The sequence below is a fragment of the Ruegeria sp. HKCCD4315 genome (assembly GCF_013112245.1).
GTDB lineage: Bacteria > Pseudomonadota > Alphaproteobacteria > Rhodobacterales > Rhodobacteraceae > Ruegeria.
Genome location: NZ_WVRN01000001.1, coordinates 280344 through 336820, shown reverse-complemented (window position 1 = coordinate 336820; position 56477 = coordinate 280344). Strand labels below are relative to the sequence as shown.

Sequence of the window (56477 nt, the reverse complement as noted above, 5' to 3'; positions counted from 1 at the left end):
GTCCGCTTACTCTGGTTTTACCGCTGCGCGACGGGCACGGAATATCCTCGCTTGTGACGGCCGGTTTGGACACGATGGCGGTTCGGGTGCCTGCGCATCCCACCGCGCGCGCCTTGTTGACAGCATTCGACGGGCCGATTGCGGCACCTTCGGCAAACCCGTCAGGGCAGATCAGCCCCACAACAGCAGATCACGTGTGGTCGGGTCTGGGCGGCAGGATCGCCGCAATTCTGGACGCCGGGCCGTGCGGCGTTGGCGTGGAATCCACAATCGTCGGCCTGGCCGGACAGCCCACATTACTACGACCCGGCGGCGTCGCGCTGGAACAGATCGAACAGGAACTGGGGGTACATCTGCACCTGCATCAATCCGGTGATCTGCTCACCGCTCCGGGACAGCTGCAATCACATTACGCGCCGGACGTGCCAGTCCGCCTGAATGCCGGATCGCGTCAGGGGGATGAGGTCTTGCTGGGTTTTGGCCCGGTGGATTGTGATTTGAACCTGTCCGTGGACGGCAACCTGACTGAGGCCGCCGCAAACCTTTTTGCCTGCTTGCATGAATTGAACAAGACTGGCCGACCAATCGCCGTTTCTCTGATCCCTGATAGTGGATTGGGCGCAGCTATCAACGACCGGCTGCGACGCGCGGCAGCGCCACGCGACAGTTGATCAAGCGCGGCCAGCGCTGGCGGACAACGTTAAAGGATCCACGCCCAAGGTTGCCAGCGCGGCCTCCCATTTTTCATCATCCGGCACGTCGAAGACCAGCTTGGAAGCGGCTTCAGTGGTCAGCCAGCCATTCATCGCGATTTCATCTTCAAGCTGACCTGGACCCCAGCCGGAATAACCCAGTGCCAACATCGAATTCAGCGGCCCGACGCCAGAGGCAAGGTCTTCCAGCACATCCAGCGTCGCGGTCATGCTGAACTCTTCCGAGATCTGCATCGAATGCAAGTTTGCTTCATAGTCCGCGCTGTGCAGAACAAAGCCGCGCGACATCTCGACAGGGCCGCCAAAATGAACCAGCCGTTCGCCAACAACCGGAATACGGCACGCAATGTTCAATTGGCCCAGCAAGGTCTTGATGCGCAGGTCCGAGGGTTTGTTGATGATCAGCCCCATGGCACCGTCATCGCCGTGGCTGCACATGTAAACAACCGAATGTTCGAATCGCGGGTCGCCCATACCGGGCATCGCAATCAACAGTTTTCCGGTCAGATCCATGGGACGTCATCTCTTTCTCGACTCTGTCAACAATGGCCCCGCCACCCCTGTGTTTGCAAGAGAACAACGGGTAATTCGACAGATTTCATTGCAGTGACCGGATCGTGACTTGGAATCCGGCCCCAGCCCGCGCATGTATGAGGGATGAAGATGTCGATCAAATCCACAGCCGCCGTTGCGTTTGCTTGCCTGACCCTGTCCTCTGCTGCCACCGCACAGAGTTTGGGCGGTGTGGTGAAACTGGATATTCTGGACGGCGGTCGAACCTCAAACGGCACGTATCTGAGCGCCCTGAGGCTAACCCTCAAAGACGGCTGGAAAACCTATTGGCGGGCGCCCGGTGATGCTGGCATCCCGCCCCAGTTCGACTGGAAACGCTCAAGCAACGTTGGACATGTGGACATCACCTGGCCCGCGCCCGAGATTTTTGACCAGAATGGCTTGCAGTCGATCGGCTATGAAAACCAGCTGATCCTGCCGATTGAAATTACACCGCGAAACCCTGCCAAACCCGTCCGCCTGCAAGGTGAGATGGATCTGGGCGTTTGCAAGGATGTGTGTATCCCGGAACGTTTGGGCTTTGACCACACACTGGACTCAGAAGCAGGCCGCAATCCGGCCATTACTGCGGCTCTGGCGCAACGTCCCTACTCGGCGCAGGAAGCCCGTGTCAGCAAGGCCACGTGTAATCTCACGCCAACTCAAGACGGAATACAAATCGAAGCTCGGGTGACGATGCCGTCTGCGGGGGGCCGCGAAGTCGCCGTGATCGAGCCCGGGAACCCGGTTCTCTGGGCATCGCAACCGGTCTCGCAGCGCGAGGGCGATACGCTGGTGGCGCAGGCTGAAATCATCAACGCGTCTGGTGCACCTTTCGCGCTGGACCGGTCTGAAATCCGGATCACCGTTCTGGGCACCAAGCACGCGGTCGACATTCTGGGCTGCAGCGCGGGCTGACCTTGTGATCCAAACTCCAAAAATCGGCGCTTTGGCGGTTGTTCTGCATCAGGATCAGGTGCTTCTGGTACAGCGCAGCAAACAGCCGGATGCCGGGTTGTGGGGCTTTCCGGGTGGGCATGTGGAATGGGGTGAGACCGTTCTGCAAGCAGCACAGCGCGAGCTGCGCGAGGAAACCTCGGTGATTGCAGAGCCGTCACACTATCTCAAGAATCTGGATCTTCTGCGGCACGATCCCAATGGACAGGTCCTGTCCCACTACCTTCTGGTTGGTGTCGCCTGCACGTACCTGTCTGGCGCGCCCGAAGCCGGCGACGACGCACTGGATGCACGTTGGTTTCCGATCGAACAAATACGCGAAGGCGACCTGCCGATGAGCGCGCGGGTTGCCGATCTGATGGAAATCGCTCTGCGTGAAGGTTAGGTTCCCGCTGAACGGGTGAACCGACCATAGAACAACGCAGACATTACCATGCTCAGCACCAGAATAGGCAGGGCTCCGGCAAGGAACGCGCCCAGCCCCATCTGCAAAACCGGGATACCGTCTGCGTCAGCATAAAGGCTCTGGAAAATACCTATCGGCGCACCGGTAACTGTTGGCCAGATCATCGTCAGAAAAAACCAAACCGCCAAAGCGGCTCCTGTCGCCATCAAAGCGCCCCGAACCACCCGGTCTGGCGCGCGAAACGCGCGGCGCATGGCGGTCATCGGGCGTGCAACATCGTTGAGGATCGCCAGCAGGGCAGGCACGAGGATCAGAACCAGAAGCATTCCAAACCCAAGCCCATAGACCAAGGTGATCACGGTCGGCTTCAGGAATTGCGCCTGTTGCGAGCCCTCATAGAGCAGCGGCGCAAGCCCAAGAACCGTTGTCAGTGTGGTCAACATAACGGGTCTCAGCCTGTCGGCCGTGCCCTCGACAATCGACGGCACCAGACCGCGATCCTGCTGATACCCATCTATCGTGGTCACAAGCACAATCGAGTCGTTGATAATGATCCCGGTCATTCCCAGCAATCCGACCACCGTGAACATACTGAGCGGAACATCCCAGATGTAATGCCCCCAGATCGCCCCAACGAGGCCAAAGGGGATAATCGCCATAACCACCAACGGCCTCGACCAGCTTGCAAACACCCAGGCCAGCACAAGGTAGATCCCGGTCAGACACAGGATCAACCCGGTGCGCGCTTCGGCAAGGAATTCGTTCTCCTGCTCGCTCAGACCCGACATACGCCATTCGACCTGACGTTCTGCGGCGATGTTTGGTAGTATCTCATCCTGCATCATGCGTTCTATTTCAGCCGCACGCGCCGGGTCGTCCTCGGAAATATCTCCCGTAACCGAAACGACCCGAATGCCGTTTTCGCGCCGCACAATCGAAAAACTTGAATTTCGCTCAACGGAAACGATGTCGGCCAGCGGCACATAAACCCCATCCGGTGAACGCATCAGAGTACGTTCAAGGAAATCTGCCGTCAGCTCGCCCTCGGGCAATTCAACCCGAATTTCGGTGCTGCGCGGGCCATCGGGGAATGTGGCGGCCTCGACCCCAGTCAGGCGGTTGCGCAATGCGCGGCCCAGTGTTTCGATCCTAAAGCCCAGGGCCTGCCCCTGTGCCGTCAGGTCCAGAAGGAACTCTTCCTTGTCATAGGCCAGAGTGTCTTCCAGCGCCGAAACCTCGGAGAACTTCGACAATGCGGTCTTCAGATCTTCTGACGCCGCCTTCAGGACATTCACATCCGATCCATAAAATTGCACATCAATGGCATCGCCGCCGGGGCCGGACCTCCAGCCCCGGAAAGTCAACACTTCGACATTCGGGTGCCGTGGCACGAAGTCCTGCAATTCGCCCACAAATTCAAAACTGGAGTAGGGCCGCAGGTCTGCATCAATCAATTCGATCGAAATGCCACCCAGCACGCTGCCGTCTTTTCCGTCTGCCGCCGCAAGACCACGGCCAGCGGTGCCCCCGACCTCGGCCAGAACAAATTCAATCGGATTCTGGCCATAGCGCTCTTCATAAATCTGGCCCAGCTCGTCGGTGGCGTCCTGCAGAATGCGCATCATTTCCAGCGTATCCGACCGGGTCGAGCCTTCGCGCATGATGAACCCGCCACTGACTGAGCTACGTTCAGGCGCGTTGAAGAAACGCCAGTTCACATCGCCACGGATGAACAGGGCAACCTGACTGGCCAAAATCGCGATCATCAAAGCCACAACAACGTATCGCGCCCAGATTACCCAGGCGATCAACGGACGGAACAGGTGGTCCCGCACCCAGCGGAAGCCCCGGTTCACAACACGGTTCGGTAGATCGTACCAGTGTTCCTTGGCGGAATGCGCAATCGCGTGCGCCATATGGTTGGGCAGAATAAGAAAGCATTCAATCAGCGACGCGATCAGAACCGCAATCACCGTGAACGGAATATCGCGGATCAGCTCTCCGAACCGACCACCCACCAGAGTCAGACCAAAGAACGCAATCACTGTCGTGACGGTCGCTGCCAGAACAGGCATCGCCATGCGCCGGGCTGCGCGTTCAGCGGCCACCACAGGCGGCTCGCCCAGACGACGGGCCCGGAAATCGGCGTGTTCGCCCACCACAATGGCGTCATCCACCACGATACCAAGGGTAATGATCAGGCCAAACAATGACACCATGTTCAGCGACAACCCGCCAAGATACATCAGCGCAATGGCAGCCGACATGGCCACCGGGATACCCGCTGCAACCCAGAAAGCGATGCGTGCATTCAGGAACAGGAACAACAGGCAAACCACAAGGCCCAAACCCATCAGCCCATTGTCGACAAGGATGTTCAGCCGGTCGGTGATGGCCTGAGCACGGGTGCGGATCAACTCGATCTTTACGCCTTCGGGCACACTGGCCTGCATCTCGCGGGCGACATCTTCAACCGTGTGCTGGATTTCGATGGCATCGCCCTGGTTTGACCGGTCAACCCGGATCGACATGGCAGGGTGATCACCGACAAAATAGCTGCGGTCGCGCGTTACCCCCTCGACCCTAACGCGAGCTATGTCGCCAACCCGCAGCTTCGACCCATCGTCATTGGTCCGCAGTGCAATGGCTTCGATCTGCTCAGGTTTTCGCTTTTCGGTCCCGGCCCGAATGCGCGCACCAGCGCGTTCCACTTCCCCTGCAGGGTCCGTATTAACTTCGGCCCCGATGGCCGAGGCGATTTCGGCCATTGTGATGTCATTTGCAATCAACTGCGCCGTTGTCACCTCGACAATAATCTGCGGTGCAGCAATACCTCGGATGCTGGTGCGGGTGACACCGGCCGCGAACAGGCGGTTGATCAGCTCATCGGTCAGTTTGGCAAGTTGCGTCGTGTCAGTTGGGCCACTGATGATCAGATCCGTCACCCTGTCACGCCAGACACCACGCTGGATTTTAGGTTCTTCGGCGTCTTCAGGCAGGTCCGAGACGCCGTCCACCGCAGTTCTGACATCTTCGACCGCGCGGGATACATCCCAGTTTGGTTCAAACTCAAGTCTGATCCGCGTCCAACCGGGGTAAGAGTTGGCCTCCGTACTTGTTACGCCTTCCACTGCCAAAAGCGCAGGTTCCAGAAGCTGGACAATCCCCGCATCCATATCTTCGGGTCCACCATCCTCCCACGAGACGGTGACATCGACGCGTTCCAAGACCACGTCGGGAAAGAACTGCGCCCGCATGTTGGGAATGGCCGCCGCACCCAGAACCAGCATGACCAGCAACAGAAGATTGGCAACGGTCCGATGGCGGGTGAAGTAACTGAGAATGCCGCCCGCTGCCCCGGGTATCTCGCGCATCATGGCGCTCAGCCTCCGGCCTTGGTTTCAAGACGACGTATCAGAGCGGCCGGCACGCGCGCTTCCTGCAATTGGCCCAGAAGCTGCGATTTCTCGTCCTGCGGCATTGTCTCGCTGGCCTCGATTTGCGCCACAAGCGCGGCCCGTTTCGAAGGGCTTAACTCAACCATGTCCGGGTCTGCACCGGCCTCAACACGCAACGGTCGCACCCGCACGCCGGAGCCCAGCAGAGGCGTGCGTCCAATGACAACTTCGCGCCCCTCAAGCCCATCGCCGCGCAGCAGGACTTCATCCGCTTGCCTGCGGACCAACTGCACCGGCAGGCTTTCCAACCGGTCATCCGCGCCCAAGACCAGAACCGTGCCCGACGCATCCAGCGCTGACGACGGCAGACGATAGACATTTGAAACCGGCTGCTCTTGGACCGAAACAGTAACAAAGTCGCCAGGCTTGAAACCCGACGCCTCTTGCAGACGGGCATAGATCAAGCGCCCGGTCTGGCCTTCTCCGGCGGAACCGCTGTCGCGACTGACCTGACCCGCAGCAGTCAGATCAGCGCCGGTGACTTCCAGCGACACTGTAACAGGGGCGTTGATCAGTCTGTCGTTTTCATCCAACAGACGAACGTATTGTGCCGTCGACACCCGGAACGCCACTTCTAGGGCGTTGGGATCAACCAGTTCTGCCAGCTTTTCATTGGCCGACACCAGCCGTCCTTCTACCAGTGTCACGTCGGTCAGTGTGCCGCCAAAGCCCGCCCGAATGGTCATGTCTTCCAGGTCGCGCTCTGCCGCTTCCAACGCGATCACCGCGCGGGCTTGCAAAGTCGTAGCCTGATCAACACGGGATTCTGCCTGCGCCAGCGCGATGCGGCGGGCCAGAACCGCCTGCTGCGCTGAAGTCGCTGCCAGCTCAGCCTCTTCCACACTCGCTGCGGCACCGACACCGCGGGATTGCAGGTCGCGTTGACGTTGCAACGCCCGTTCACGCAGGTCCGCCTGCGCCTCGGCTGACTTCAACTCGTCCTGCGCCAGTAGCAACGAGCGTTCGGCATCGCGTTCTTCAAACTGAGCATCCAAAAGATCGGATTTGGCCCGATCCAGTGCTGATTGCGCATCCGCCGGGTCAAGTTCAACCAGAACCTCGCCCGCCGAAACCGAACCGCCATCCTCAAAATCTTCGGCCAGCGCAACTACGCGTCCGCCCAGCGCCGCACGCAATTCCAACCTGCGACGGCTTTGGACTTCTCCGAAAGCTTCAAGATAGGGGGTGACGGTTTCCGCCTCGGCTCGAAGAACCGACACCGCAAAAACCCTTTCGCGCGCGGGTGGCGCGGCGTCGTCACGTGTCAGAACATCCTGCACCGCGCCTACAATGATCTGCGCGGCAACAAACAGCAAAGCCAGCGTCAGAAACGCCAGAAAAATACCGACAAGACTTTGCCGCAAAAATCGCATCAGTCAGTTACCCCGGTTGCACCACGCTGCCGTCCCCAACATGTAGCTGGATCACGAATTATGCCAAGCCACAAAGCGGTTACACGGATTTGAACGTATGACCAGTCTACTTCCGTCGCAGGTGTTCGTCCAATCTGGGCATTATTTCCACAAAATTGCAGGGGCGATGCCGATAATCGAACTGTTTTTCGAGTATCCCGTCCCACGCATCCTTGCAGGCGCCGGGGCTGCCGGGCAGTGCGAACAGATACGTGCCACCGGCAACCCCACCCGTTGCACGGGACTGCACCGCCGAGGTGCCGATTTTCTCCATCGAGATAATGGTGAACACGGTGCCGAACGCGTCGATCTCTTTCTCATAGACGTCACGATGCGCCTCGACGGTCAGGTCGCGCCCGGTCAGACCTGTGCCCCCGGTCGAGATCACGACGTCAATCTGATCGTCCGCCACCCAGGCACGCAGTTGATCGGCAATCTGATCACGTTCGTCGCGAATGATCTTGCGATCAGCCACCACGTGGCCCGCTTTTTCGATCCGGTCCACCAGAGTCTGACCCGAGCGATCTTCGTCCATCGACCGTGTATCCGACACGGTCAGGACAGCAATTTTGACCGGAATGAACTCTTTGTTGTCGTCAATGCGTGACATCTTGGGTCAGACCCTTTCCATAATGGCAAGCCGGATGGCAAGCGCGGCAAAAATACCACCTGTAATCCAGCCAATAATGCGAGAGGCGCGTGGGTTGCCGACCAGCACCCGACCCGCGCCGCCTGCGAATATGCCCACCAGCCCGTTCACCACAAACCCTCCGACCGCCATGATCACACCAAAGGTCAGAAACTGAAGCAGAACAGAGCCTGTGGCGGGGTCCACAAACTGCGGGATGAAGGCCAGCACAAACAGGATGACCTTAGGGTTGGTCAAGTTGACCAGCATCCCATCCCGAAATGCCAGATGCGTTGGATGGACCGGCGCGTCTTCGGTGATCGCACCGTTACGGATCGCGCCCCATGCCAGATAGAGCAGATATGTCACGCCAATCCAACGGATGACGTCGAACAGCCACGGCATCGCCGCGACCGCAGCGCCCAGACCAAGACCAGCAAACAGGACATGAACCATGGACCCTACAGACACCCCGGCACTTGCCGAGACTGAAGGCCATGCGCCCGACCGAAGACCCTGGCCGAAGCAGAACATCATATCGGAACCGGGCGTCAGGTTCAGTGCCAAGGCGGCTGGAATAAAAACCAGTAAAGTCTGAAGTTCGATCACACAGACACCTCAAACCAATTCGGCTTTGGACCCAGATTGGCCAATTGCGTTCGGCCCAGCGTTCCGCGATAGCCCCAACTTTCGTGTACATGTCCAAAGACCGTATGACCTGGCTGAAGCCGCTCTATGGCATCGCGCACTGCCGTCGACCCAACCGACAGACCTTGCGACGTCTGATCCCCATAACCTTTGGGCGGAGAATGCACGATCAGGACATCAGCCGCATCGCACCGGTCGAGCATCTCAGTCGCCGCACCTTCAGTCAGGTCGCAGGACCAGTCGCCAAACGGTGTCGGCGGCACGCCATATCCCAATCCAAACAGACGAAGCCCGTCGAGTGTCATACCTGTCCCGTGCAAAACATGAACGCCTTCCGGCGCGGCATCGCCTAGTTCTTCTGCACTTTCTGCATTTCCTGGAATCAACACCAGCGGGGCAGAAATACCCGCAAGCATCTGCATCGCCTCATCCAGACCCTGACGCATGTTGCAATAATCACCCGCGCCAATGACCAAATCCGCGTCAACACTCGCCGCTACCAGATCCGCGGCGCGATTGCGCGCCATATGCAAATCGGAAAAGGCCAGAACCTTCATGTTGCGCCTCGCAGCCGCGCTTTCAATTCCAGCAGATCAGCCCAAGCCTGCCGTTTCATCTGCGGCTGACGCAACAGATAGGCCGGGTGGAACATCGGGATCACCGGCAAATCCATCGCCTGATCCCAATTGCCGCGCAAACGAGTGATACCCCGTTTTCCCAGCACTGCCTGACAGCTGATATTGCCCATCACCACCAGAACTTCGGGCTTGGCCAACGCAACGTGACGCTCAAGGAAAGGCTTCATCATCCCGATTTCTTCGGGCTTGGGATCGCGGTTCTGCGGAGGCCGCCACGGCAGTACGTTGGTGATGTAGACGTTCTCGCGGCGATCCAGATCGATTGCCGCCAGCATCCGGTCCAGCAACTGACCGGCGCGACCGACAAAGGGCTTGCCTTCACGGTCTTCATCGCGGCCGGGGGCTTCGCCGATGATCATCACCTTTGCGCCGGGCGTGCCGTCGGCAAAAACCAACTGCCGCGCCCCTCGCTTAAGTTCGCAATGATCAAAAGCCTCCATCACTGTCCGCAACTGATCCAGAGACCCTGCCCCCTGCGCTGCAGCCTGCGCTACGGCAACCGGATCAGCCTGTTTAGGTTTCGCCTGGGGCGTGGAGGTTGCTTCAGCCTTCTTAGGCTTGGGCGACGTATCCGGCAACGCATACCGATCAACCGGCACATCCCCGATTGCCTCGGTCGCGCCCAGTTCAATCTGCCATTCCAGCAGCGCCCGTGCAGAGTAGTAGTCCAAGCCCGATTCCATACGGATAATTTACCTGCCTAAACGCTGAGGGAAAGCGAATAGGGCTTGATCGGTCGCTCTGTCGCGCCGACCATCAGGGCGCGATGCTCAGAATTCTGCGATTCCTCCTGCTCGGTCTTGTGGTGGCCCTTACCGGCGATCCGGCTCTGGCAACGTTCCACAACACCCAAGGACAGTGCCGCGCAGGGCAATTCAAATGCGGTAGCACCTGCTGTTCGGGCGGGCAAAGATGCAGCTTTGATGGTCATTGTATTCCGCTGGGCGGCACCTATTGCGGCGGTGGTCGCACCTGCGGCCCGTTCGAACGTTGCGTGGCCGGTGGAACCAGATGTGCACCCGCGGGCCTAAACAAGTGCACATCTCGTCTGGATTGCCCGGGCGACAGTTTTTGCAACGGGCGTGGCGAATGCGAACGCATCACACCTGACCTGGACACGACACCGCCTAAAACTTGCGACGATGGCCGCACCTGCGCGCGTGGCTCGTCCTGCCTGCCCGGCGGAGGCTGTTCCCGTCCGGGTTGGTTCTTGTGCGAAGAAACTGGGTCGCAATGCCGCCCTGGCTTCAAGTGTTCGGCCCATCAGGGCTGCGTGCCGATCAAGGCCATCGACTGCGGTTATGGCAAATGGTGCAAGCCGGGTGAACAATGCCTGCCCGAGGGCGGCTGCGAAAAACTGCCAGAGGGTACCGAACCTTAGGTTGCCTTGCGCCGCCCAGCTTTCTATAAGCGGCCCGATTGTCAGACAGGAGCCCGCCCATGCGTTTCGCCCATCGTCACCTTCTTGGCATCGAGCATCTGTCGCAATCCGATATCACCGAAATTCTGGATCTGGCCGAGACCTATGTCGACATGAACCGCCAGTCGACCAAGCATTCAGACGTGCTGTCGGGGCTGACCCAGATCAACATGTTCTTTGAAAACTCGACCCGCACGCAAGCCAGTTTCGAACTGGCGGGCAAGCGTCTGGGTGCAGATGTGATGAACATGGCAATGCAGGCCAGTTCGATCAAAAAGGGTGAAACCCTGATCGACACTGCGATGACATTGAACGCAATGCACCCGGATCTGCTGGTGGTCCGGCATCCGCATTCGGGCGCGGTCGATTTGCTGGCGCAAAAGGTCAATTGCGCTGTTCTGAACGCGGGCGACGGCAAACATGAACACCCTACGCAGGCCCTGTTGGACGCGTTGACGATCCGACGTGCTAAGGGACGCCTGCACCGGCTGAACATCGCGATTTGCGGCGACGTGGCCCATTCCCGCGTCGCACGATCAAACCTGATCCTGCTGGGCAAAATGGAAAACCGTATTCGACTGATCGGCCCACCGACACTGGTACCCAGCCAGTTTGCCGAGTTCGGGGCCGAGATCTACGACGACATGAACGAGGGTCTGAAGGACGTTGATGTCGTCATGATGCTACGCCTTCAGAAAGAGCGGATGGATGGCGGGTTCATCCCCTCGGAACGCGAATACTATCACCGCTATGGGCTGGATGCCGCAAAGCTTGCGCAAGCCAAGCCTGATGCCATTGTCATGCACCCCGGCCCAATGAACCGCGGGGTTGAGATCGACGGCACGCTGGCCGATGACATCAACCGGTCCGTCATTCAGGAACAGGTGGAAATGGGCGTCGCCGTCCGCATGGCCGCGATGGATCTGCTGGCCCGCAACCTGCGCGAGGCCGCATGAGCGATCTGACCGTCGCCCCCCACGAACGCGGCGTCTTGCGCCTGTTCACGCTGGACATGCGCCCGGAAGAGGCGAAGTTTCTGCGCGAGCCCGGCGCTGCCGACCAAGTACTTGGGGTCGATGGGTTGGATCCTGAGCAGATCGATATCTTTCCGGTGTCCGACCTCGAAGACCTTGGGCTGTATGGCTATCTGACCGAAGGTTGCGGCGTGTCTTCAGATCAGTTGGAACAGGACGCTCTGGCCGCGATAGACGGCTGGGTTATGGTCTTGCGCAGCGCTGCGTTCCAAGGACGCCCGGCGACGTTGAAACCTGATCCGCGCTTGCGCCTGATCGGTCTTTTCACGGAAGAGGCCACGAACTGGACCGGTGGGGTCATTGAAACCGAAAGCGCAAAGCCTTTTTCGGCACCGCAAGCCGCTCCAACGGATGACCACCCCCGCCGCGTCGGGTCAGCTGTTCTGGCGCTGGCCGCGCTTTTGGTCATTGGAGGCGTCATATGGCTGATCCTGTGATCTTCGCCCCGGACAAAGGGGCCTATATCCGCACCAACGCCTGGTTGGCCGCCGTCGCGATGGGTGGTGCAATGCTCGTTTTGTGGCTGATCGGAAATCCGTACATCTGGACCGGAGCACCCGCAGGTCTGGCCGCCATTGGCATCCGCGCCTGGTATCTGGCCTCGGAAGAACTGGTCGCCAAGTGGGAAATGTCGGACACGACCCTGACCGGCCCCGGCCCGCGCAAGGTGCCTCTGAATCAGATCCAAACGGTCAACACCATGGGCAGCTTTGTTCAGATCGTCACCAAGAGTGGTGACAAACACCTGATCAAGTATCAATCCGACCCCGCCGCAACCAAAGCCGCCATCGAAAGGGCCATGCCATGAGCACCGTTCTCTTCATCAACGCCCGCCTGATCGACCCGGAGGCTAGAATGGATACGACAGGGTGGCTACAGGTGGCCGATGGCCGGATTGTCGCCCGAGGGGAAGGAAACGCGCCGGGTTCTGACGGGCAGATCATCGATTGCAACGGAAAATGCCTTGCCCCCGGTATCGTCGATATCGGCGTCAAGGTGTGTGAACCGGGCGAGCGGCACAAGGAAAGCTACAAATCTGCAGGTCTGGCCGCCGCTGCCGGAGGTGTGACCACCATCGTCACCCGTCCCGATACGCTGCCAGCAGTGGATACGCCGGAAACGTTGGAATTCGCGACCCGGCGCGCGCAGGCGGATACACCGGTCAATATGCTGCCAATGGCCGCCCTGACCAAGGGGCGCGAAGGGCGTGAGATGACCGAGATCGGGTTTTTGCAGGACGCAGGCGCTGTGGCCTTTACCGATTGCGATCATGTCATCACCAATACCAAGGTGTTTTCCCGCGCGCTGACCTACGCAAAATCCTGTGGCGCGTTGGTGATCGCCCACCCTCAGGAACCCGGCCTCAGCGCCTGGGCGGCGGCGACCAGCGGCAAGTTCGCAGCGTTGCGCGGCCTGCCTGCCGTATCGCCGATGGCGGAACGCATGGGCCTGGATCGTGATATCGCCCTGCTTGAGATGACCGGAGCGGCCTACCACGCCGATCAGATCACCACCGCCCGCGCCCTGCCCGCGCTGGAACGGGCCAAGCGCAATGGGCTGAACATCACTGCCGGCACATCGATCCACCATCTGACTCTGAACGAGTTGGACGTGGCCGACTATCGCACCTTCTTTAAGGTCAAGCCGCCGCTACGGTCCGAGGACGACCGGCAAGCGGTGATCGAGGCTGTGCGGACAGGGCTGATCGACACCATCAGTTCGATGCACACCCCACAGGACGAAGAAAGCAAGCGCCTGCCGTTTGAAGAGGCTGCCTCGGGTGCGGTTGCTTTGGAAACGCTGCTGCCTGCTGCACTCCGCCTGTATCACGCAGATCAACTGGACCTGCCGACCCTTTTTAGGGCCATGGCGCTCAACCCCGCAAAACGGTTGGGACTGGAGAGCGGCCGATTGGCAGAAGACGCCCCGGCTGATCTGGTTCTCTTCGACCCGGATGTGCCCTTTTTGCTTGATCGGTTTGCCTTAAAATCCAAATCGCAAAACACGCCATTTGACGGCCAGCGGATGCAAGGTAAGGTCCTTGCAACTTATGTTGCAGGCCAAGAAGTGTTCCGGAGACCTTAATGCCCATTATCGGAAATTCGGCAGAGGATTTGCTCTTGTGGGCTTTGATTGGATACCTGTTGGGATCCATCCCCTTTGGGTTGATCCTGGCCAAGGTCATGGGGCTGGGAAACCTGCGCGAAATAGGGTCGGGCAATATCGGGGCCACAAACGTTCTGCGCACTGGAAACAAGGCCGCTGCAGCCCTGACGTTGCTGTTTGACGCCGCCAAGGGGGCTGTGGCCGTTCTTGTTGCGCGCGCCTATGCGGGCGAAGATGCCGCCCAAATCGCAGCGCTTATGGCATTTGTGGGCCATTGCTTCCCGATTTGGCTTGGCTTCCAAGGCGGGAAAGGCGTGGCAACCTTTCTGGGGCTGTGGCTGGCGCTGGACTGGCGCGTCGGTGTGGCCTGCTGCCTGAGCTGGCTGGTCGCGGCCGCAATCTGGCGGATTTCGTCGGTCGGCGCACTGGCTGCGGCAGCGCTGTCGACAACCTGGGTATTGGTGCTTACAAACGGATCCACCTTTATTCTGGGGATCATCCTGACGCTTCTGATCTATTGGCGTCATGGCTCGAATGTGGCACGGATCAAGGCCGGGACAGAACCGAAAATCGGGAAGCCGTGACGGCACCCGACGCGTTCTTGTCCGCGTTTCTGGCGCTGCTGGAAGGCAGCTTTACCGGCACTTCGAATGGGCGCAGCTATGTTGTCGTGCGGCAGCGGATGGCTGGTGGCAAGTCGCACAAACTGGTCGCCCATGAGCGGGGCGGCGCGGACTATATCAGCCTGAACCTGTACCAGACGCGCGCCAGCGGGGCTTTGCTGCGGCCCTGTGAAATGCCCGCCAGCAAAGTCATCACTTTTGTACTGGGCCTTGTGCCTGACCAAATCTGCTAAGCTCTGCATTTTTGAACACGACATCTTTGCTGCTGCACAATCACAATTCATTGCTTTGAACGTGATCACCCCGCTTCCCAGATCGCTGTCGTGACGGTCAATTACGGGCCGCACAGGACAACAACCGGGGCCTGCGTTTGCACCAAGACAAGGCTCCTTTCACGAAAGGTGAAGCAATGAACACTTTTAAATCTCTGATCAGCGGCGTCGCTCTGTCCGTCGCGCTGGCAACTTCGACTTTGGCTGCAGGCGTGGAAATCAACGCAAGCTCGACCGGCCTGGCGATGCAGGGCTATGACCCGGTTGCCTACTTCACCGCCGGTGAAGCAACCAAGGGCGATTACCGCATCACCACGCTGCATGATGAAGCGCTGTACCGTTTCTCGTCGGAAGAAAACAAAGCCGCTTTTGAAGCCAACCCGGAGGCATACCTGCCCGCATACGGTGGCTACTGTGCATTTGGCGCGGCCATGGGCTTCAAGTTCGACGGCGACCCGAACCACTGGAAAATCGTTGACAACAAGCTGTACCTGAACCTGTCGCAAGATATCCAGGAACGTTGGGAAGGCGACATCCCGGGCTTCATCGAAAGCGCAAGCGCAAACTGGGAAACCATCGCTGACAAGACCCCTGCGGAGCTGCAAGCGCAATAATCCGCTGAAAATGTCAGGCGTGTCGGCGGCGGAGCGTTCCGTCGCCGCATGTCGTTTGAAGACCTCAGATCCTTTCCTATCTTTTCAGTATACCAAGTGCCCGGCTGAACAGGGCACAGGCGCTTGCCTGTATCTTTAAGCGCCGGATTTCGGGCTGGAATACGTAGAAATCAATGATCCGGTGACCAAGCTGGATCGTATCGGTTTGCATAGGTGAGCAGAGGCTCGCTCGTGCAGAGTTTCGAACGAAAGGAAATGAGATGACTTTGAAATTGGCTCTCATCGCAACGGCCGCGACACTGACGGCCGGATCAGCGCTGGCGCAATCTTCGGGCAATTGGACCGGCTTCTACGGTGGTCTGCAGTTGGGTTACATCGACGTGGACACCAACGTATCTGGCGTCGACGGAGACGGCGCAATCGGTGGTATTGTACTGGGTTACGACTATGATCTGGGAACCTGGGTTGTCGGCGGCGGCTTTGATTACGACTGGACCGATGTGGATCTGGCCGGAGCCGCTACCGTCGAAGACGTATGGCGCCTGAAAGCGCGCGCAGGGTACAAAGTTAACCCACAAGGTCTTCTATACGGCACGGTCGGGTATGCCGAAGCCGGGACAGACACCCTCGGCAGCGATGACGGCTGGTTCATCGGCGCAGGCTATGAGCAGATCGTGGCACCCAATGTGAGCATCGGTGGGGAACTGCTGTACCACGAATTCGACAATTTCAACGCAACTGGTGTGGATGTAGACGCAACCACATTGCAGATCCGGGCGACGTATCGGTTTTGATAACTGTTGTCTGAAAACTTATGACCCGGCTTTTTCAGCCGGGTCGCGTCTCACACATCCAAAATTGTACTGCCGGTTGTTTGCCGCGCCTCAAGCGCGCGATGCGCATCAGCGACCTGATCAAGCGCAAAGCGTTGATCCACATGGATCTTGACCTCACCGCCTTCAACTTTGCCAAATAGTCGTCGGGCCATTGCCTGACACACCGCATGATCCGAGATATGCGTAAACAGCGTGGGCCGGGTGATCTTAAGTGAACCCTTTTGACCCAGAACACCGATATTGAAGGGCGGCACCGGGCCCGAAGCATTTCCGAAAGAAATCATCATGCCCAGCGGCTTGAGGGAATCCAAAGATCCCTCGAACGTGTCCGCCCCAACGGAATCCATCACCACATCCACACCCTGCCCCTTGGTGATCTCGGCCACGCGCTCGGCGAAATTTTCAGTCCGGTAGTTGATGCAATGCGCAGCCCCGTTGAAACGGGCCAGGCTGCATTTTTCATCACTTCCAGCCGTCCCGATCAATGTGATCCCCTCGGATTTTGCCCATTGACAGGCGATCAGCCCAACACCACCGGCGGCGGCATGGAACAGGACAGTATCGCCGCGTTTCAACGGAGTCGTTCGATGAAACAGGTATTCCACCGTTAAACCTTTAAGCATCATCGCCGCAGCAGTCTGAAATGTAATGTCATCTGGCAAGGGGCAAACCTGCGCTGCTGGCATCACACGGGCCTCGCAATAGGCCCCCGACGGTGCCGCAGCATATGCAGCCCGCTGTCCCGGTGCCAGATGCGTTACCCCTTCGCCAACAGCCTCGACAACACCTGCGGCCTCCATGCCCAGCGCGTGCGGAAGGTCCAGAGGATACAAGCCAGTCCGTTGATATACATCGATAAAATTCAGACCACAGGCTTCGTGACGAATTCGGATTTCCCCCGGTCCGGGGTCACCGAGCGGTCTGTCTTCGATCCGCAGAACGTCGGGGCCGCCAAACTCATGAATCATAACTGTTTTTGCTGTATTCTGCATCCTGACCTCCTCTTGCCTGCCCTCAAGCTAACATGACTTCGACGCAGGGCAATCCGTGCGATGCCAGACTATTGATCTGGATTTCGCAAAACTGTGCTATACTGCAATCAGGCGTTGCCGGCTGGTCCGGCCACGGGCAACGTGATGCCGGATCCGCCCCGCGGCGCAGTTTTCGCCAGGGAAGGGGAGGAAAATGGCCAAAACAATCGGAAACCCGATCAGCTGGACCGCCCGAAATCTCGGGGCGGCAGGTGATCATGTCTCGGAAAGCGTCTCGCGCCTGGGCAGCGCGGACACCAAAGAGCTGCCAATGGTGCAAACCTTGACGCTGCAAGACCTGCGCGCCTGTCTGCGCGCGGGCTATGACGACTTTCTCGAAACACGGGCGGATGCCGTGTTCATCGTGTTGATCTACCCGATCGCAGGGCTCTTGATGTTCGGCTTTGCTTTGAACATGAATCTGGTGCCGCTTCTGGCTCCGCTTGTCGCCGGCTTTGCCTTGATCGGGCCAGTCGCCGCCGTGGGGCTTTATGAGATTAGCCGCAAGCGTGAACAGGGCAGCGCAGTGCATTGGTTGGATGCGTTCGGTGTCTTCAGATCACCGTCCTTCGGTGCAATTCTGGTGCTTGGCTTCTACCTCGTCATGCTGCTTTTGGTCTGGCTGATGGTCGCACAAGCCATTCATACTAATACAATGGGCCCTGAAGTACCCGCATCCCTTAGTGCATTTGCCACACAGGTTCTCACCACTTCTGCGGGATGGACGATGATTGTCGCGGGAACCGCTGTTGGTTTTGTGTTCGCCCTGTGCGCATTGGCAGTCAGCGTTGTAAGCTTTCCATTGCTGCTGGACCGCAAGGTGGGGCTGCCGGTGGCGGTTGTGACATCGTTTCGTGTCTTGCGCGAGAACCCCGGCGTCATCCTGACATGGGGCTTCATCGTGGCGGCGCTGCTTTTTCTGGGCGCCTTGCCGATGCTGTTGGGTCTGATCGTGGTAGTACCCGTTCTGGGCCACGCCACATGGCATCTATACCGCCGCGCGGTTGCGTGAAGGCGCGGGACAAGCCCGCGCATTTGACACTTAGTCCGAAACCTTGAGGACAATCTTGCCGATATGGCCAGAGCTTTCCATGCGCGCATGGGCCGCTGCCGCGTCGGCCAGTTCAAATACGCTGTCCATAACGGGGGCAACTTTGCCAGCGTCGAGCAGAGGCCAAACGGCTTCGCGCAAGTCCTGCGCAATTTGTGCCTTGGCCAAATCGCTCTGCGGGCGCAGGGTGCTGCCGGTCAGGGTCAAACGTTTGACCATCATCATCGCAAAGTTCAGCTCGACCTTCGGACCTTGCAGGAACGCGATCTGTACCAAACGCCCATCCTCGGCCAATGCTTTGACGTTGCGTGGGATGTAATCCCCACCCACCATATCAAGGATCAGGTTCGCCCCGCCCTCGGCCCGCATGGTGGCCACAAAATCTTCATCGCGATAGTTGATTGCCTTTTCCGCACCCAGCTTGACGCAAGCCTCACATTTCTCATCGGACCCAGCGGTCGCAAAGACACGTGCACCAAAAGCATTGGCCAGTTGGATTGCCGTTGTCCCGATCCCGCTGGAGCCGCCATGGACCAGAAACCGCTCACCCGCTTTCAGACCACCACGTGTGAACACGTTGGACCAGACGGTGAAAAAGGTTTCCGGCAGGCAAGCGGCTTCTTTCATTCCCATCCCCGCAGGGACCGGAAGGCAATGCGCCGCAGACGTGGCGACGTATTCGGCATAGCCCCCACCCGGCAACAACGCACAAACCTTGTCGCCGACTGACAACCCCTCGACCCCTGCACCGACCGAGACCACTTCGCCCGACGCCTCAAGCCCCGGCAGGTCGCTGGCACCTGGAGGCGGATCATAGGCCCCTGCCCGCTGCAACGCATCAGGACGGTTCACACCGGCATAAGCTACTTTCAGCACAACCTGTCCGTTACCCGGCTCGGGAACAGGACGTTCAGTCAGTTGCAAAACATCAGGACCACCCGGTTTGGTGATCTCAACAGCGCGCATCATCTGGGTCATAGGCACCTCCTTTGCGCAATGCCTAGCAGGCATACGGGCCGGGGCCTAGCGCCAAGATGCCCTACTTTCGAGGGTTCAACATGCCCGGAAGATCGGCCCGCATTCTCATGGGCGCTTTCACCTGCCCGGCCAGCCAGTTCGGAACCGCCAGAAACGGCTTCAGCACCGGATTGTCGCGTACCTGCGCCTTGAGCTTTTCAAACTCCATGACATTTGCGATCCGGCGGTCCAGGAATTCCCACGTGCGCTGATGGTCGGGGCTGTCATCGCCCAGCCAAAACAGCAACGTCGACGAGTAAACCCCCGACAGAGTGGCCCGTTTGGTGTACCAATTCACATCGTCCGACGTGTCGCCCAGCGCATCCCAGATCAGATCGCAGGTTTGCCAGACCGCCTTGGCCCCATCCGCCGCATGGGTCGGCAGGGAAAACAGGGTCATGCCACGGCGCACCAACTCTTTGTCTTCGACCGCCTGCAACCGGAACCGAACCGCAGCTGCAATCTTGTCGCGGAATTTCAACTCGCTCAGATCTTCGGATTTGATGCGATCCAGCATCGCCTGATCGCCGCGTGCGTGGTAAGCCAGCGCCAGATCAACCGCCCCGCGTGGACAGATCGCACGGGCCAGACCATCATCCAGATCACAATCGGAAATAGAGGCACGAAAACTGGTTTCCGACCAGCCGTCGAAGGGAACATGGATCAGCATCGCATCCAAAAGCTGCTGTTTTGCATCTTCATATGTGGTCGTCATGGCGGTTCTCCGGTTGTCGGGCCCAGTACTAGACAAGTTAGGGCGGCTTTGCTATACGGCCAACTCCTGCAATTTCCTTGCAACTCTATCTAGAAAGGTGGTGACAACCACATGCAGGTTAGTGTTCGCGACAATAACGTCGATCAGGCGCTTCGTGCCCTGAAGAAAAAGCTGCAGCGCGAAGGCGTGTTCCGTGAAATGAAGCTGAAGCAACATTTCGAGAAACCGTCCGAGAAAAAAGCGCGTGAGAAAGCTGAAGCGATTCGTCGTGCCCGTAAACTGGCACGCAAGAAAGCCCAGCGCGAAGGTCTGCTCTAAGACTTTCCTCATCCAGCTTTAGATGACACTATTTGACGACCCCCGAGGCCCCGCCCGGGGGTTTGTCGTTTCAGGGGTGGGTTTTATTCCGCCGACTCGTGCTTCAGGGTGTGCGACAAGCCGCCATTTCCCCACCAGCAACATTTTGCCCGGCATTTTGCAGCGCAGCGAATCCCGCTCTGGTAGCATTGCCCCGCCAGAATTCGCCTAATATTTCTGCGCCCCTATCTGACCTCAGCAAGCCGCTTGTAACTGGCGACGTCCAATCGGACGACACTTACAAACGGAGGCTACCATGTCGACTGCAAGTCAAATCGAGCAAGAAATGCTGGCGCTGATCAACGCCGAGCGCACATCACGCGGGCTTACCCCACTGCAACTGGAAACACAGCTGAACGACTCATCCGAAGATCACAGCAGCTGGATGCTGGATACGGACACGTTCAGCCATACAGGCCAGGGCGGCTCCAGCGCGACACAGCGAATGCAGGATGCAGGTTTTGATCTGTCCGGCAGCTGGCGCACTGGCGAGAATATCGCCTGGCAATCAGAACGCGGCGAGCCCGGCATTAGCGATGACGTCGCGCAGTTGCACGAAAACCTGATGAACAGCCCGGGACACCGAGCAAACATTCTGAACCCTGATTTCGAATATATTGGCATCGGCATTGAAACCGGTGACATGCAAGGATTCGACGCGGTGATGGTCACTCAGAATTTCGCGGCCACTGACAGCGCTGTGATGCTGGACAACGGGAACGCTCCGGTTCCACCTGTGGACGATGTGGCGGACCCCCAAGACCCGGGCGCCGAGACGCCCGACACCGATGTGGCCGAGCCTGAGGACCCGGATGCCGAAACGCCCGACACTGATGTGGTCGAACCCGAGGATCCGGATACTGAAACGCCCGATACCGATGTGGCCGAACCCGAGGAGCCGGATGCCGAAACGCCTGACACCGACGTGGCCGAGCCCGAGGAGCCGGATGCCGAAACACCCGACACGGATGTGGCCGAGCCAGCCCCCGAGACACCTGTCGGTGAAGAACCTGACGGATGTTTTGACGTGGCAGCCTTTCTGGCCGAACTGGAAGCTTTCCTGGATAACGTTCTGGCGCAGATTGATCAGTTCCACTGGGAGACAGACGACATGACACCGTCGGACATGGCCGAGGATGACATGCAGGATACAGACACCGACGACATGGACATTGTTGAGGTCGATGACATGGACCCGGTCGAAGCCCCCGTTGACGACTATGCTGGCTCGGACGGAACAGATGACGCAGACATCTATGTGTTCAATTTCTGGGGCACGGGCTGCATGATCGAAGCAGCCTGATAGCAGCTGAGGTGCGGGGCGGCTGGCTCGCCCCGCATGGCGCCATCAGTAAATCTTTGGCACGTACAATTCATCCGGCAAAACGCGACGCTCATATTCCGGGTTATATCGGCGGTCAGGCAGATTGACTTTTTCCTGTGGCACATCCGTGTATGGAACTTTGGTCAAAAGATGCTCGATACAGTTCAACCGCTCGCGTTTTTTGTCATTGCCTTCGACAATGTACCAAGGGGCTTCGGGAATATTGGTCCGGAAGAGCATATCCTCTTTCGCCTTGGTATAAGATTCCCAACGGATGCGGGATTCCAGATCCATCGGTGACAGCTTCCACTGTTTCATCGGGTCGTGAATCCGCATGAGGAATCGCAACTGCTGTTCTTCATCCGTGATCGAGAACCAGTATTTCAGCAGAATAATCCCTGATCGCACCAACATCCGTTCGAATTCGGGAACGTCCTGAAAAAACTGTTCAACCTGATCCTCGGACGCAAAACCCATAACTCGTTCGACGCCTGCGCGGTTGTACCATGACCGGTCGAACAACACGATCTCGCCGGCCGCAGGCAAATGCGGCACATAACGCTGGAAATACCACTGGCTCTGCTCGCGACGGCTGGGCGCGGGCAGGGCGACCACACGCGCGACACGTGGATTCAAGCGCTGGGTGATCCGTTTGATCACGCCCCCCTTGCCCGCGCTGTCGCGACCTTCGAACAGAATACAAACCTTGGCACCGGTGTGCTGAACCCAATCCTGCACTTTGATCAGCTCAGCTTGCAGGCGCAGCAGGTTGCGGAAATAGACCTTGCGATCCAGCATATCCGGGTGTTGTTCCCGATAGATCTTCCGCACTTCCATCGACAGCATCGGTTCGCTGAACTCGATCTCAAAATCTTCGTCCAACGTGTCTTCCAATTCGGCCTCAAGCCAATCTTTGGGTCCACCGTTGTTTTCGTAAGCCAAGGTTAGCTCCTTTTTTGTTATCGGGTTCGAACCATATCGGGCCCGTGTAACCGCCTGATGTCATCAGATAAATTGATGTAAGGCGACGACGCCCAATGCTGCCGAAATCTCCGAAAATCCAGTCGGCGCGGGCATATGGTCTTTCCCCCAAATGTGAACGCCCAAACCAGAGGTTACAAGCGTCAGAATTGACGCAAGGCAGAACACAGGAACGCGCAGCGTGCTGAATGCTTGCATTGCCTCGATTTTGTGCGGCAAGACTGTCTGGACTTACAGGATGCAAAGCGCGTGACGTTCTTTCTTTCTCTATTACCGGCGATTTGGCCTTGGTTGATTCTGATCGCCGCGCAGGTAACTGCGCTTGTGGGGCACTGGGCGGTCGCGCTGTCACTGCTGGTTCTGTTTGCAAGCATCGCCTCAGCAACGGGGCTGATGTCACTTCTGGCTATTGCGGCTGTGGTCGGTGGGCTGGCCGGAGCCGCCTTGCTGCCGCACCTCAAAGGGCGGCTTGCGGTCGCAGGACACGCGCTTTTGATCCTGTGGTGTCTGGCCATGGGTGCGCATCTTCTGCCCGGATTTCAGAACCTGAAAGTGTTGGATCAGGTGCAGACCGGGGCCGCCAGTACAGGGTTCACAATGCACCTGAATCTGGACAAACCGATGGTCTTCTTCGCCGTTCTTCTAGCCTGGCCCGGAATGCTTCAAAGCACCATTCAGACCAAATTCGGCCCGCTGGTGGCAGGGCTCCTGCTGTTGCCGGGGCTGTTTCTATTGGGTCTTGCCGTCGGCGCGATACAGCCAGAATTTTCGGTCCCACGGTGGTGGCTGGTCTTTGTCCTGTCCAACTTGTTTTTGACCTGCCTGACGGAAGAAGCCTTCTTTCGTGGCTACCTGCAATCCGCCGTCATCTCACGTCTTGGCGCCGTCGGAGGAGTTATTGCGGCTAGCCTGCTGTTCGGGTTGGCTCACTTTGGCGGCGGACCGGCACTAGTGGTCTTTGCCTCAATTCTCGGGTTGGCCTGTGGTTTGGGGTATTATTCAACACAGCGTCTTTGGGTGCCCGTTGCGATGCATTTCGGGTTCAATCTGGTGCACCTGCTGCTGTTCACCTATCCCGGCCCCGCCTGAAATTCAGACTGGCAGAGCGGTGGTCTTGAACACTGTGCGCAAAGCAAACGAGCTTTGCATCTGCGCCACCCCGGGCAATCGCGACAGATATTGCCGGTGAATGCGCGCAAAATCCTCGGTGTTTTCGGCCACCACTTTCAGGATATAGTCCGCCGTTCCCGCCATCAGGTGGCACTCCAATACGTCGGGAATACGCGCCACTGCCTTTTCAAAAGAATCCAAAACCTCTTCGGCCTGTCCTTGCAAGGTAATCTCGACAAAGACGGTTGTAGGCACGTTCATCTTGCGCGCATCCAGCAACGCCACATAGTTGCGGATGAACCCCTCAACCTCGAGACGCTGAACACGCCGATGGCAGGCAGACGGCGACAGGTTGACCTGCTCGGACAGCTCCGAATTCGACATCCGGCCGTTTTTCTGGAGGGCCGCCAGAATCTTTCTATCAGTCGTATCTAAGGCCATTCGTGCAATTCCTTTGCGGGATTTACACCTTATACAGGAGATTCTTCCAAAGAAAATTCCCACCGCACGTTTTCTTTCACAGAAATTGCGCGCCGAACTGCACATAATTTAAGCAGTTTATGAACGGAGACCTCCATGAAAATCGGTTGCCCCAAGGAAATCAAACCTCAGGAATTCCGCGTCGGCATGACACCCAACGCCGCTCAGGAAGCGGTTGCCCGCGGCCACGAAGTACTGATCGAAACCGGCGCAGGCATTGGCGCTGGTTTTGACAATGACGCCTATGTTGCAGCAGGCGCACGCATCATCGACACCGCAGAAGAAGTGTTCGCCACCGCTGACATGATCGTCAAGGTCAAAGAACCGCAAGCTGTCGAACGCAAGATGCTGCGTGAAGGTCAGTTGCTGTTCACATACCTGCATCTGGCACCCGACCCAGAGCAAACCCATGACCTGCTGGAATCGGGCTGTACAGCAATCGCCTATGAAACCGTAACCGATGCCAATGGCGGTCTTCCTCTGCTGGCGCCGATGTCCGAAGTCGCTGGTCGTCTGGCGCCTCAGGTCGGCTCGTGGACCCTGCAAAAGGCAAATGGTGGACGCGGTGTTCTGATGGGCGGCGTTCCCGGTGTTGGCCCGGCCAAAGTCGTCGTGATTGGTGGCGGCGTCGTGGGTACGCACGCAGCAAAGATCGCCGCTGGCATGGGCGCAGACGTCACCGTTCTGGATCGCTCTTTGCCACGCCTGCGTTATTTGGATGACGTCTTTGGTGGGACATTCAAGAACCAATATTCAACGGCGGGCGCCACGGCCGAGCTGATCCGGGATGCCGATATGGTGATCGGTGCCGTACTGATCCCTGGCGCTGCGGCTCCTAAACTTGTATCGCGCGCTCAATTGTCGACGATGAAGCCGGGCGCAGTTCTGGTTGACGTCGCCATCGATCAGGGCGGGTGCTTTGAGACTTCGAAAGCCACCACCCATGCCGACCCAATCTACGACGTCGATGGCATCATGCATTACTGCGTGGCAAACATGCCCGGTGCTGTGGCGCGTACTTCGACCATCGCATTGGGCAACGCCACGATGCCCTTCATGCTGTCTCTGGCAGACAAAGGCTGGAAACAGGCATGTCAGGACGATCCGCACCTTCTGGAAGGTCTGAACGTTCATGCAGGGCAGCTGACTTACTATGCCGTCGGCAAAGCCCTGGGTATTGACGTGGTTTCGCCCAACGTGGTCGTCAAATCATAAGCAAAGATGGTTCTGAACCACAGTTTACAAACCAAAAAAGCACCGCGCTTTCGCGCGGTGCCCAGCCCAACAGGATAAGGGCAAATTTTATGCCCGGTTGACAGGCAGGAGCCGTCACCCCTGTTTCTGAATTTCCACTGCGTGTGGGTAAGGGATCGAGATACCCTTGTCGTCAAAGGCTTCTTTCACAGCCTTGGTCAGTTCGAATTTGGCATCCCAATAATCCGCCGCATCACACCAGAGCCGCGCCGTCAGGTCCACTGAACTGTCCCCAAGATTGGTGACCTTGACCCAGGGCTCGGGATCGCTGTGAATGCGGTCGTCCGCTTTGGCCACGTCCAAGATGATTTGCATCGCCTTGTCCGCACTGTCACCATAATCAATACCGAACACCAGATCGACGCGACGCGTGTCATGTGCCGAAAAGTTGGTGATGATCGATCCCCAGGACTGACCGTTCGGGACAATGATCTGAACGTTGTCAGGGGTTACCAGTTCGGTGGTGAACAGGTTCAAATCCTTCACGGTTCCTGCTGTGCCGCCAATATCCACATACTGACCCAGTTTGTAGGGTCGGAAGACGACCAGCATGACACCGGCAGCCAAATCGCTGAGCGTGCCTTGAAGTGCCAGACCAATGGCCAGAGAAGCGGCGCCGAGAATGGCAACGATGCTTGTGGCTTCGATCCCAAAGATGCCAAGAACGGCAACCAGAACCATGGCCAGTATGGCCCATTTGACAAGGCTCGCCATAAAGTTCCCGAGTGTGGGATCGATATGTGGCGTCGAGTTGATCCGGCGGCGCACCATGCCACCGATTGCGCCGGCTACAATCCAGCCCAGGATCAGAACGACAAGCGCCTTGACTGCATTCATGATCAGCGGGGCGTATGCGCCCACCTGTGTTACGACCTCATCCACGCGCATCTCCTTTCAACAGCAAGAAACCCGCGAGGTTTTCGCGGGGGTCACCGGATTGTGAGCTAAGATTGCGTTTCGGTCTAGGTGCGACTTTCGCCGGATTTCCCCGTTGTTCGTCAAAAAACACGGCCTGACCGGAAATGCACAGGGCAAAGGGCTTACATGATCACAGTTTGATCCCTAGCTTTGACGAGATATCCAATCAGGAGCCCCCAATGCTGGACAACAAACCTCATCCGATCATGGCCCGCTGGCCTGCCCAATCCCCGGACAAGATCCAACTGTACTCCTATCCAACCCCAAACGGCGTCAAAGCGTCGATCATGCTTGAGGAAACCGGCCTGCCATACGAGGCTCATCTGGTGACGCTTGCAGATGCGGATGTCAAAAGCCCCGAGTTTCTATCGCTGAACCCGAACAACAAAATCCCTGCCATCATCGATCCCAACGGGCCTGATGGTGAACCGCTTGCCCTGTTCGAAAGCGGCGCCATCCTACTGTACCTTGCAGAGAAGTCGGGCAAGTTATTGGGTGAAAGCGCCGCCGACAAACACCGCATCACCCAGTGGCTGATGTTTCAGATGGGCGGGGTCGGTCCGATGTTCGGCCAGCTGGGCTTTTTCCACAAATTTGCGGGCAGCGAGATCGAAGACCCCCGCCCGCGCGAACGCTATGTCAAAGAGGCGAAACGCCTGTTGAACGTGGTCAACACCCAGCTTGAAGGGCAAGATTGGATCGCAGGCGACTATTCAATCGCCGACATTGCCCTTGCGCCATGGCTGAACGCGTTGGATTTCTACGGCACGAAGGACGTTGTCGGCTGGGACGGCTACGCCAATGCCGTCGCCTATGTCGACCGTTTCATGCAACGTCCGGCGGTTCAGCGCGGCAAGGTCATACCTGCGCGCGGCTAAACGATTGAATTTTGGAAGGGTGCCTTTGGCGGCACCCTTTTTGCATGTCTCAGCCGGGCAGCGCGCCAGTCAACACATAGCGCAGAATTTCCACAACCTGAGCAGGCTCTTCAGCCACGGCAAGCGCGGCTGCGTCAACTTCTTTCAACGCGTGCTGATGATCCGGGCCGTGCAGAACAATGATCGACTTGCCAAGTGCCGCAGCATAACCCGCGTCAAAGGCTGCGTTCCACTGTTTGTACTTGTCTCCAAACCGAACAACCACGACGTCCGCATCCGCAATCCCCTTGCGCGTGCGGATCGCGTTGACCATCGCGCCCTTATGGTCGTGCCAATATTTGTTCGGCTCGGCCCCTAGAATGGCGACACCGCAATCATCGCTGGCAGCATGATCGGTCACAGGGCTGTTGAATGTCACATCCAACCCTTGCGCACCCTCAATGATCTGTTCCCGCCAGTCGGTGTGGATTTCGCCCGAGAGGTAAACGTTCAGCATATTCAGTCCTCCGCAAATACAGAAAGGGCGCCGCCGCCCCTTCATCTTTTCAAAAATACTCTCGCCGAAGGCGATCCTGAGTTACCCGCGCAGGACGCCGCCGGTCGCCTTGGTAACTTTCGAGATGATCTTTTCGGCCACCGCTTCGATATCTTTTTCCTTCAGCGTCGTGTCCGTCGGCTGCAGGCGCACGGTGATGGCCAGAGATTTCTTACCTTCACCCAGGCTTCCGCCGATGAATTCGTCAAAGACGCGTACATCCTCGATCAGCGCCTTGTCAGCACCCGCTGCAGCATTCACCACCGTCAGCGCCTCGACACCTTCATCGACGACAAAGGCAAAATCACGTTCGACCGCCTGAAGATCTCGCAGCTCCAACGCGGCGCGGGTTGCACCGGATTTGCGGGGCAGAGGCACCTCGTCCGGCCAGATCGTAAACGCCATCGCCGGACCCTTGATGTCCATCGCCTGCAAGACACGCGGATGTAGTTCGCCGAACACGCCCAGTACCTTTTTCGGACCCAGGCAAATCTTGCCATGACGTCCCGGATGCCACCAGGCGTCCCCGTCACGAAGGATCTGCACCTTCGCCGGTGCACCAATGGCAGCCAGTACAGCTTCAGCATCTGCCTTGGCGTCAAACACATCCACCGCTCGCGCGGCCCCGTGTACATCTTTCGGTCCGTCACGACCGACCAGCAAGCCGGTGATCTGGGTTTTCTGATCGCCGGGCTCTCCGTCATGGAACACCGGGCCAACCTCGAACAAAGCCACATCCGCAAAGCCTCGCGCCTGATTGCGCGCCGCCGCTTGTAACAGGCCGGGCAGCAAGTCGGGGCGCATGTGGCTCATCTCGGACGAGATCGGGTTTTCCAGTTGGGTCGCCTCATCACCTCCGCCGAACAGCGCTGCGGACGCCTGATCAATGAAGGTGTAGGACACACATTCATTATAGCCCAACGCGGCACAGGTCCGACGCGCCATGGACTGACGGCGCTGCGTTGGCGTCATCACTGCCTTGGGGATACCATCCGTCACGCGCGGCAACGGTTTGCCCTGCAACTTGGTCAGGGACGCAATCCGCGCGACCTCTTCCACCAGATCGGCCTCACCCATGATATCGGGACGCCAGCTGGGCACATGAGCCATCTCACCCTCAAGGCGGAAACCCAGGCGGGTCAGGGTCTGACGCTGTTCGCTTTCAGGAATGTCCATTCCGACCAGAGACTGCACCCGTGCCGCGTCCAGCTTGTAAGCCCGCCCATGGTTCGGGGCCTTGCCCGCTTCGACCACGTTGGACGCTTCGCCGCCACAGATATCCAGGATCATCTGAGTTGCGTGTTCCAACCCTTCGCGGGTGTAATCTGGATCAACACCGCGCTCGAACCGGTACCGCGCGTCCGAATTGATTTTGAGCGCACGACCGGTCAGCGCGATCTGCACGTGGTCCCAGAACGCACTCTCCAGGAAGACATTAACCGTCTCTTCGGCGCAGCCGGTTTCCTCACCGCCCATGATCCCGGCAATCGATTCCGGGCCGTTGTCGTCCGAAATCACCATCATGCCTGGCTGCAGAGTATATTCTTTCTCATCCAGCGCCACCAGTGTCTCGCCACCTTTGGCGCGATGCACCCGCAGGTTGCCTTGCACTTTATCCGCATCAAACACGTGCAGCGGGCGGTTGTGGTCGAAGGTCATATAGTTGGTGATGTCCACCAAGGCCGAGATCGGACGCAGGCCAATAGCCTTCAGCTGATCCTGCAGCCACTGTGGGCTGGGGCCGTTCTTGACGCCGCGGATCAGGCGCCCAGTGAAATGCGGCGCACCGTCCAAAGTGTCTTCGTCAATGCTGACCTTGATCGGGCACTCGAAATCCCCGGGAACCGGCGCATAGTCACGCTGTTTCAGCGTACCGATACCGCGCGCGGCCAGATCACGCGCGATCCCCTCAACGCCCAGCGCATCGGGCCGGTTCGGCGTGATCGCGATCTCGATCATCGGATCGACCTTCGACGGATCGTTCTCGGCCAGCCAGTCGACAAATTTGTCACCAACTTCACCGGAAGGCAGCTCGATGATGCCGTCATGCTCCTCCGACAGCTCCAGCTCGCGTTCCGAGGCCATCATGCCAAAGCTTTCGACGCCCCGGATCTTGCCGACGCTGATGGTGATATCCAGACCGGGGATGTACATGCCCGGCTTGCAAACCACGACGGTGATGCCTTCACGCGCGTTCGGGGCCCCGCAGATGATCTGCAGATCACCCTCATCTGTTTCAACCGTGCAGACCCGCAGCTTGTCAGCGTCCGGGTGTTTCTCGGCATGTTTGACATGGCCCAACGTAAAGCCTGCCAACCGGTCCGCCGGGTTCACGATCTCTTCGACCTCCAGGCCAAGGTCGGTCAGCGCCTCGGCGATCTCATCAACCGAAGCGTCAGTGTCGAGGTGGTCTTTCAGCCAGGACAGAGTGAATTTCATTGCACGGGGCCTTTTTTGGCAGATATCCAGTCGGCACAGGCAATGGCAAAGAATGGACCAAGGTGCAAGCGCTGTGCGTCACGGATAGGTGGGGGTGCGGCCCAAAAGCTCGTCCAATTGTCGCCCGATCCAGCCATGCGGGATGAAATGCCCGCCCGGATGGGTGTCCAGCACCACCTGCCCCTGCGCGCAATCTGTCCATTCCACCCGGCTGAGCGTCAGGATCGGCACCACGCTCCAATCGCCGCGCGGGGTCGCTCCGTTACAGTTGTACTTTTCCCGCCACAGGGCCACCGGATAGGTCGTGTCGCCATTCGCGCCATAGGGAAAATCCATCACCGTATCGCTGAGGCCATGCACATGGCGCGCCTCGCGCGGGCCTTCGGGACAGTTTTCGGTCTGGCGAATGCTGCCCGCAACGGCCAGTAAGGCGGCAACGTCATTGCCCGACTGGCACACATAACGCCACGCCATCGCGCCACCAAAGGAATAGCCCGAGACATAGATGCGGTCAGGGTCAATCGGATAGCGCTTGGCCACATCTTCCAGCACCCGGTCGGCAAAAGGCACATCGTCGGTGCCCGAGGTCCAGAAATCCCAGCTTTTGCCCAGCCCGTTCGGGGCCACTAGTAACACGCCCCGCAGCTTGGTCGCCCCGGCAATGCGCTCATGGTTCACGACAACGGTTCCCTGCCGCGCCCAGCCGTGGAAATGCAGCAACACGGGCAGAGGCGTTTCGCCGTCCCAGCCCTCAGGCTCCAACACATGATACGAGCGGTCGCCGACCTCACAGGCGGTATCGCCGTGGCAGTCGGTGTTCCACGGCCCCATGGCAAAGGCCGGTGAGGCGGTCAGCAACAGAAGGCAAAGCAGTCGATAGATCATGCGCCTGACCCTAGCCAACCAGAGCGCCAAGTCACGTCACAACCCCGTGGGAACCTGTAACAAGCCGTGGTGTCGCCAGACCGCGGGATGGCGATCCTTGATTGGTGCTGGGCAGTTTATGGGGGTCAAATCCGCGCGCTGTTCGAGCGTTGCGCTGGCGGAGACAAATCGCCAGCCCGTACGGGCGGTGTCGTCCATTGGGCTTGAACCAATGGCGCCGCAATGAACGACCGATAGCGCGGCGGCCTATCGGCCTTTGCTCCGCGCTTGCTACAAGCCAACCGTGTTGTTTGGCTAATGCGACTCAGCTGGAACCAAAATGTCGGATGAAGGGCAGGAGCTTAGTTTCAATTGCATTCAATGCCCCAGACAACCTCTCGGTTATTGACCCAGATGTCCGATCATAACCGTCCCAAATAACGTCTTCGTATGTCTCTATTCGTTGAAGATCTTTTTCAGAAAGCTCTCTGCCAAAGCGAGTGCTATCGCGCTTGGCTTCCCTGATCTTTGCTCTGAGAGCCACAATCAACTTTACACGCGCATCAAAGATAACGTCGATAGCATCTCTGACTTCTTGATCTCCAATTAGCGCTTTTTGGCGAACTCCAAGTCGCCTCAACTCCGCGAAATCGTCGTCAAGTTCAGCCAGCTCTTTGAGTCTGCGGCGAAAGTCATAAGCCCCGTCATCTTCTTCGCCTTCGGGCGCTCCAAAACCCAACGGGCTTCGAATAGTCTGAAACTTGCCGATCAATTCGGACGCGTGCGAAATCAATTCCTCACCAAGCTCTGCCCGCTTGGAGGATAACTTTTCACCCTTCCAAGAATGGAGTTGGCGATAGGCAACCCAAACACCTGCAGCGACCGAAACCGCAATAACCACTTGGCTCAATGCGGAAATTCCTTCGAAAATTCCACTTGAAGTGATTGTCACCGAGACAAACCACCATGCAGATTCGGCATATCCAACGCCGCAAACCCATAGTGGCGCAACCAGCGCAGGTCAGAATCAAAGAACGCCCGCAGGTCCGGAATACCGTATTTCAGCATCGCCAGACGGTCGATCCCAATGCCAAACGCAAAGCCTTGATACACCTCAGGATCAATCCCACCGGCGGCGATCACCTTGGGGTGAACCATGCCGGAGCCGAGGATCTCCATCCAGTCATCGCCCTCGCCGATCTTCAGCTGACCGTTGTCCCAGGAACAGCGGATATCGACCTCGGCCGACGGCTCGGTGAACGGGAAGTGCGAGGCGCGGAAGCGCAGCTCGACGTCGTCAACCTCGAAGAACGCCTTCACGAACTCTTCCAGAACCCATTTCAGGTTCGCCATCGAGATGTCTTTGTCGATGGCCAGTCCCTCGACCTGATGGAACATCGGCGTGTGGGTTTGGTCATAGTCGGCGCGATAGACACCGCCCGGACAGATCACGCGGATCGGTGCGCCCTGTTTCTCCATCGACCGGATCTGCACAGGGGACGTGTGCGTCCGCAGCACATGCGGCGGGCGATTGTCGCCCTCGGCGCGGTGCATATAGAACGTGTCCATCTCGGCCCGCGCGGGGTGGTGGCCGGGAATGTTCAGTGCGTCGAAATTGTACCAGTCGGTTTCAATCCGCGGCCCTTCGGCCACCGAGAAGCCCAGTTCGGCAAAGATCGCGGTCAGTTCCTCGGTCGCCTGGCTGATCGGGTGGATCGAGCCCTGACGGCGCGCGCGGGTCGGCAGGGTGACGTCCAGCCATTCGGTGCGCAGACGTTCATCCAGCGCGGCATCGGCCAGCGCGGCCTTTTTGGCAGACAGAGCCGAGTTGATCTCATCCTTCAGGGCGTTCAGCGCGGGACCTGCGACCTGACGTTCCTCGGGCGTCATCTTGCCCAGCTCGCGCATCTTCAGCGCAACCTCGCCTTTTTTGCCCACGGCAGCGACGCGGATCGCCTCTAGCGCGTTTTCGTCGCCTGCTTCGGCGATTTGGCCCAGATATTTTGCCTTAAGATCGTCCATCACGGCCCTCTGAATTTGGTCGAGAACCTGCTATCGGCCCCGCCCCGCGAATGCAAGCGGGACGGTGCGGATCAATAGCTGTATTCCGGGAAAATCCGGGTCAGGTCGCCATTCCAGTCGCCATTGTAGTGATCCAGCAACTCATCTGCCGGAACCTTGCCGGTGTCGATGCTTTCCTTGAGCGCATTCAGGAAATGCGTCTCATCCGGGACCAGCCCCCCTGCACCGGGGCGTGCGCGGGCCTTCAACCCGGCCTCAGAGATCGCAACAACCTCACGCGCCAGATCATGCATGTTGATGTCACCGACCTGCGCCTGAAGGCCATTGACCGCAGCTTGCACGCGAAGCTCTTCGCGTGTTTCCGCGTCCCAGCCCTTGACCAGATCCCACGCCGCATCCAGCGCGCCCTGATCGTAAGTCAAACCAACCCAGAAGGCGGGCAGCGCACACAGTCGACGCCACGGGCCACCATCGGCCCCACGCATCTCCATATATTTCTTGATCCGTGCTTCGGGGAAGGCCGTGGTCAGATGATCGGCCCAATCGCTGAGGGTCGGTGTCTCACCGGGCAGCGCAGGCAATTCCCCTTTGAGGAAGTCGCGGAACGACATGCCCAGCGCGTTGATATACTGGCCGTCGCGATAAACAAAATACATCGGCACATCGAGCGCGTATTGCACGTAACGTTCGAACCCGAAGCCGTCTTCGAATACAAAGGGCAGCATCCCGGTGCGTGCATCATCCAGATGCCGCCAGATATGGCTGCGCCAGCTTTTCTGACCGTTGGGCTTGCCTTCAAAAAAGGGCGAATTGGCAAACAAGGCGGTCGCCACCGGTTGCAGCGCAAGTGCAACGCGCAGTTTCTGCACCATGTCGGCCTCGGACCCGAAGTCGATATTGACCTGAACCGTGCAAGTGCGCCGCATCATGGCGCGGCCCATAGTGCCGACCTTTTCCATATAGTCGTTCATCAACCGATAACGCCCTTTCGGCATCAAGGGCATTTCCTCGTGAGTCCATATCGGGGCCGCGCCCAGACCAATGAAACCTACGCCGATCTCGTCCGCGATGTCCTTCACCTCACGCAGGTGGGTGTTTACCTCATCGCAGGTCTCGTGGATCGTCTCAAGCGGGGCACCGGAAAGCTCCAGCGCGCCACCGGGTTCCAGGCTGACATTTGCACCGTCTTTTTCAAGACCGATAAGCTTGTCGCCTTCGCGCACTTCGCCCCAGCCATGGCGATCCCGCAGACCTTCCAGAACGGCCACAATCGAGCGTTTGCCTTCAAACGGCAGCGGCTTCAGCGTGTCTTTGCAATAGCCGAACTTTTCGTGCTCGGTGCCGATGCGCCAGTCTTCTTTGGGTTTACAGCCTGATTCCAGATATTCGGCCAGTTGCTCATGGCGTTCGATCGGACCGCCGCCGGACTGAGGGATGGACATGAACCGTGCTCCGATCCTGATGTGTCTGTCTTGAAGGTCAGTCGTGGTCGTAAATGACGCCAGTGTCAATGCAACCGCAAATGTGCCGGGCGCGATGGGGTGCGTTCCCAGATGACGACGGGATGTCGTGATTTACCGTTGAGTTCCGACAGCATCTGTTCGGTTTTCAACCCAGGCAGGCTAGAGAACACATCAAACAAAGCCTCTGCCCCTTCTGCATTCACAGGAATGTGAAGCGCCGGCTGTCCCGACTGATCCAAAACCCAATGCGCCGGGCTTGAGGTCGGGTCGAGCGCAAGCCGTTCAATTTCGCGCGTCGCCACGATGCCGCCGTCCAAAGGACCCAGATAGGTGATCTGACCTTCATCCACGGTCACCACGCCCTGCCCGCCTGCGCCGGTTCTGAACCGGGCGCGCTGTATGCCAATGACCGCCAATGCCACAGACACCAAGATCAGGAACCAGCCCAACCATGCCAACAACCCACCCGGCCCGCTGACCCAGCTGAGGCCGAGGATCAGGACAAAAACCGCAACCACCACTTCGCGCCAGCGCCACAGCGCCAGTTTTGCCTCGGGTCGGATGAAACTCATGGCACTACCTTTTGCGGTTTCTGCAGAAGCGCTACACGGTACCAACCGACTTGCCGGAACCCAATCGCCTCATAAGCACGAGCTGCAGGCGAATTGTTCGCGAACAGGATAGCCGACGTCGCACCTTCGGATTTTGCTTTTTGCATCAATGCGGTCGTGACCCGGCGACCCAGACCACGATTCCTGTTTTCGCGCGGCACGAAAACGCCTCCCACCTGTATCTGGTCGTGAATCTTGGCATTCACGGCCGCCATTGCAACAGGAGACGCATCTTCCAATAGAACAATCGCCCTATCTGCGGTCAGTTCCGCATCGACACGCTCAGCAGCAAGTTCGCGTGCCTCTTTACCAACGGCCTGCCCTGTATCTTCAATGTAATCCGCGAACCAAGATCGCAGCCAAGTCCGATCCGAACCTTGCATGCCGCGACACGGGATCAGTGCTTCGGGCAAGTCCTTCAGATCTCGTCGGTACAACGGTTCATCATGGTGCAAACGGTACTTGGCCTGCGCCATATCCAGAGCTTTTAAAGTTAACTCGACCTGAAGCGCATCACCGGTCATACCAAGAACCGTTTCGCCTTCGATCATCCGAGCAAAACTCTCTGCCGCTTCAGTCGCACGATCTGGCAATTGAACCATTAGGTAGCCCTTTTTGCTCAACCCAAAGACGCCCTGAATTCGATCCTTACCCCAAATGAAGTAGCGACTGGAATGGTCATATGCGTTCAATCCCACTCCGTGTACCGCCAGATTGCTACGCAGAAACATTGAGCTGTCCGGGTAGTTTGCCAGGAACGCCTCGAGCGCAGGAGCATCCGACGAAACCGCCTCTCGAATCACGCCCAATCCCCCAGCGCCTGTTGCCACATGGTTAGCGCTGCAACGGCTGCCGTATCCGCCCGCAGGATACGCGGGCCCAGACTGACCACATGCGCATGCGGTAATGCCGTCAGTCGCGCGCGTTCTTTGTCGGAAAAGCCACCTTCCGGGCCGATCAGAATCGCCCAAGGCCGTCCTTTTTCATTAGCGGCCAATCGCAGGGCCGAGCCGACCTCGGCCTCGTTGCAGAACATCAACTGACGGTCTTCGGGCCATGTATCCAGTACACGATCCAGCCGCTGCAGGTCGGTGACTTCGGGCACGAATGTGCCGCCACACTGTTCTGCAGCCTCGACCGCATGGGCCTGCAAGCGGTCCTGACGGATGCGTTCGGAATTGGTGAATTCGGTCTGCACAGGCAGGATGCGGGCCGCGCCCATTTCGGCCGCTTTTTCGACGATGAAATCGGTGCGAGCCTTTTTGATCGGCGCAAACAGGAACCACAGATCGGGCGGTAATTGCAAAGGTTTGGTCTGTTCAAGGCAGGTCAATACTCCACCCCGCTTGCCCGCTTCTGTCACTTTGGCCAACCATTCGCCATCCCGGCTGTTGAACAGGGCCACAAACCCGCCAACCGACAGGCGCATCACGCCAAACAGATAATGCGCCTGGTCGCGCGTCAAAGGAACCGATTGCCCCTGACCCAAGGGCTGCTCTACATACAGTCTGATCTTCGCACTCATGAGACCTTACATATGCAAGGCAATGCCCCAACACCAGACGGTCAAGTCGCCGATGCCGTAACCGGCAATTGGGTCGACACTTATGCACCGGCCTTTGCCCGCCCTTATCTGCGCCTCAGCCGCGCGGACCGGCCCATTGGAACGTGGCTGTTGCTGATTCCATGCTGGTGGGGATTAGCGTTGGCCATTCTGCATGATGGCCAGCCCCGTTGGGAAGATCTGTGGATTGCCATTGGCTGCGCGCTGGGCGCGTTTCTGATGCGAGGGGCCGGATGCACCTGGAACGACATCACGGATCGGGACTTCGACGGGCAGGTTGAGCGCACACGTTCACGCCCGATACCTTCGGGACAGGTCAGCGTCCGGCAGGCTGCGGTGTGGATGATCCTGCAATGCCTGCTGGCGCTTGGCATCCTGCTCAGCTTCAATCAGGCCGCGATTGCCATGGGCGTTCTGTCCCTGCTGCCGGTGACAATCTACCCTTACGCGAAGCGGTTCACTTGGTGGCCGCAGGTGTTCCTTGGACTGGCCTTCAACTGGGGCGCGCTATTGGCTTGGGCCGCGCATAGCGGCTCTGTGGGCTGGCCTGCCATCACGCTTTACCTGGCGGGCATCGCATGGACCCTGTTCTACGATACGATCTACGCCCATCAGGACGCCGAAGATGACGAGTTGGTAGGCATCAAGTCCACGGCGCGCTTGTTCGGCAAAGATACGGCGAAGTGGCTGAAGTACTTTCTGGTGGCAACGGTATCGCTGATGGGGCTGGCCATCATCGATGCGGGCGTGCCGGATGCTTCGATTCTGGCGCTTGTTGTTGCACTTAGCGGACCTTGGGCCATGGGTTGGCACATGGCGTGGCAGTTGCGCGGTCTGGATCTGGAAGACAATGCCAAGCTGCTGCAATTGTTCCGGGTCAACCGCGACACCGGCTTGATTCCGCTGATCTTCCTTTGCGTCGCTTTGCTGCTCTGATTGCACCTGCCGAATGGGGACTGTAAAGATCGGCCCAATCGCCTGAGGAGTGTCGAACACAAGCATGCGTCTGCCGTATTTTATCGCTGTTTTGCTGATTTTTCTGGTTTCGGCCGGATTGTCCCTCGTGGCCGCCAGCTACGCTGTTACGAAGATCGAAGAGACATCCGAATTCGCTGTGCGTCGATCATTGGACCTTAAAGGACATGACTGGGCCGAGGTCGAATCCGACGGGCTTCGTGTGGTTCTGACAGGCACCGCGCCGGATGAAGCCACCCGATTCAACGCGCTGACCGCTGCTGGAACCGAGGTCGAAACATCCCGTGTGATCGACGAAATGGAGGTCGAGGCCACCTCGGCGCTGGCCCCACCCCGCTTTTCAGCAGAGATTCTGCGCAATGACAGCGGCATCTCGATCATCGGTCTGATCCCCGCCAGCGAGGACAGGGAAGAGCTGATTGACCGGCTGCGCAACCTGGATCGGAGCGTTGCAGTATCGGACTTGATGGAAACGGCAGATTACCCCAAGCCCGACGGCTGGGACGCCGCAATATCTTACGCCATCGAAGCATTGGCGCGCTTGCCTCGTGCAAAAGTTTCCGCCAGCTCTGGCTTGGTCAAGATCACCGCGATTGCTGATAGCCAAGAAGAAAAACAGCGACTTGAACAGGATCTGACGCGCACCGCGCCGCCAAGCTTGCGCATCGGTCTGGCAATCTCGGCCCCGCGCCCTGTAATTACGCCCTTTACGCTGCGCTACCTGATCAATGATGAGGGCGGGCAGTTTGACGCCTGTTCCGCGCAGGACGAAAAGGCGCGCGACCGCATCGTAGCCGCCGCACGCGATGCCAGCTTGCAAGGCACTTATTCTTGCACCATCGGTCTGGGGGAACCCTCACCGCGTTGGCCCGAAGCCGCTGAACTGAGCATTCAGGCCCTGTCAAAAATCGGCAATGGCACTGTCACACTTTCAGATGCCGACATTACACTGGTCGCAGCCCAAGGAACGGACCCTGCCCTCTTTGACCGGGTGGTGGGTGAGCTTGAAACCGCCCTGCCCCCCGTCTTTGCACTACACGCCGTGTTGCCAGAGCCCGAAGACACGGATTCGTCCGGCCCGGTTGAGTTCTCGGCCACCCGCAGCCCCGAAGGCCTGGTGCAGCTGCGCGGTCGTCTGGGCGATGAAACCCTGCGTGACATGGTCGACAGCTATGCCCGGGCCGCATTTGGCTCTGATCAAGTTTACACGGCCACCCGCATCGTGACCGATCTGCCCTCAGACTGGCCTGTCCGTGTTCTGGCCGGGTTGGAAGCATTGGCGCAGCTGCACAACGGGGCCGTGACCGTGACGCCTGATACCGTAGAGTTGACCGGCCTCAGCCACGAAGAAGACGCAAAGGCCCGTATTGCCGGTCAGCTGTCGGATAAGTTGGGCGAAGGTCAGGAATTCACTCTGATGATCACCTATCAGCCTCCGCCGGAACCCGAAGACGCCCTGCCCGATCCGGAAGTCTGTGAACAACAGATCGCTGAAGTCCAGGCTGCCAGCAAAATCGCCTTCGAACCCGGATCGACCACGATTGCGTCGGATTCGCGCGATACCGTGAACCAGATCGCAGACATCCTGCGGGACTGCGGCCCCATTCGACTGGAGATTCAGGGTCACACAGACAGTCAGGGGCGCGAAGAGATGAACCAGCAGCTCAGTCAAGCACGCGCGCAGTCGATCCTGAACGAGTTGCGCGGGCGTCGCATTCCCACCAGCAGCTACACGGCCGTCGGATATGGCGAAACGCAACCCATTGCGGACAACGACACTGAAGAAGGTCGGGAAGAAAACCGTCGTATTGAATTCCGCCTGATCCGCCCCGAGCCTGTTGAGGCCAATGAAACAGGTCTCGAAGCGCTTGAGACTGAGACTGACACGTCAGAAGCAGACCAGACCGACACGACCGCATCAGATGCGGATGCAGAGGACCAGTAAGTTGAACAGAATAGAATTCATCATCGCCACGGCCATCATTCTGTTTGCCGCATTCTGCATGGGCTGGTTTGCCAACTGGCTGGCTCACCGCCTGTCCCGCGTACGCCAAAGCGACGTGGCCGATCTGGACCGGATGAGTCAGGAGCTGCACGAGGCCGAAGAAACCCGCGACCAGGCCATCACCTATCTGCAGCAGCGTGAAGCCGAGCTGACCAATCAGTTGACCCAGACCGAGGCTGAGCTGGCCGCCGCCATGGACGGTCTGCGCGCCGCGCGGCAAGAGGCCGAAGAATTGCGCGGGCGGATCAACAACGCCGACTGACGCGCCCACGACCTGATCGGGTCACAAAACCTGCTCAAGATCCGCGATCAGGTCTTCGGGATCTTCAAGACCAACCGACAGCCGGAACACGCCGTCCCCTGCATAGTCCCGATAGCTTTCCAGTTGCGCCCCTTCCAGACGGAATGAGGTCTGCATCAAAGCCTCCGTTCCCATCCAGAAAATCAGGCTGCGATGATGGCCAAGTGACACGGCGTAATGGACGATCTTCAGTTTGTCGATCATCTGCTGGGCCAGTGCTTCTCCGGTGGCATTGTCGCCCACCTGAAAGGTGATCATGCCGGACGAATTCCGCATCTGCCGCTGTGCCAGTTCGTATTGTGGGTGTGATTTCAGGCCCGGATACACGACTTTGGTGACGGCCCCACGTGTTTCAAGCCAATTGGTCAACGCCATGGCCCCCGCCTGATGCGCCTTCATCCGAAGCGGCAAAGTGGCCATACCCCGGGCGATCATCCACGCGTTGAACGGTGACATGATGCTGCCGTGATGAATGGCCGACTCGTTGCGAATCTTCTCGATCAACTCTTTGCGGCCCGCTACCGCTCCGCCAATGGCATCACCATGACCGCCTATGAACTTGGTGACGGAGTGCATGATCAGATCGACGCCCAAATCTTTGCTGGGTTGACCCAGCGGAGAGGCAAAGGTGGCATCGCAAGACAATAACGCCTCGGCATTTTGCGCAATGGCTGAGACCGCAGCCAGATCGGTCAGTCGCCCGATTGGGTTTACCGGTGTTTCCGTATGTATCAGCCGTGTGTTCGGCCTGATCGCCGCTGACACCGCCGCCAGATCAGACATGTTGACCGTGCTGACTTCGATCCCCAAGCGCGGCAACGTGTCCCGCGCCAGCTCGGCCACGCCCGCATAAGACACGTCAGAGACGATCACGTGATCTCCGGCAGACAGGAACGTCAGGAAAATCGCAGTTGCAGCCGCCATGCCTGACGCCAGACAAATACAATCCTCGGTGCCTTCCAAGGCGCTGATCTTGGTTTCAAGCGTTCGCACGTTGGGGTTGGCCCAGCGCCCATAAAGGTAAGGGGCCTCTTCCTCGAGATCATGGGCCGAGAACCCGGCAACCTGACCGGTGACAAAAGTCGAGGACATATGCAAAGCCGGTGCAGATGCACCATTGGTCGGGTCCGGTTCTTCGCCCGCATGAATAGCGCGCGTCGCAAGACCCTTGTTTCTCAAATCGTTTTGCATGGGGTTGTCCTCTTGATCCGGTTGATCGGATTAAGCGTGAGCTCTGTTGCTGACGTCTAGAGGAAAATTGAACCTGATCAGGGTCAAAAACGACCACCGCATTGTTGCGGTGGCGGGCCCATCTCACCACCGGGTTAGTGCGTCTTCGTCTTCGTCCTTGGCGGCAACCCATTCCGCACCGACCCCAGTGATTTCTTTCTTCCAGAACGGGGCGCGGGATTTCAGGTAATCCATCAAGTATTCAGCCGCCTCGAATGCATCTTTGCGATGCGGCGCTGCGGTTGCGACCATCATAATCCGGTCGCCCGGGGCCAAGCGGCCATGGCGGTGGATCACCAATACATCCCCCAGTGACCAGCGATCCTTGGCTTCCTGGGCAATCTTTGTCAGGGCACGTTCGGTCATGCCCGGATAATGTTCGATCTCCATGACATCCAGATCACCGCTTGCAAGATCGCGTACGACGCCGGTGAAGGTAACGATGGCACCGTTGGCATCATCCCCGGCGGCAAAGGCGTTGGCCTCAGCGCCCAGATCGAAAGCTTCTTCCTGAACAGCGATTCTCATCACTTAACCACCTGTCATCGGCGGGAAAAACGCAACCTCACGCACACCGGTCAGCGAGGCGTCAAAATCTGAAAGCTCTTGATCCAATGCCACGCGCAGGGCTGACAAATCGGCGAAAGCCGCTGCGTAACGTTCTTCCCTTGCGCTTAACTCGGCCACCAGATCGCTGACCGTGGCAGCACTGGTTTCGACTTTTTCCTTTGGCAAACCGATGCGTTCGCGCACCCATGCAAAGTACAGCACATCCATCGCTTAGCTCTCCTTCAGATGCGGCATGGCTTTACGTAAGTAGTCATAACCGGTGATCAATGTCAGCGTTGCAGCAATCCACAGCAGCCACAGCCCAATCTGACCAGCCCAATACATGCCTTCGACATTCCAGCGCAGGTGGTTTACATCTTCAACCTGACCCGCAATGATCTGCTCGACCAGATCAGCATCCATTCCGAAGCTCGCCATAACGGCATAGTGTTCAAAGATGCCTTGCGAAAACAGAACCGCAATGGCGATCATCTGCGCAGTGGTCTTCCACTTGGCCAGTTTCGTAACCTTTAGCGTCCCAGCCACATCACCCAGATATTCACGCAGACCCGAGACAAAAACCTCGCGGAACAGGATCACTGTGGCAGGCAGCACCAGCCACGGGGTCCAGTGTTCGGTCGAGTAGCCGACAAGGATCATAAGTGCGATCACAACCATCGCCTTATCTGCAATCGGGTCCAGCATCGCACCGATTTTGGTTTCCTGCTTCCAGGCGCGGGCCAGATACCCATCGAACCAATCCGTAATCGCTGCCGACAGGAACAGGATCAAAGCGAACCAATCCGCGTATGGCCGGGTAAAGTACAAAAACATGACGGCCAGACCGGGTGCCGCCAACAGGCGCAGGACGGTCAGAATATTGGGCAAGTTCCACTTCATGGCTTGGACCCTATATCGACGCCGCAAGACAGAAAAGCCAAACAGGCTAAAAAACTGCGCCACACCGAAACGCTTGGTCAAAGCGCCGCAGGCCTGACGTCTCAGAGTTGTACCTCTTGGCCTTTTCCTGCTTTGCGGTCAGATTGCCGCGCAAGTCCAATCAGAAAGAAACAGATGACAGCGCATATTCAAACCGACGCCCGGTCGAACATGATCGGCAGCCTTTGGATGATCGCCGCGATGGCGGGCTTCGCGCTTGAGGACGCTTTGCTGAAAGCAGCCTCGGCCGTATTTCCGATCTGGCAGGTGCTGGTGCTGTTTGGCGCGGGCGGCTCGGTGATCTTTGCGGCGGTGGCATTGGCCCGGGGGCAAAACTTGCTGCATCCCGATGTCTTGTCCCGCCCGATGAAAGTTCGGGTGCTGTTCGAGGTCTTTGGTCGGTTGTTCTATGTTCTGGCGATCGCGTTGACCCCTTTGTCTTCGGCCACGGTGATCCTGCAAGCCACGCCACTGGTCGTGGTTGCGGGTGCTGCGATGTTCTTCGGGGAATCCGTCGGCTGGCGGCGGTGGAGCGCCATTTTCGTCGGTATGATCGGGGTTGTCGTGATCCTGCAACCCACCGGCGACAGCTTTTCACTGCTGTCGATATTGGCCGTGCTGGGGATGCTGGGATTTGCCGGGCGCGATCTGGCCAGCCGCGCAGCACCTGCCACATTGGGAACCGAGGTCTTGGGGTTCTACGGATTTCTCAGCATCATCGTTGCTGGGCTCGCCTATCGGTTTTGGGAAGGCGTGCCGATGGTTTCGCTTGATCTGCATACCGGCCTGCATCTGACCGGCGCGGTGCTGATGGGCGTTCTGGCCTATTCCTCGCTGATGAAGGCAATGCGCACGGGCGAAGTGTCCGCTGTGACCCCGTTCCGCTATACCCGCCTTTTGTTCGGCATCGGCTTGGGCGTGGTCATGTTCGGTGAAAGCCTCGATCCGGCCATGTGGATCGGCAGCGCGCTCATTGTGGCTTCGGGGCTGTACATCCTGTGGCGTGGACGACGCGCCTAGCCCTTGTCGTGGAAGAAATCGTAAACCTTCTGCGCCAGCCCGGCCGAGATCCCCTCGACCGCTTTCAGATCGGCAAGATTGGCCCTGCTGACCGCCTTGGCGCTACCGAAATGCGTCAACAAGGCACGTTTGCGCGCGGCCCCTACACCGGGAATTTCGTCCAACGGCGTGGCCCCGACGGCCTTTGCCCGTTTCGCGCGATGGGTACCGATGGCGAACCGATGCGCCTCGTCCCTTAAACGTTGAATGAAATACAGCACCGGGTCGTTGCGCTTCAGGGCAAAGGGGCGCTGACCGGTCCGATGGAATTCTTCCTTGCCGTGATCGCGGTCGACCCCTTTGGCAACGCCAACCATGGGAATGTCTTCAACCCCATGGGCCTGCATGATTTCGTGCACGGCGCTCACCTGCCCTGCACCGCCATCAATCAGCAGCAGGTCTGGCCAGAGCCCTTTATCCCGATCCGGATCTTCCTTTTGCAACCGGGTGAAGCGACGGTTCAGCACCTCTTTCATCATGCCGAAATCATCGCCAGGTGTCAGGTCATCGCCTCGAATGTTGAACTTGCGATAGGCGTTCTTCATGAAGCCTTCGGGCCCTGCCACGATCATGCCGCCTACGGCGTTGGTGCCTTGAATGTGCGAGTTGTCGTAAACCTCGATCCGTTCAGGCGGCGCATCCAGATCAAACGCTTCGGCCACCCCGCGCAGCAGTTTGGCCTGCGTCGCGCTTTCTGACATGCGGCGAGCCAATGACTCGCGCGCATTTCGCAGGGCTCCTGCCACCAGTTCCTGCTTCTCACCGCGTTGCGGCACCAGGATTTCCACCTTGCGGCCTGCTTTCTCGGTCAGGGCCTCCTGCATCAGATCGGCGTTTTCAATGCCGTCCGACAGGATCAATTGCCGGGGCGGTTCCTTGTTGTCGTAGAACTGGCCAAGGAACGCCTCCATCACCTCAGCGGGCGAAACATCGGGGCCGACCCGCGGATAGAAATCCTTGTTGCCCCAGTTCTGGTTGGCACGGATGAAGAACACCTGCACACAAGCCTGACCGCTATCCATGTACAGGCCGATCACATCTGCCTCGGCCACGCCGCGTGGGTTGATGCCTTGGGACGTCTGTACTTGCGTCAGCGCCCGGATGCGATCCCGTAGACCGGCGGCGCGTTCGAACTCCATCGCCTCGGACGCAGCCATCATCTGCTCGGCCAGATCCTCCTGCACTTTGGTGGACCGGCCAGACAGGAAACGTTCAGCGTCCTTGACGCTTTCGCGGTATGCCTCTTCCGAGATCAAACCGACACATGGCCCTGAACAGCGTTTGATCTGATAGAGCAGACAAGGCCGCGTTCGACTGTCAAACATGGAATCCGAGCAGTTGCGCAGCAGGAACGCCTTTTGCAATTGGTTCAGTGTCCGATTCACCGCACCGGCACTGGCGAACGGGCCGAAATAGGCACCTTTCTCTTTCTTCGCCCCGCGATGCTTTTTGATCTGCGGAAAGGCGTGGCTTTTTGAGACCAGAATATTGGGGAAGCTTTTATCGTCGCGCAGAAGCACGTTGTACTTCGGCTTGAGCTGCTTGATCAGGTTCTGCTCCAGCAGCAGCGCCTCGGTCTCGGTCCGAGTGGTCAGAAACATCATCGAGGCGGTCGAAGCGATCATCTTTTCGATCCGGCCGGAATGCCCGGGGCGTGTGTAATTCGACACCCGCGCCTTCAGGTTGCGTGCCTTGCCCACATAGAGAACCCGACTATCCGCATCCAGCATCCGATATACACCGGGCGAACTGTCCAGCGTTTTCACATAACGCTGAATACAGGCGTAACCGGTCTGAGAGGAGTCGCTGTGGGTGGTCATGGGCTTTTGATATGATTCTCTTGGACTGGCTGCAATCTCAGGCCTCTCAAATCAAGAGGAAACAATCCACGACTTCTGTGGATAAGTGTGAAGATAAGTTTCTGCTGGATCGGAAATCCCCTTGTTTCATTGCCCCTTCCTTGATTTGCACAAAAAATGGGCAATATTGCAAGCATATGTAAATAAAAGATATTTTTTCCATCACTTAGCAAGTGTATGAAAAAAAAGACATTTTTGTAACGCGCAGGTAACAGGATTGAGAGCGGTGCAAAACTTGCAGCAAAATTGCTTATTCTACGCCCAGCACGTCAGGCGTTTTCCATCCCAGATGCTGGCCCCCATCAACGCAGAGCAATTGCCCTGTGACTGCATGTGCATCCAAAAAATACCCCAGCGCAGCGGTTATGTCCGACGGGTTGGAACCCCGCTCAAGCACCGTGTTCGATCGCTGTGCCTGAAAATGCTGTTCGCTTTGACGATGCCCCTGAACAGTTGGACCCGGACCAATCGCGTTGACTCGAATGTCAGGTGACAGGGCCTGAGCAGCCGTTCGGGTCAGGGCCCACAACCCCATTTTCGCGATGGTGTAGGACATGAATTCGGGCGTCAGCTTTCGGACCCGCATATCGACCATGTTGACGATCAAGCCTGCGGCCAGAGGCTCGTTGTTTTCGTCCATGCCAGCGGCCAGTCCCTGTTCAGACATAGCCTGCGTCAGTACGAATGGCGCGCGTAGATTGCTGTCGAGATGGCGGTCCCAGCTTTGGCGGGTTGCAGTATGGATATTGTCGTATTCAAAGATCGAGGCGTTGTTCACCAGACAAGTGATCGGTCCACCCAGCGCCTCAGCCGCTTTGGGCAACAACGCCTGAACCTGAACTTCGTCCAGCAGATCGGCCTGCAATGCCACCGCGTGCCGCCCAAGGGCCTGCACCTTTTCTACAGTTTCCTGCGCCGGTTGTTCTGATGTGGCGTAATGCACCGCCACATCGTAACCACGACCCGCCAGATACAGCGCCATGGCCCGGCCCAGACGAATACCGGCACCGGTCACTAAAGCTCGGGTCATGCTTCACCTCGTTTTGTCAGATCACACCAGCAATACGGTGACATAAAGCACATAAAGGAAAGTCAACACCAACCCCCAGATGCGTGAGATATCTTGTTTGAAGAACACAAACGGGATCAGCAGCAGCGATGCGCCCAGCATGACCCAAAGGTCGAATTGCAGGAACTCGGGATCAACCGGGATACGACCAAACCAGGTTGCGATCCCGATGATGGCCAAAAGGTTGAACATGTTCGAACCGATCACGTTACCCAGTGCCACGTCGGCCTGTCTGCGCAACGCGGCCATAACTGTTGTCGCCAATTCAGGCAAAGACGTTCCAACTGCAATCAACGTCAAACCAATGACCGTTTCGCTGACACCATAGTTACGTGCGATGACCGTTGCATTATCCACCAACAGATGCGCGCCCATCGGCAGACCAATCAGCCCTAGGATCAAGAAAACAGATACCTTCCAATACGGCATGTCAGGATCTGCTTCTTCCAGCCCCTCAAGCTCTTCATCCACACAGGCCTCACCGCAGGCTTTGCGATGGGCTTTTGCCTCGCGAAAGGCGTTCATAAGAACAAGACCCAACGCTGCCAACAAGATCAGGCCGCTGAAGAATGTGAACGTTCCCAAAAACGCCAAGCCAATAAACAGAACCGTCGCCATCAGCATGAAGACATAGTTCCTGCGGCTGTTGCACTCACTGGTGTGTAACGTCGCCAACAGCGCGGGCAAGCCCAGAACCAGCAGGATATTCGCCGTGTTTGATCCGACCACGTTACCCAGCGCGATGCCAGGCGCGTCCTCTTCCAAAGCGCTGATTGCAATCAAAAGCTCAGGCGCGGATGTACCAAAGGCCACAATCGTCAGGCTGACGATCAGCGCCGGAACGCCAAGGCGCAGGCTCAGGTTTACGGCACCACGCACAAGGGCGTCGCCTGCCAGCAACAGAATCAACAGGCCCAGACCGGACAACAGCCATGTGGTAATCAAGTCCGGCCTCCCTTTTCGCAGGCGCAGGGGCCTTTGCCGATACGATACCGGCCGCAGCGCGGACATTTCACCGAACTCAATTTCTTTTGCCCGGGAAAGCGAAGCTTACCGAACATTGCCAATACGCCCATGGCAATCAGGAAAAGGGTGACGGCCTTGATGATCACGTTACAAACCGAAACGCGCATAGGCTGCACGCTCCTCTAATCCGGCGATGGCATCCTGTGCCAAGCTGGCCCCAAAGCGCGTCCAGATCGGTTTACGTACACCGTAACGGCGGAACTTGACTTTGTCGCCAAAGCGTTCCTGCATCTTGGGTTTGAGGTGGGCAATGCCATCAATCAGGCCCAATTCCTGCGCGCGGCGCGCCAGCCAAACCTCACCGGTGAACAGATCAGCACTGCTATCCAGCTTGTCACCGCGGCGCGCTTTGACATGGTCAATGAAGTTTTCATGGATGTCCCCCAACAAACCTTGCAGGCGGGCCACATCCTCTTTCTTTTCCGGCGCAAACGGATCCAGCATGGATTTCGACTGGCCTGCCGTGTGCACGCGCCGCTCGAACCCTTGCCGTGCCAGAAAGACATGCGCGCCAAACCCGGCCGAGATCACTCCGATCGAGCCCAGAACCGAACTGTCATCTGCCCAGATCTCGTCCGCGGCGGCGGCCAGCCAGTACCCGCCCGAGGCAGCAACATCCTCGACAAAGGCAATCACGGGCACGTCCAGCTCTTCCGACAAACGCCGGATCCGGGCACCGATCAGTGAACTTTGCACAGGGGACCCGCCCGGAGAATTGAGCTCAATCGCCACGGCGGCGGGTTTTCCCTTGCGAAACGCTTTTTCCAGAACCGGGGCCAGGGTTGTATCGTTCAACGCCCCACGCCCCGCCATTCCAATGGCGCCGGACAGGCGGACAACGGCCACGCAGGGGTGCTTTTTGACAAACGGCAGGCTGAGTTTCATGGGTGCCGATGTAGAGTGCCCCCAACCCGTAAACAAGGGACTCATCCGGCCTTAAACGCGACGTGAACCAAATTCCCACACTCGGTGGGCAAAAATGCAACGCCCAAGGACAGTCAGCTGCGTATGCGCCAACCGGTTTTGAAAATCCAGCCAATGACCGCCAGACAAACACCTGTAAAAGCCAGAATGGCCAGCAGACTAAAGACAATCGGCACATCGGCCAGCCCGTAAAAAGACCAACGGAACCCCGAAATCAGATAAACGACCGGATTGAACAATGTGATGGTCTGCCACAGCGGTGGCAGCATCGAGATCGAATAAAACGTACCCCCCAGAAATATCAGGGGCGTCACAACAAGCTGAGGCACCAACGACATCTGTTCGAAATTGCTGGCCCAGATTCCAATGATGAAGCCCAATAAAGAAAAACTGAGACAGGACAGGATCAGGAACGCAGCCATGGCAAAGGGATGTTCAATCCGAATATCCACAAAAAAGGTAGCGGTTGCCAATATCACCAAACCCACAAACAGCGCTTTGGTGGCTGCGGCACCTACATATCCGATCACGATCTCGATGAAATTGACCGGCGCGGACAGAAGCTCGTAGATGGTGCCCAGAAACTTCGGGAAATATATCCCGAAAGACGCGTTCGAAATCGACAGCATCACCACCGACAGCATGATCAGCCCCGGCACGATAAACGCACCATATGAGACGCCTTCAACCTCTTGAATGCGACTGCCGATAGCCGTGCCAAAGACCACGAAGTACAAAGACGTGGACAGAACCGGCGAGAAAAAGCTTTGCGCGAGGGTGCGGAAGAACCGGGTCATTTCGAACCGGTAGATGGCGGCAATTGCAGTCCAGTTCATGCCATTTCTCCGGATACAAGGTTGACGAATATCTCTTCCAGACTCGATTGCCGTGTCTGCACGTCCCGCAGGATCAACCCGGCTTGTGAAACGTCATTCAGCAAAGTTGTGATACCCGTCCGATCCGCGTGGGTGTCATAGGTGTAAATCAAGACATCCCCCGCGCCATTCAGCGTCAAATTATGCAGCGCAAGACTGTCAGGAATCTGCGCGATTGGCTCTGTCAGCATGACCTCGATTTGCTTTTTACCCATCTGCGCCATCAGCGCGTCCTTGTCCTGCACCAACAGCAGCTCACCCTTGTCGATAACCCCCACACGATCTGCGATGGCTTCGGCCTCTTCGATGTAGTGGGTGGTCAGAATGATGGTGACCCCGTCCTGTTTAAGCTCGGCCACGATTTCCCACATGTCTTTTCGCAGCTCGACATCCACACCGGCAGTGGGTTCATCCAGAAACAGAACGCGGGGCTCATGAGCCAATGCTTTGGCGATAAGCACCCGGCGTTTCATGCCGCCAGACAACTCCTTGATCGCGTTGTCGCGTTTGTCCCAGAGGGATAGTTTCCGCAGAATCTCTTCGATCCGCGCATTGTTTTTGCCAAGCCCGAACAGTCCCCGCGACAGGCGCACCGTGTTCCAGACCTTCTCAAACGGTTCCAGCGCAATTTCCTGCGGCACAAGACCGATCATCCTGCGCGCAGCGCGGTAATCGGTCTGAATATCATGCCCTCCCACCGTGACCTCACCGGAACTCGGGGTGGTGATCCCGCAGATGGTCGAGATCAAGGTTGTCTTTCCGGCACCGTTTGGTCCCAGCAGGGCAAGAATCTCACCCTCTTCAATGTCCAAAGACACACCTTTCAGCGCCTCAAACCCATCGGCGTAAGACTTGCGCAGATCTCTGATGGACAAAATTGTCGTCATATCCGTTCCCCGTTCTGGCGTGGACCCTATCGCGCCAAACCTGGGTATAACAGGTCAATTCAACATCGTTTGATACACATCTGCCTTACAGGCGACGATCTGCGCCATCAAACATCCGCCTTGCAATCCGCAGCCGGCTCGCAAACTCTGCCCGAAACGGAGGGTGCAGATGCTAAAAGGAATTCGTGTCGTCGAAATTGAGGGGCTGGGTCCCGGCCCGTTTGCCGCCATGCAATTGGCCGATTTGGGCGCTGATGTGATAACCATTCATCGCAAAAGCGGTGCCGTCACACCCGGAATGCCAGAACGCTCACTTCTGGATCGCGGCAAGCGGTCCATCGCGCTTGACCTGAAAGACCCTGATGACCTGGAAACCGCCCTGTGTCTGATCGCCACCGCAGATGCCTTGATCGAAGGCTTCCGCCCCGGCGTGATGGAAAAACTGGGCCTTGGCCCCGACGCTTGCCTGACCCGCAACCCAAAACTGGTCTATGGTCGTATGACCGGCTGGGGTCAGGATGGCCCGCTGTCTGACACTGCCGGGCATGATCTCAACTATATCGCCCTGTCCGGCGCGCTTTGGTATGCCTCTCAACCCGGCCAACCCCCGCAGACACCTGCAACTCTGGTGGGCGATATTGGCGGTGGTTCCATGTATCTGGTCGCAGGTATTCTGGCCGGTCTGATCCATGCGCAACGCACTGGTGAAGGCACAGTTGTCGATGCCGCAATCTACGACGGTTCAGCCCATATGATGAACCTTCTGATGACCATGCGCCAAACAGGCAATCTGTCCGACACGCGCGGCGAAAGCCTGCTGGACGGCCCACACTGGAGCCGAACTTACACCTGCGCCGATGGTGGCTTCATCACCGTCCAATGCCTTGAACCCAAGTTTTACGCCCAGTTCTTGCAGATCCTGGGTCTCGCTCAAGATACCGCTTTCCAGAACCAATATGATCGCACACTCTGGCCTGATCTGACCCAAAGCCTTGCCGATATTTTCGCCAGTCAACCCCGCGACCATTGGGAAGCCTTATTCCGTGGCACGGATGCCTGCGTCGCCCCTGTGCTCAGCCCGCAAGAGGCGCTGGACCACCCTATGAACACTCACCGCAACAGCTGGCAAGACGTCGACGGTACCCTGCAATCCGCAGCCGCGCCGCGATTTTCTAATCACCAATGGAACCCCAGCCCCAGCCCCGCACGCGGTGAACACACAAAGGAAATTCTCGAGCAGCTCAAAGAGCCACGCTGATCCGCTCTTCATCTGGCCAAAAATACCTCGGGGGATGAATTGGCCGCAGGCCAAGAAGGGGGCTGGCCCCCTTTCGCCGGTTTACCGCCCACGCACCGTGTCGATCATCAGCTGCACGTTCTCAGGATCCGCATCCGGTGTGATGCCATGCCCCAGGTTGAAGATGTGTGGCCCTTTCGAGAACGCCTCGACAATGCGTCGCGTCTCGTCCACCAGCGCCTGCCCGCCCGTCACCATATGAGACGAGGCCAGATTGCCCTGCACACAGCCATCAGCTTGCACATGCTCGGCCGCCCATTCCGGCGACACCGAATTGTCCAGCGCAACACAGTCCACACCGGTTGCTTTGGCAAACCCGATATACCCATCGCCCGCCTCACGCGGGAATCCAATGACCGGAATGCCTGGATGGCGTTTCTTAATGGCCTGAGTAATCACCCGGCACGGTTCGACCGCGTATTTCTGGAACGCCTCGCCTTTCAATGACCCCGCCCAACTGTCAAAGATCTTGACCACCTCGGCCCCGGCTTCGATTTGCGCGGACAGGTACTCGATCGTTGCGGCGGTGATGCGATCCAACAAAGCCTCAAACAGCGCGGTGTTCCCTTCCCGCAACGCGTGCGCGGGACCCTGATCTGGCGTGCCGCGCCCCGCGATCATGTAGGTGGCCACCGTCCACGGCGCGCCAGCAAACCCGATCAAAGTGGTTTCCGACGGTAATTCCTGTGACAGAATGCGCACCGTTTCATAAACCGGTGTCAGTGTTTCATGAATCGCGTCAACCGGCTTCAACACGTCAAACTCGGATTGCTGCGTGATCGTCGACAGGCGCGGGCCTTCACCGGTCACAAACCACAGATCCGCGCCCAGCGCCTGCGGTACCAACAGGATATCAGCAAACAGGATCGCGGCATCAAACCCATATCGCCGGATCGGTTGCAATGTGACTTCGGCGGCCAGCTCAGGGTTATAGCACAAGGACAGGAAATCACCGGCCTGCGCGCGGGTGGCGCGATATTCGGGCAAATACCGACCCGCCTGGCGCATCATCCAGATCGGCGGCACGTCCTGAACCTCACCCGCCAGAGCCCGCAGCAGTTTCTTTGTCTCGGCCATTTTTGCCCCCAGTCATCCGGTTTTCGCAACGGGTCGTCCTTCGGCGGCAATTTGTCAAGCGCAGCCCCCATTGTCAGGGCAATGTGACGCGACTAAAGCTGTGAGCATGACTGTGAATTTGCCCACACCCGCATCGCCCCTCAGAATCGGCACCCGTGGTTCTCCGCTTGCGCTGGCGCAGGCCCATGAAACACGCCAACGCCTGAGTGATGCCTTCGACCTGCCCGAAGACGCATTCGAGATCGTTGTGATCAAAACCACGGGTGACAATCGCGCCATGATCGATGCTGATCGACCGCTGAAAGAGATCGGCAACAAGGGCCTGTTCACCAAAGAAATCGAAGAAGCGATGCTGCGCACCGAAATCGACATCGCCGTGCATTCGACCAAAGACATGCCAGTCGCACAGCCCGACGGTTTGGTGCTGGATACATTCCTGCCACGTGAAGACGTAAGGGATGCATTTATCTCACCGCGCCTGGGTTCCATCCACGACCTGCCCGAGGGGGCCGTTGTCGGCACTTCCTCGCTGCGCCGTCGGGCACAATTGCTGAGTCGCCGCCCTGATCTGAAGGTGGTCGAGTTTCGCGGAAACGTGCAGACGCGGCTGAAAAAGCTGGAAGATGGCGTGGCAGATTGCACCTTTTTGGCGATGGCCGGTATTCGCCGCTTGGGTATGGATGATGTCCCGGCCAGCGCCATTTCCCCTGACGATATGCTGCCCGCCATCGCGCAAGGCACCATCGGCATTGAACGGCGCAGCGACGACATGCGCGCAGCAGAAATGCTTGAGGCGATACATCACGCGGAAACCGGCCAACGGCTGGCGGCCGAACGTACGTTGCTGGATGCGCTGGACGGGTCATGCGAAACACCGATCGCGGGTCTGGCCGAGCTGGATGGCGGCACTCTCAGGTTGCGAGGCGAGGTTCTGCGACCAGATGGAACTGAAACCGCCAACCGGGATATGACAGCCCCAATAGAAGACGGTCCGGAAATGGCCCGCGCGATGGCCGCCGAACTGCTTGCGCAAGCAGGCCCGGATTTATTCGATTGGAAAAAATCAAAATAAATTCGCCTAATGTGAACTGGGTCACTGTAGAAGGTGATTTAATCAGGCATTAAGGTGACATACCAACCAGGAAGTCGGGTCAGTCTCGAAAGTATCGAAAAGTTTTCAGATTGCGGTGATTTAATCAGTATTCGAGGGGGCGAGGCTGGCCCCCGACTTCCAAAGGTGACGGGTCGCAGTTTTAACCAACGGCGACCCGTTTTTTGTTAAAGCAACACTCAGGAAATTGCCGCAACCGCGTGACGCACGGCCTCTCGGGTCTGGTTCAGATCGACGTCGGTCACCGCCAGAGACGGGTACAGCTTGCCCGGGGCTTTGAATATCCCATGCGACCTCAAAGCCGCGTTATATGATGTGTTGCGCGCAGGGTCATCATGACTGGCGCTGCGGTAATCCCTGCATTCGGCCTTGGTAAAATAGATGTCGAACAAAGTCTCGTCACCGCAAATCCGATGCGGAACACCCGCTTCGTTGAGCGCCTCGGTCTGCATATCTTGCAGCTGTCGGCCGATGCTGCGCAGACGGTCATAAGCCCCGTCTCGACGCAGAATCTCCATTGTCTTCAAACCTGCAGCCGCAGCGATAGGATTGCCTGACAAAGTGCCCAATTGCATCAACCAGCCGTCTTCACCGACTTTCGATTTGTCAAAATGCTTCATGATCTCGGCGCTGGCGCCCAAAGCGGCCAAAGGAAACCCGCCACCCGTGATCTTGCCCAACGTGCAGATATCCGGGGTCACGCCATAACGTTCCTGCGCCCCGCCATATGCCAGACGGAACCCTGTGACGATCTCATCGAAGATCAGCAGCACATCGTGTTTGTCGCACAAATCCCTCAGCCCTTGCAGGTACCCGGGCAAGGGCGGAATGATCCGCTGCAACGGCTCGACCATGATCGCCGCCACATCGTCATGTTCATCCAACAAGGCCGCGACAGCCTCAAGATCATTGAACGGCGCGATCAGCATCTGTTCGGCGACGCTGTCTGGGATCCCGGCACTGTCGGGCACGGCCTGAGGGAAATTGACCCGACGGCTGGGCGCCAGACTCATCTGCGCTTCGGCGCTCATCCCGTGGTACCCGCCCTCGAACTTGAGGATCTTGTTGCGACCCGTATAGGCCCGTGCCAGCCGAATGGCATACATGTCAGCTTCGCCACCTGACGCAACAAACCGCACCTGTTCACAGCAGGGAACGGCCTCGATGATGGCTTCGGCCAGTTCGATACCCTTTCTGTTATTGGCAAAGAAGGTCATGCCTTGCGGAAGCTGTTCCAGCACGGCCTCCATCACCTCGGGGTGGCCATGCCCCAGCAGCATGGGGCCGGACCCGATCAGGTAGTCGACATATTCGTTTCCGTCTTCGTCCCAGACACGACTGCCTTCGCCCCGGGCGATGACGATGCCCGGGTCGAAATTGCCGAACCCGCCCGCTGGCAATACCGCCCTTGCACGGTCGATCCATTCGGATTGAGTGTGGATCTTCAACATGTCACGTGATCTCCGTCATCTCAGAACGTTGGTGCGAGTCCTATTTGTACACGGCTTCAGGATCTCCCAGCGTGTTTTCATCAGGGTGCACACCCAGCCCCGGAGTTTCAGGCAAGTGCAGGTGACCGTCAATATTGCGCGGCCCACGCCCGCCCGCAATGTCGACGGTGATCATGTCCTGACAGGACCATACCGCATGGCAATTGTCATCCGTGATCGTGGCCGCCAAATGCAGTGCTTCGGTATCGGCCAGAACCGTGCCGCCGGTTGCCATTACAAACATATCGATGCCATGGGCCAGCGCGATATCCCGCATCCGGGCAGCCTTGGTCAATCCACCAACCCGGTTAAGTTTGATCCCAAAGATCTCGGCAATACCCTCGCGGGCAATCCGGGCGGCATCCTGCAAGGTCACGAGGCTTTCATCCACAGAGACAGGCGAGGCATGCAACCCCGAGATCGCAGCAATATCATCCAACGTCTCACCCGGCTGTTCGAACATAACGTTCAGGTCTTCGCAGGCGCTCATCACCCGCAGGGCCTGTTGCCGCGTCCAACCGCGATTCACGTCATACAGGACAATCTCTCCCGGTCGCCGGATGCTCTCTACATCGCGAACACGTGCGATGTCGCGTTCCACGTTGCCGCCGATCTTTACCGAATGGGCGATGTAACCCCGGCTGCGATAGCGTTCCATCACCTCTCGGGTTTCTTCGACAGTCTTTGCCCCTACCGACGAAGCAATCGGGCGCGGTGTGCGCGATCCGCCGCCCATCAGATCAGCAATGGGCAGTTCCGCCGCCTGACCGGCAATGTCCCAACAGGCCATGTCGATCGGGCTTTTGGCGTAAAGATGCCCGGGCAAGGCCAGATCCATCGCCCGTTCCACATCCAAAACCTTGCGCGGATCGA

60 protein-coding genes (2 of these 60 cut by a window edge) are annotated in these 56477 nt (G+C 58.2%); 24 read left to right on the top strand and 36 right to left on the bottom strand.

Annotated elements, in window-relative coordinates; genetic code table 11:
- A protein-coding gene (locus GS646_RS01580; protein ID WP_171647485.1) for an L-threonylcarbamoyladenylate synthase crosses the window boundary here: on the top strand, positions 1–671 show its 3' portion. 280 nt of this gene lie to the left of the window's left edge; 671 of the gene's 951 nt are visible here — the last part of the coding sequence; its start codon lies off the left edge, out of view; the stop codon is at positions 669–671.
- Here GS646_RS01580 and GS646_RS01575 read toward each other — a convergent pair whose 3' ends face one another.
- The gene (locus tag GS646_RS01575) at positions 672–1226 is read right to left on the bottom strand and encodes a YqgE/AlgH family protein (RefSeq protein WP_171093771.1); all 555 of its coding nucleotides are present in this window, start codon (positions 1224–1226) and stop codon (positions 672–674) included.
- 150 nt (positions 1227–1376) lie between these two features.
- Between GS646_RS01575 and GS646_RS01570 the strand changes: the two genes are divergently transcribed.
- Both GS646_RS01570 and GS646_RS01565 read left to right on the top strand, forming a co-directional pair.
- Positions 1377–2183: a protein-disulfide reductase DsbD domain-containing protein gene (locus GS646_RS01570; protein WP_371732007.1), complete on the top strand. Its 807-nt coding sequence runs from the start codon at positions 1377–1379 to the stop codon at positions 2181–2183.
- 4 nt (positions 2184–2187) lie between these two features.
- A complete protein-coding gene (locus GS646_RS01565; RefSeq protein WP_171647409.1) occupies positions 2188–2607 on the top strand; it encodes an NUDIX domain-containing protein in 420 nt (139 codons plus the stop codon).
- Here the strand turns inward: GS646_RS01565 and GS646_RS01560 are convergent.
- From GS646_RS01560 to GS646_RS01535, 6 genes are all read right to left on the bottom strand, one after another.
- The gene (locus GS646_RS01560; RefSeq protein ID WP_171647411.1) at positions 2604–6005 is read right to left on the bottom strand and encodes an efflux RND transporter permease subunit; all 3402 of its coding nucleotides are present in this window, start codon (positions 6003–6005) and stop codon (positions 2604–2606) included. The genes GS646_RS01565 and GS646_RS01560 overlap by 4 nt on opposite strands.
- A 5-nt stretch (positions 6006–6010) precedes the next feature.
- Entirely contained in the window at positions 6011–7459 is a 1449-nt protein-coding gene (locus GS646_RS01555; RefSeq protein ID WP_171183883.1) for an efflux RND transporter periplasmic adaptor subunit, read from the bottom strand.
- Between the two features lie 106 nt (positions 7460–7565).
- Complete coding sequence (gene moaB / locus GS646_RS01550) at positions 7566–8108, bottom strand: molybdenum cofactor biosynthesis protein B (protein ID WP_171183881.1); 543 nt, start codon at positions 8106–8108, stop codon at positions 7566–7568.
- A gap of 6 nt (positions 8109–8114) precedes the next feature.
- Complete coding sequence (locus GS646_RS01545; RefSeq protein ID WP_171647413.1) at positions 8115–8735, bottom strand: LysE family transporter; 621 nt, start codon at positions 8733–8735, stop codon at positions 8115–8117.
- The gene (locus GS646_RS01540; protein ID WP_171183877.1) at positions 8732–9331 is read right to left on the bottom strand and encodes a metallophosphoesterase; all 600 of its coding nucleotides are present in this window, start codon (positions 9329–9331) and stop codon (positions 8732–8734) included. Before GS646_RS01540 ends, GS646_RS01545 begins: the two co-directional genes overlap by 4 nt.
- Entirely contained in the window at positions 9328–10095 is a 768-nt protein-coding gene (locus tag GS646_RS01535) for a uracil-DNA glycosylase family protein (RefSeq protein WP_171183876.1), read from the bottom strand. The genes GS646_RS01540 and GS646_RS01535 overlap by 4 nt, the downstream gene beginning before the upstream one ends.
- An 83-nt stretch (positions 10096–10178) precedes the next feature.
- Here GS646_RS01535 and GS646_RS01530 point away from each other — a divergent pair, with 83 nt between their 5' ends.
- From GS646_RS01530 to GS646_RS01490, 9 genes are all read left to right on the top strand, one after another.
- On the top strand, positions 10179–10793 hold the full coding sequence (locus GS646_RS01530) for a scavenger receptor class F, member 2 (RefSeq protein WP_171647415.1): 615 nt from the start codon (positions 10179–10181) through the stop codon (positions 10791–10793).
- A 59-nt stretch (positions 10794–10852) separates the two neighbouring features.
- On the top strand, positions 10853–11788 hold the full coding sequence (locus GS646_RS01525) for an aspartate carbamoyltransferase catalytic subunit (protein WP_171093790.1): 936 nt from the start codon (positions 10853–10855) through the stop codon (positions 11786–11788).
- Positions 11785–12303 carry a hypothetical protein gene (locus GS646_RS01520; protein ID WP_171183872.1) on the top strand — a complete coding sequence of 173 codons (519 nt, stop codon included), beginning with the start codon at positions 11785–11787 and terminating at the stop codon, positions 12301–12303. Before GS646_RS01525 ends, GS646_RS01520 begins: the two co-directional genes overlap by 4 nt.
- On the top strand, positions 12288–12674 hold the full coding sequence (locus tag GS646_RS01515; RefSeq protein WP_171647417.1) for a hypothetical protein: 387 nt from the start codon (positions 12288–12290) through the stop codon (positions 12672–12674). The genes GS646_RS01520 and GS646_RS01515 overlap by 16 nt, the downstream gene beginning before the upstream one ends.
- Positions 12671–13951 (top strand): dihydroorotase, encoded by a 1281-nt coding sequence (gene pyrC / locus GS646_RS01510; RefSeq protein WP_171183868.1) that lies wholly within the window; start codon positions 12671–12673, stop codon positions 13949–13951. Before GS646_RS01515 ends, pyrC begins: the two co-directional genes overlap by 4 nt.
- Positions 13951–14556, top strand: a complete 606-nt coding sequence (gene plsY / locus GS646_RS01505; protein WP_171183852.1) for a glycerol-3-phosphate 1-O-acyltransferase PlsY — start codon at positions 13951–13953, stop codon at positions 14554–14556. Before pyrC ends, plsY begins: the two co-directional genes overlap by 1 nt.
- Positions 14553–14828, top strand: coding sequence for a hypothetical protein (locus GS646_RS01500; RefSeq protein WP_171183849.1), 276 nt, complete (start codon positions 14553–14555; stop codon positions 14826–14828). Before plsY ends, GS646_RS01500 begins: the two co-directional genes overlap by 4 nt.
- Positions 14829–15004: 176 nt before the next feature.
- The gene (locus GS646_RS01495; protein WP_171183847.1) at positions 15005–15481 is read left to right on the top strand and encodes a YHS domain-containing (seleno)protein; all 477 of its coding nucleotides are present in this window, start codon (positions 15005–15007) and stop codon (positions 15479–15481) included.
- 260 nt (positions 15482–15741) lie between these two features.
- Entirely contained in the window at positions 15742–16275 is a 534-nt protein-coding gene (locus GS646_RS01490; protein WP_171093803.1) for an outer membrane protein, read from the top strand.
- A 50-nt stretch (positions 16276–16325) separates the two neighbouring features.
- Here the strand turns inward: GS646_RS01490 and GS646_RS01485 are convergent, their stop codons facing one another.
- Positions 16326–17309 (bottom strand): quinone oxidoreductase, encoded by a 984-nt coding sequence (locus tag GS646_RS01485; RefSeq protein ID WP_171183845.1) that lies wholly within the window; start codon positions 17307–17309, stop codon positions 16326–16328.
- A 193-nt stretch (positions 17310–17502) separates the two neighbouring features.
- On the opposite strand from GS646_RS01485, the gene GS646_RS01480 reads away from it, so the two are divergent.
- A complete protein-coding gene (locus GS646_RS01480; protein WP_171183843.1) occupies positions 17503–18360 on the top strand; it encodes a DUF2189 domain-containing protein in 858 nt (285 codons plus the stop codon).
- Positions 18361–18390: 30 nt separating this feature from the next.
- On the opposite strand, the gene GS646_RS01475 is transcribed toward GS646_RS01480, so the two are convergent.
- Together GS646_RS01475 and GS646_RS01470 are read right to left on the bottom strand one after the other, a co-directional pair.
- On the bottom strand, positions 18391–19377 hold the full coding sequence (locus GS646_RS01475) for an NAD(P)H-quinone oxidoreductase (protein WP_171183841.1): 987 nt from the start codon (positions 19375–19377) through the stop codon (positions 18391–18393).
- Between the two features lie 61 nt (positions 19378–19438).
- On the bottom strand, positions 19439–20131 hold the full coding sequence (locus GS646_RS01470) for a COQ9 family protein (protein WP_171183840.1): 693 nt from the start codon (positions 20129–20131) through the stop codon (positions 19439–19441).
- Positions 20132–20242: 111 nt separating this feature from the next.
- Between GS646_RS01470 and rpsU the strand changes: the two genes are divergently transcribed.
- Positions 20243–20449: a 30S ribosomal protein S21 gene (rpsU, locus tag GS646_RS01465; RefSeq protein WP_005614280.1), complete on the top strand. Its 207-nt coding sequence runs from the start codon at positions 20243–20245 to the stop codon at positions 20447–20449.
- 295 nt (positions 20450–20744) lie between these two features.
- Positions 20745–21791 carry a CAP domain-containing protein gene (locus GS646_RS01460; protein WP_171183838.1) on the top strand — a complete coding sequence of 349 codons (1047 nt, stop codon included), beginning with the start codon at positions 20745–20747 and terminating at the stop codon, positions 21789–21791.
- A gap of 45 nt (positions 21792–21836) precedes the next feature.
- Here the strand turns inward: GS646_RS01460 and ppk2 are convergent, their stop codons facing one another.
- Complete coding sequence (ppk2, locus tag GS646_RS01455; RefSeq protein WP_171183836.1) at positions 21837–22754, bottom strand: polyphosphate kinase 2; 918 nt, start codon at positions 22752–22754, stop codon at positions 21837–21839.
- A gap of 288 nt (positions 22755–23042) precedes the next feature.
- On the opposite strand from ppk2, the gene GS646_RS23180 reads away from it, so the two are divergent.
- A complete protein-coding gene (locus tag GS646_RS23180; protein WP_171647419.1) occupies positions 23043–23882 on the top strand; it encodes a CPBP family intramembrane glutamic endopeptidase in 840 nt (279 codons plus the stop codon).
- A 3-nt stretch (positions 23883–23885) separates the two neighbouring features.
- On the opposite strand, the gene GS646_RS01445 is transcribed toward GS646_RS23180, so the two are convergent.
- Positions 23886–24344: an Lrp/AsnC family transcriptional regulator gene (locus tag GS646_RS01445; RefSeq protein WP_171093819.1), complete on the bottom strand. Its 459-nt coding sequence runs from the start codon at positions 24342–24344 to the stop codon at positions 23886–23888.
- A gap of 135 nt (positions 24345–24479) precedes the next feature.
- Between GS646_RS01445 and ald the strand changes: the two genes are divergently transcribed.
- Positions 24480–25598: an alanine dehydrogenase gene (gene ald, locus GS646_RS01440; RefSeq protein WP_171093821.1), complete on the top strand. Its 1119-nt coding sequence runs from the start codon at positions 24480–24482 to the stop codon at positions 25596–25598.
- A 114-nt stretch (positions 25599–25712) separates the two neighbouring features.
- On the opposite strand, the gene GS646_RS01435 is transcribed toward ald, so the two are convergent.
- Entirely contained in the window at positions 25713–26525 is an 813-nt protein-coding gene (locus tag GS646_RS01435) for a mechanosensitive ion channel family protein (RefSeq protein ID WP_216600425.1), read from the bottom strand.
- A gap of 209 nt (positions 26526–26734) precedes the next feature.
- Between GS646_RS01435 and GS646_RS01430 the strand changes: the two genes are divergently transcribed.
- Positions 26735–27433, top strand: coding sequence for a glutathione S-transferase family protein (locus tag GS646_RS01430; protein WP_171183830.1), 699 nt, complete (start codon positions 26735–26737; stop codon positions 27431–27433).
- 49 nt (positions 27434–27482) lie between these two features.
- Here GS646_RS01430 and GS646_RS01425 read toward each other — a convergent pair whose 3' ends face one another.
- The 9 genes from GS646_RS01425 to GS646_RS01385 all read right to left on the bottom strand — a co-directional run bounded on the left by GS646_RS01425 (position 27483) and on the right by GS646_RS01385 (position 36892).
- Entirely contained in the window at positions 27483–27929 is a 447-nt protein-coding gene (locus tag GS646_RS01425) for a YtoQ family protein (protein WP_171183828.1), read from the bottom strand.
- Between the two features lie 81 nt (positions 27930–28010).
- Positions 28011–30407 (bottom strand): phenylalanine--tRNA ligase subunit beta, encoded by a 2397-nt coding sequence (gene pheT / locus GS646_RS01420; protein WP_171647423.1) that lies wholly within the window; start codon positions 30405–30407, stop codon positions 28011–28013.
- A gap of 78 nt (positions 30408–30485) precedes the next feature.
- A complete protein-coding gene (locus tag GS646_RS01415) occupies positions 30486–31292 on the bottom strand; it encodes a PHB depolymerase family esterase (protein WP_171183824.1) in 807 nt (268 codons plus the stop codon).
- A 304-nt stretch (positions 31293–31596) separates the two neighbouring features.
- Positions 31597–32181: a hypothetical protein gene (locus GS646_RS01410; RefSeq protein WP_171183822.1), complete on the bottom strand. Its 585-nt coding sequence runs from the start codon at positions 32179–32181 to the stop codon at positions 31597–31599.
- 38 nt (positions 32182–32219) lie between these two features.
- A complete protein-coding gene (gene pheS / locus GS646_RS01405; protein ID WP_171179000.1) occupies positions 32220–33293 on the bottom strand; it encodes a phenylalanine--tRNA ligase subunit alpha in 1074 nt (357 codons plus the stop codon).
- Positions 33294–33364: 71 nt separating this feature from the next.
- The gene (locus GS646_RS01400; RefSeq protein WP_171183819.1) at positions 33365–34735 is read right to left on the bottom strand and encodes a glutamate--cysteine ligase; all 1371 of its coding nucleotides are present in this window, start codon (positions 34733–34735) and stop codon (positions 33365–33367) included.
- A gap of 65 nt (positions 34736–34800) precedes the next feature.
- Positions 34801–35328, bottom strand: a complete 528-nt coding sequence (locus GS646_RS01395) for a hypothetical protein (RefSeq protein ID WP_171183817.1) — start codon at positions 35326–35328, stop codon at positions 34801–34803.
- Positions 35325–36098 (bottom strand): GNAT family N-acetyltransferase, encoded by a 774-nt coding sequence (locus GS646_RS01390; RefSeq protein WP_171183815.1) that lies wholly within the window; start codon positions 36096–36098, stop codon positions 35325–35327. The genes GS646_RS01395 and GS646_RS01390 overlap by 4 nt, the downstream gene beginning before the upstream one ends.
- A gap of 68 nt (positions 36099–36166) precedes the next feature.
- Positions 36167–36892, bottom strand: a complete 726-nt coding sequence (locus GS646_RS01385) for a 16S rRNA (uracil(1498)-N(3))-methyltransferase (RefSeq protein WP_171647427.1) — start codon at positions 36890–36892, stop codon at positions 36167–36169.
- Positions 36893–36904: 12 nt separating this feature from the next.
- On the opposite strand from GS646_RS01385, the gene ubiA reads away from it, so the two are divergent.
- The 3 genes from ubiA (at position 36905) to GS646_RS01370 (ending at position 40173) form a co-directional block, all read left to right on the top strand.
- Entirely contained in the window at positions 36905–37867 is a 963-nt protein-coding gene (ubiA, locus tag GS646_RS01380) for a 4-hydroxybenzoate octaprenyltransferase (protein ID WP_171183810.1), read from the top strand.
- A 64-nt stretch (positions 37868–37931) separates the two neighbouring features.
- The gene (locus tag GS646_RS01375) at positions 37932–39851 is read left to right on the top strand and encodes an OmpA family protein (RefSeq protein ID WP_171183808.1); all 1920 of its coding nucleotides are present in this window, start codon (positions 37932–37934) and stop codon (positions 39849–39851) included.
- A 1-nt stretch (position 39852) separates the two neighbouring features.
- Entirely contained in the window at positions 39853–40173 is a 321-nt protein-coding gene (locus GS646_RS01370) for a hypothetical protein (protein WP_170446384.1), read from the top strand.
- A gap of 21 nt (positions 40174–40194) precedes the next feature.
- Here GS646_RS01370 and GS646_RS01365 read toward each other — a convergent pair whose 3' ends face one another.
- From GS646_RS01365 to pgsA, 4 genes are all read right to left on the bottom strand, one after another.
- Positions 40195–41403, bottom strand: coding sequence for a PLP-dependent aspartate aminotransferase family protein (locus tag GS646_RS01365; protein ID WP_171183806.1), 1209 nt, complete (start codon positions 41401–41403; stop codon positions 40195–40197).
- A gap of 123 nt (positions 41404–41526) precedes the next feature.
- On the bottom strand, positions 41527–41970 hold the full coding sequence (locus GS646_RS01360) for a molybdenum cofactor biosynthesis protein MoaE (protein WP_171093850.1): 444 nt from the start codon (positions 41968–41970) through the stop codon (positions 41527–41529).
- A gap of 3 nt (positions 41971–41973) precedes the next feature.
- Positions 41974–42219, bottom strand: a complete 246-nt coding sequence (gene moaD, locus GS646_RS01355; protein WP_171093853.1) for a molybdopterin converting factor subunit 1 — start codon at positions 42217–42219, stop codon at positions 41974–41976.
- A 3-nt stretch (positions 42220–42222) separates the two neighbouring features.
- Positions 42223–42891: a CDP-diacylglycerol--glycerol-3-phosphate 3-phosphatidyltransferase gene (pgsA, locus tag GS646_RS01350; protein ID WP_171183804.1), complete on the bottom strand. Its 669-nt coding sequence runs from the start codon at positions 42889–42891 to the stop codon at positions 42223–42225.
- Positions 42892–43065: 174 nt separating this feature from the next.
- On the opposite strand from pgsA, the gene GS646_RS01345 reads away from it, so the two are divergent.
- A complete protein-coding gene (locus tag GS646_RS01345; RefSeq protein WP_171647429.1) occupies positions 43066–43950 on the top strand; it encodes a DMT family transporter in 885 nt (294 codons plus the stop codon).
- Here GS646_RS01345 and uvrC read toward each other — a convergent pair.
- From uvrC to GS646_RS01315, 7 genes are all read right to left on the bottom strand, one after another.
- The gene (gene uvrC / locus GS646_RS01340) at positions 43947–45809 is read right to left on the bottom strand and encodes an excinuclease ABC subunit UvrC (RefSeq protein WP_171183799.1); all 1863 of its coding nucleotides are present in this window, start codon (positions 45807–45809) and stop codon (positions 43947–43949) included. The genes GS646_RS01345 and uvrC overlap by 4 nt on opposite strands.
- Positions 45810–46098: 289 nt before the next feature.
- On the bottom strand, positions 46099–46878 hold the full coding sequence (locus GS646_RS01335; protein ID WP_171183798.1) for an SDR family oxidoreductase: 780 nt from the start codon (positions 46876–46878) through the stop codon (positions 46099–46101).
- Positions 46879–46899: 21 nt separating this feature from the next.
- Positions 46900–47859 carry a calcium/sodium antiporter gene (locus tag GS646_RS01330; RefSeq protein ID WP_171184234.1) on the bottom strand — a complete coding sequence of 320 codons (960 nt, stop codon included), beginning with the start codon at positions 47857–47859 and terminating at the stop codon, positions 46900–46902.
- Positions 47859–48050 (bottom strand): hypothetical protein, encoded by a 192-nt coding sequence (locus GS646_RS22870; protein WP_253746499.1) that lies wholly within the window; start codon positions 48048–48050, stop codon positions 47859–47861. Before GS646_RS22870 ends, GS646_RS01330 begins: the two co-directional genes overlap by 1 nt.
- Entirely contained in the window at positions 48031–48828 is a 798-nt protein-coding gene (locus GS646_RS01325; RefSeq protein WP_171093863.1) for a S49 family peptidase, read from the bottom strand. Before GS646_RS01325 ends, GS646_RS22870 begins: the two co-directional genes overlap by 20 nt.
- Before the next feature lie 113 nt (positions 48829–48941).
- A complete protein-coding gene (locus tag GS646_RS01320; protein ID WP_171183797.1) occupies positions 48942–49703 on the bottom strand; it encodes an ABC transporter permease in 762 nt (253 codons plus the stop codon).
- Positions 49700–50629 carry an ABC transporter ATP-binding protein gene (locus GS646_RS01315; protein WP_171647431.1) on the bottom strand — a complete coding sequence of 310 codons (930 nt, stop codon included), beginning with the start codon at positions 50627–50629 and terminating at the stop codon, positions 49700–49702. The genes GS646_RS01320 and GS646_RS01315 overlap by 4 nt, the downstream gene beginning before the upstream one ends.
- Positions 50630–50798: 169 nt before the next feature.
- On the opposite strand from GS646_RS01315, the gene GS646_RS01310 reads away from it, so the two are divergent.
- Entirely contained in the window at positions 50799–51887 is a 1089-nt protein-coding gene (locus GS646_RS01310) for a CaiB/BaiF CoA-transferase family protein (RefSeq protein WP_171183796.1), read from the top strand.
- Positions 51888–51968: 81 nt separating this feature from the next.
- Here GS646_RS01310 and hemE read toward each other — a convergent pair whose 3' ends face one another.
- A complete protein-coding gene (hemE, locus tag GS646_RS01305; protein ID WP_171183795.1) occupies positions 51969–53003 on the bottom strand; it encodes a uroporphyrinogen decarboxylase in 1035 nt (344 codons plus the stop codon).
- Between the two features lie 106 nt (positions 53004–53109).
- On the opposite strand from hemE, the gene hemC reads away from it, so the two are divergent.
- The gene (gene hemC, locus GS646_RS01300; protein WP_171183793.1) at positions 53110–54075 is read left to right on the top strand and encodes a hydroxymethylbilane synthase; all 966 of its coding nucleotides are present in this window, start codon (positions 53110–53112) and stop codon (positions 54073–54075) included.
- 218 nt (positions 54076–54293) lie between these two features.
- Here the strand turns inward: hemC and GS646_RS01295 are convergent, their stop codons facing one another.
- Both GS646_RS01295 and GS646_RS01290 read right to left on the bottom strand, forming a co-directional pair.
- Positions 54294–55565: an aspartate aminotransferase family protein gene (locus GS646_RS01295; RefSeq protein WP_171183792.1), complete on the bottom strand. Its 1272-nt coding sequence runs from the start codon at positions 55563–55565 to the stop codon at positions 54294–54296.
- Between the two features lie 40 nt (positions 55566–55605).
- A protein-coding gene (locus GS646_RS01290; protein WP_171183791.1) for a mandelate racemase/muconate lactonizing enzyme family protein crosses the window boundary here: on the bottom strand, positions 55606–56477 show its 3' portion. Its footprint extends 235 nt past the window's final position; only the last 872 of its 1107 coding nucleotides appear in the window; its start codon lies beyond the right edge, outside the window; it ends in the stop codon at positions 55606–55608.

Bases quoted from the DNA above. Each gene is read 5' to 3' on its own strand.
- GS646_RS01575 (WP_171093771.1), bottom strand. From the start codon at position 1,226: ATGGATCTGACCGGAAAACTGTTGATTGCGATGCCCGGTATGGGCGAC.
- GS646_RS01570 (WP_371732007.1), top strand. From the start codon at position 1,377: ATGTCGATCAAATCCACAGCCGCCGTTGCGTTTGCTTGCCTGACCCTG.
- GS646_RS01560 (WP_171647411.1), bottom strand. From the start codon at position 6,005: ATGATGCGCGAGATACCCGGGGCAGCGGGCGGCATTCTCAGTTACTTC.
- GS646_RS01555 (WP_171183883.1), bottom strand. From the start codon at position 7,459: ATGCGATTTTTGCGGCAAAGTCTTGTCGGTATTTTTCTGGCGTTTCTG.
- moaB (WP_171183881.1), bottom strand. From the start codon at position 8,108: ATGTCACGCATTGACGACAACAAAGAGTTCATTCCGGTCAAAATTGCT.
- GS646_RS01540 (WP_171183877.1), bottom strand. From the start codon at position 9,331: ATGAAGGTTCTGGCCTTTTCCGATTTGCATATGGCGCGCAATCGCGCC.
- GS646_RS01535 (WP_171183876.1), bottom strand. From the start codon at position 10,095: ATGGAATCGGGCTTGGACTACTACTCTGCACGGGCGCTGCTGGAATGG.
- GS646_RS01530 (WP_171647415.1), top strand. From the start codon at position 10,179: ATGCTCAGAATTCTGCGATTCCTCCTGCTCGGTCTTGTGGTGGCCCTT.
- GS646_RS01525 (WP_171093790.1), top strand. From the start codon at position 10,853: ATGCGTTTCGCCCATCGTCACCTTCTTGGCATCGAGCATCTGTCGCAA.
- GS646_RS01520 (WP_171183872.1), top strand. From the start codon at position 11,785: ATGAGCGATCTGACCGTCGCCCCCCACGAACGCGGCGTCTTGCGCCTG.
- GS646_RS01515 (WP_171647417.1), top strand. From the start codon at position 12,288: ATGGCTGATCCTGTGATCTTCGCCCCGGACAAAGGGGCCTATATCCGC.
- pyrC (WP_171183868.1), top strand. From the start codon at position 12,671: ATGAGCACCGTTCTCTTCATCAACGCCCGCCTGATCGACCCGGAGGCT.
- plsY (WP_171183852.1), top strand. From the start codon at position 13,951: ATGCCCATTATCGGAAATTCGGCAGAGGATTTGCTCTTGTGGGCTTTG.
- GS646_RS01495 (WP_171183847.1), top strand. From the start codon at position 15,005: ATGAACACTTTTAAATCTCTGATCAGCGGCGTCGCTCTGTCCGTCGCG.
- GS646_RS01490 (WP_171093803.1), top strand. From the start codon at position 15,742: ATGACTTTGAAATTGGCTCTCATCGCAACGGCCGCGACACTGACGGCC.
- GS646_RS01485 (WP_171183845.1), bottom strand. From the start codon at position 17,309: ATGCAGAATACAGCAAAAACAGTTATGATTCATGAGTTTGGCGGCCCC.
- GS646_RS01480 (WP_171183843.1), top strand. From the start codon at position 17,503: ATGGCCAAAACAATCGGAAACCCGATCAGCTGGACCGCCCGAAATCTC.
- GS646_RS01475 (WP_171183841.1), bottom strand. From the start codon at position 19,377: ATGACCCAGATGATGCGCGCTGTTGAGATCACCAAACCGGGTGGTCCT.
- GS646_RS01470 (WP_171183840.1), bottom strand. From the start codon at position 20,131: ATGACGACCACATATGAAGATGCAAAACAGCAGCTTTTGGATGCGATG.
- rpsU (WP_005614280.1), top strand. From the start codon at position 20,243: ATGCAGGTTAGTGTTCGCGACAATAACGTCGATCAGGCGCTTCGTGCC.
- GS646_RS01460 (WP_171183838.1), top strand. From the start codon at position 20,745: ATGTCGACTGCAAGTCAAATCGAGCAAGAAATGCTGGCGCTGATCAAC.
- GS646_RS01445 (WP_171093819.1), bottom strand. From the start codon at position 24,344: ATGGCCTTAGATACGACTGATAGAAAGATTCTGGCGGCCCTCCAGAAA.
- ald (WP_171093821.1), top strand. From the start codon at position 24,480: ATGAAAATCGGTTGCCCCAAGGAAATCAAACCTCAGGAATTCCGCGTC.
- GS646_RS01435 (WP_216600425.1), bottom strand. From the start codon at position 26,525: ATGCGCGTGGATGAGGTCGTAACACAGGTGGGCGCATACGCCCCGCTG.
- GS646_RS01430 (WP_171183830.1), top strand. From the start codon at position 26,735: ATGCTGGACAACAAACCTCATCCGATCATGGCCCGCTGGCCTGCCCAA.
- GS646_RS01425 (WP_171183828.1), bottom strand. From the start codon at position 27,929: ATGCTGAACGTTTACCTCTCGGGCGAAATCCACACCGACTGGCGGGAA.
- pheT (WP_171647423.1), bottom strand. From the start codon at position 30,407: ATGAAATTCACTCTGTCCTGGCTGAAAGACCACCTCGACACTGACGCT.
- GS646_RS01415 (WP_171183824.1), bottom strand. From the start codon at position 31,292: ATGATCTATCGACTGCTTTGCCTTCTGTTGCTGACCGCCTCACCGGCC.
- pheS (WP_171179000.1), bottom strand. From the start codon at position 33,293: ATGGACGATCTTAAGGCAAAATATCTGGGCCAAATCGCCGAAGCAGGC.
- GS646_RS01400 (WP_171183819.1), bottom strand. From the start codon at position 34,735: ATGTCCATCCCTCAGTCCGGCGGCGGTCCGATCGAACGCCATGAGCAA.
- GS646_RS01395 (WP_171183817.1), bottom strand. From the start codon at position 35,328: ATGAGTTTCATCCGACCCGAGGCAAAACTGGCGCTGTGGCGCTGGCGC.
- GS646_RS01390 (WP_171183815.1), bottom strand. From the start codon at position 36,098: ATGTTTCTGCGTAGCAATCTGGCGGTACACGGAGTGGGATTGAACGCA.
- GS646_RS01385 (WP_171647427.1), bottom strand. From the start codon at position 36,892: ATGAGTGCGAAGATCAGACTGTATGTAGAGCAGCCCTTGGGTCAGGGG.
- ubiA (WP_171183810.1), top strand. From the start codon at position 36,905: ATGCAAGGCAATGCCCCAACACCAGACGGTCAAGTCGCCGATGCCGTA.
- GS646_RS01375 (WP_171183808.1), top strand. From the start codon at position 37,932: ATGCGTCTGCCGTATTTTATCGCTGTTTTGCTGATTTTTCTGGTTTCG.
- GS646_RS01365 (WP_171183806.1), bottom strand. From the start codon at position 41,403: ATGCAAAACGATTTGAGAAACAAGGGTCTTGCGACGCGCGCTATTCAT.
- GS646_RS01360 (WP_171093850.1), bottom strand. From the start codon at position 41,970: ATGAGAATCGCTGTTCAGGAAGAAGCTTTCGATCTGGGCGCTGAGGCC.
- moaD (WP_171093853.1), bottom strand. From the start codon at position 42,219: ATGGATGTGCTGTACTTTGCATGGGTGCGCGAACGCATCGGTTTGCCA.
- pgsA (WP_171183804.1), bottom strand. From the start codon at position 42,891: ATGAAGTGGAACTTGCCCAATATTCTGACCGTCCTGCGCCTGTTGGCG.
- GS646_RS01345 (WP_171647429.1), top strand. From the start codon at position 43,066: ATGACAGCGCATATTCAAACCGACGCCCGGTCGAACATGATCGGCAGC.
- uvrC (WP_171183799.1), bottom strand. From the start codon at position 45,809: ATGACCACCCACAGCGACTCCTCTCAGACCGGTTACGCCTGTATTCAG.
- GS646_RS01335 (WP_171183798.1), bottom strand. From the start codon at position 46,878: ATGACCCGAGCTTTAGTGACCGGTGCCGGTATTCGTCTGGGCCGGGCC.
- GS646_RS22870 (WP_253746499.1), bottom strand. From the start codon at position 48,050: ATGCGCGTTTCGGTTTGTAACGTGATCATCAAGGCCGTCACCCTTTTC.
- GS646_RS01325 (WP_171093863.1), bottom strand. From the start codon at position 48,828: ATGAAACTCAGCCTGCCGTTTGTCAAAAAGCACCCCTGCGTGGCCGTT.
- GS646_RS01320 (WP_171183797.1), bottom strand. From the start codon at position 49,703: ATGAACTGGACTGCAATTGCCGCCATCTACCGGTTCGAAATGACCCGG.
- GS646_RS01315 (WP_171647431.1), bottom strand. From the start codon at position 50,629: ATGACGACAATTTTGTCCATCAGAGATCTGCGCAAGTCTTACGCCGAT.
- GS646_RS01310 (WP_171183796.1), top strand. From the start codon at position 50,799: ATGCTAAAAGGAATTCGTGTCGTCGAAATTGAGGGGCTGGGTCCCGGC.
- hemE (WP_171183795.1), bottom strand. From the start codon at position 53,003: ATGGCCGAGACAAAGAAACTGCTGCGGGCTCTGGCGGGTGAGGTTCAG.
- hemC (WP_171183793.1), top strand. From the start codon at position 53,110: ATGACTGTGAATTTGCCCACACCCGCATCGCCCCTCAGAATCGGCACC.
- GS646_RS01295 (WP_171183792.1), bottom strand. From the start codon at position 55,565: ATGTTGAAGATCCACACTCAATCCGAATGGATCGACCGTGCAAGGGCG.